General features: G+C 43.3%; 57 protein-coding genes and 1 tRNA gene. 25 read left to right on the forward strand and 33 right to left on the reverse strand.

All coding sequences use genetic code 11. The features are described 5' to 3' along the window. Nucleotides 1-114: 114 nt before the first annotated feature. Nucleotides 115-870, reverse strand: a complete 756-nt coding sequence (locus tag GBV73_RS01730; protein WP_042701554.1) for a bifunctional fructose-bisphosphatase/inositol-phosphate phosphatase — start codon at nucleotides 868-870, stop codon at nucleotides 115-117. A 3-nt stretch (nucleotides 871-873) separates the two neighbouring features. Continuing rightward, complete coding sequence (locus GBV73_RS01735) at nucleotides 874-1680, reverse strand: DUF63 family protein (RefSeq protein ID WP_152878860.1); 807 nt, start codon at nucleotides 1678-1680, stop codon at nucleotides 874-876. A 94-nt stretch (nucleotides 1681-1774) separates the two neighbouring features. Here GBV73_RS01735 and GBV73_RS01740 point away from each other — a divergent pair, with 94 nt between their 5' ends. Both GBV73_RS01740 and GBV73_RS01745 read left to right on the forward strand, forming a co-directional pair. Then, entirely contained in the window at nucleotides 1775-2815 is a 1041-nt protein-coding gene (locus GBV73_RS01740; protein WP_152878861.1) for an NAD(P)-dependent glycerol-1-phosphate dehydrogenase, read from the forward strand. Nucleotides 2816-2839: 24 nt separating this feature from the next. Further along, nucleotides 2840-3268: a UPF0179 family protein gene (locus GBV73_RS01745; RefSeq protein ID WP_042701547.1), complete on the forward strand. Its 429-nt coding sequence runs from the start codon at nucleotides 2840-2842 to the stop codon at nucleotides 3266-3268. Here GBV73_RS01745 and GBV73_RS01750 read toward each other — a convergent pair whose 3' ends face one another. From GBV73_RS01750 to GBV73_RS01760, 3 genes are read right to left on the reverse strand one after another with little or no spacing between them, the layout of a single operon-like run. Beyond that, nucleotides 3269-4270: a biotin-dependent carboxyltransferase family protein gene (locus GBV73_RS01750; protein WP_152878862.1), complete on the reverse strand. Its 1002-nt coding sequence runs from the start codon at nucleotides 4268-4270 to the stop codon at nucleotides 3269-3271. It abuts the gene before it with no gap. Further along, a complete protein-coding gene (gene pxpB / locus GBV73_RS01755) occupies nucleotides 4267-4959 on the reverse strand; it encodes a 5-oxoprolinase subunit PxpB (protein ID WP_152878863.1) in 693 nt (230 codons plus the stop codon). Before pxpB ends, GBV73_RS01750 begins: the two co-directional genes overlap by 4 nt. 6 nt (nucleotides 4960-4965) lie before the next feature. Next, complete coding sequence (locus GBV73_RS01760) at nucleotides 4966-5733, reverse strand: LamB/YcsF family protein (protein ID WP_152878864.1); 768 nt, start codon at nucleotides 5731-5733, stop codon at nucleotides 4966-4968. 62 nt (nucleotides 5734-5795) lie between these two features. On the opposite strand from GBV73_RS01760, the gene GBV73_RS01765 reads away from it, so the two are divergent. Next, nucleotides 5796-6281 (forward strand): type II toxin-antitoxin system VapC family toxin, encoded by a 486-nt coding sequence (locus GBV73_RS01765; RefSeq protein ID WP_042701537.1) that lies wholly within the window; start codon nucleotides 5796-5798, stop codon nucleotides 6279-6281. 84 nt (nucleotides 6282-6365) lie between these two features. Here the strand turns inward: GBV73_RS01765 and GBV73_RS01770 are convergent, their stop codons facing one another. Then, entirely contained in the window at nucleotides 6366-6812 is a 447-nt protein-coding gene (locus GBV73_RS01770; protein WP_042701534.1) for an HAD family hydrolase, read from the reverse strand. 70 nt (nucleotides 6813-6882) lie between these two features. On the opposite strand from GBV73_RS01770, the gene GBV73_RS01775 reads away from it, so the two are divergent. The 11 genes from GBV73_RS01775 to GBV73_RS01815 all read left to right on the forward strand — a co-directional run bounded on the left by GBV73_RS01775 (nucleotide 6883) and on the right by GBV73_RS01815 (nucleotide 13050). Next, nucleotides 6883-7416 (forward strand): flavoprotein, encoded by a 534-nt coding sequence (locus tag GBV73_RS01775; RefSeq protein WP_042701531.1) that lies wholly within the window; start codon nucleotides 6883-6885, stop codon nucleotides 7414-7416. 120 nt (nucleotides 7417-7536) lie between these two features. Then, entirely contained in the window at nucleotides 7537-7953 is a 417-nt protein-coding gene (gene nikR, locus GBV73_RS01780; RefSeq protein ID WP_042701528.1) for a nickel-responsive transcriptional regulator NikR, read from the forward strand. Nucleotides 7954-7996: 43 nt separating this feature from the next. Then, a tRNA-Thr gene (locus GBV73_RS01785) sits at nucleotides 7997-8073 on the forward strand. A gap of 751 nt (nucleotides 8074-8824) precedes the next feature. Then, nucleotides 8825-8992 (forward strand): hypothetical protein, encoded by a 168-nt coding sequence (locus GBV73_RS11100; protein WP_156882186.1) that lies wholly within the window; start codon nucleotides 8825-8827, stop codon nucleotides 8990-8992. A gap of 29 nt (nucleotides 8993-9021) precedes the next feature. Beyond that, the gene (locus tag GBV73_RS01790) at nucleotides 9022-9318 is read left to right on the forward strand and encodes a hypothetical protein (protein WP_042701524.1); all 297 of its coding nucleotides are present in this window, start codon (nucleotides 9022-9024) and stop codon (nucleotides 9316-9318) included. 188 nt (nucleotides 9319-9506) lie between these two features. Beyond that, nucleotides 9507-9782, forward strand: coding sequence for a hypothetical protein (locus GBV73_RS01795; protein WP_152878865.1), 276 nt, complete (start codon nucleotides 9507-9509; stop codon nucleotides 9780-9782). 1 nt (nucleotide 9783) lies between these two features. Further along, nucleotides 9784-10137 (forward strand): hypothetical protein, encoded by a 354-nt coding sequence (locus tag GBV73_RS01800; protein ID WP_152878866.1) that lies wholly within the window; start codon nucleotides 9784-9786, stop codon nucleotides 10135-10137. 603 nt (nucleotides 10138-10740) lie between these two features. Beyond that, nucleotides 10741-11196 carry a 6-carboxytetrahydropterin synthase gene (locus GBV73_RS01805; RefSeq protein ID WP_152878897.1) on the forward strand — a complete coding sequence of 152 codons (456 nt, stop codon included), beginning with the start codon at nucleotides 10741-10743 and terminating at the stop codon, nucleotides 11194-11196. A 38-nt stretch (nucleotides 11197-11234) separates the two neighbouring features. Beyond that, nucleotides 11235-11654 carry a PPC domain-containing DNA-binding protein gene (locus GBV73_RS01810; protein WP_152878867.1) on the forward strand — a complete coding sequence of 140 codons (420 nt, stop codon included), beginning with the start codon at nucleotides 11235-11237 and terminating at the stop codon, nucleotides 11652-11654. A gap of 353 nt (nucleotides 11655-12007) precedes the next feature. Next, on the forward strand, nucleotides 12008-12163 hold the full coding sequence (locus tag GBV73_RS11105; protein ID WP_172967185.1) for a hypothetical protein: 156 nt from the start codon (nucleotides 12008-12010) through the stop codon (nucleotides 12161-12163). Nucleotides 12164-12297: 134 nt separating this feature from the next. Beyond that, nucleotides 12298-13050, forward strand: a complete 753-nt coding sequence (locus GBV73_RS01815) for a gamma-glutamyl-gamma-aminobutyrate hydrolase family protein (RefSeq protein ID WP_152878868.1) — start codon at nucleotides 12298-12300, stop codon at nucleotides 13048-13050. A gap of 10 nt (nucleotides 13051-13060) precedes the next feature. On the opposite strand, the gene GBV73_RS01820 is transcribed toward GBV73_RS01815, so the two are convergent. Further along, the gene (locus GBV73_RS01820) at nucleotides 13061-13924 is read right to left on the reverse strand and encodes a radical SAM protein (protein WP_152878869.1); all 864 of its coding nucleotides are present in this window, start codon (nucleotides 13922-13924) and stop codon (nucleotides 13061-13063) included. A 58-nt stretch (nucleotides 13925-13982) separates the two neighbouring features. Here GBV73_RS01820 and GBV73_RS01825 point away from each other — a divergent pair, with 58 nt between their 5' ends. Both GBV73_RS01825 and GBV73_RS01830 read left to right on the forward strand, forming a co-directional pair. Further along, complete coding sequence (locus GBV73_RS01825) at nucleotides 13983-14381, forward strand: OsmC family protein (protein WP_152878870.1); 399 nt, start codon at nucleotides 13983-13985, stop codon at nucleotides 14379-14381. Nucleotides 14382-14415: 34 nt separating this feature from the next. Beyond that, the gene (locus GBV73_RS01830; RefSeq protein ID WP_152878871.1) at nucleotides 14416-14700 is read left to right on the forward strand and encodes a family 4A encapsulin nanocompartment shell protein; all 285 of its coding nucleotides are present in this window, start codon (nucleotides 14416-14418) and stop codon (nucleotides 14698-14700) included. On the opposite strand, the gene GBV73_RS01835 is transcribed toward GBV73_RS01830, so the two are convergent. The 5 genes from GBV73_RS01835 to GBV73_RS11110 form a co-directional block, all read right to left on the reverse strand. Further along, nucleotides 14690-15577, reverse strand: a complete 888-nt coding sequence (locus tag GBV73_RS01835) for a triphosphoribosyl-dephospho-CoA synthase (RefSeq protein ID WP_172967187.1) — start codon at nucleotides 15575-15577, stop codon at nucleotides 14690-14692. The two genes, GBV73_RS01830 and GBV73_RS01835, sit on opposite strands and share 11 nt — an antisense overlap. A gap of 5 nt (nucleotides 15578-15582) precedes the next feature. After that, on the reverse strand, nucleotides 15583-16440 hold the full coding sequence (locus GBV73_RS01840; protein ID WP_152878872.1) for a hypothetical protein: 858 nt from the start codon (nucleotides 16438-16440) through the stop codon (nucleotides 15583-15585). 2 nt (nucleotides 16441-16442) lie between these two features. Next, entirely contained in the window at nucleotides 16443-16895 is a 453-nt protein-coding gene (locus tag GBV73_RS01845) for a PspC domain-containing protein (protein ID WP_225806836.1), read from the reverse strand. Continuing rightward, nucleotides 16852-17091: a PspC domain-containing protein gene (locus GBV73_RS01850; protein WP_152878874.1), complete on the reverse strand. Its 240-nt coding sequence runs from the start codon at nucleotides 17089-17091 to the stop codon at nucleotides 16852-16854. The genes GBV73_RS01845 and GBV73_RS01850 overlap by 44 nt, the downstream gene beginning before the upstream one ends. Nucleotides 17092-17235: 144 nt before the next feature. Next, nucleotides 17236-17379 carry a hypothetical protein gene (locus GBV73_RS11110; RefSeq protein ID WP_172967186.1) on the reverse strand — a complete coding sequence of 48 codons (144 nt, stop codon included), beginning with the start codon at nucleotides 17377-17379 and terminating at the stop codon, nucleotides 17236-17238. 143 nt (nucleotides 17380-17522) lie between these two features. Here GBV73_RS11110 and GBV73_RS01855 point away from each other — a divergent pair, with 143 nt between their 5' ends. Continuing rightward, nucleotides 17523-17924 carry a M67 family metallopeptidase gene (locus GBV73_RS01855; protein WP_042701494.1) on the forward strand — a complete coding sequence of 134 codons (402 nt, stop codon included), beginning with the start codon at nucleotides 17523-17525 and terminating at the stop codon, nucleotides 17922-17924. Here GBV73_RS01855 and mobB read toward each other — a convergent pair. Further along, nucleotides 17921-18652, reverse strand: coding sequence for a molybdopterin-guanine dinucleotide biosynthesis protein B (gene mobB, locus GBV73_RS01860; protein ID WP_042701491.1), 732 nt, complete (start codon nucleotides 18650-18652; stop codon nucleotides 17921-17923). The two genes, GBV73_RS01855 and mobB, sit on opposite strands and share 4 nt — an antisense overlap. A gap of 5 nt (nucleotides 18653-18657) precedes the next feature. Beyond that, complete coding sequence (locus GBV73_RS01865) at nucleotides 18658-18879, reverse strand: LSm family protein (protein ID WP_152878875.1); 222 nt, start codon at nucleotides 18877-18879, stop codon at nucleotides 18658-18660. A gap of 59 nt (nucleotides 18880-18938) precedes the next feature. Here GBV73_RS01865 and GBV73_RS01870 point away from each other — a divergent pair, with 59 nt between their 5' ends. After that, nucleotides 18939-19760, forward strand: coding sequence for a hypothetical protein (locus tag GBV73_RS01870; RefSeq protein WP_152878876.1), 822 nt, complete (start codon nucleotides 18939-18941; stop codon nucleotides 19758-19760). Here the strand turns inward: GBV73_RS01870 and GBV73_RS01875 are convergent. From GBV73_RS01875 to GBV73_RS01890, 4 genes are all read right to left on the reverse strand, one after another. After that, nucleotides 19744-20067, reverse strand: a complete 324-nt coding sequence (locus GBV73_RS01875) for a hypothetical protein (RefSeq protein ID WP_152878877.1) — start codon at nucleotides 20065-20067, stop codon at nucleotides 19744-19746. The genes GBV73_RS01870 and GBV73_RS01875 overlap by 17 nt on opposite strands. 32 nt (nucleotides 20068-20099) lie before the next feature. Beyond that, nucleotides 20100-21089 (reverse strand): AIR synthase family protein, encoded by a 990-nt coding sequence (locus tag GBV73_RS01880; protein WP_152878878.1) that lies wholly within the window; start codon nucleotides 21087-21089, stop codon nucleotides 20100-20102. 55 nt (nucleotides 21090-21144) lie between these two features. After that, complete coding sequence (locus tag GBV73_RS01885; protein ID WP_152878899.1) at nucleotides 21145-22314, reverse strand: pyridoxal phosphate-dependent aminotransferase; 1170 nt, start codon at nucleotides 22312-22314, stop codon at nucleotides 21145-21147. Nucleotides 22315-22393: 79 nt separating this feature from the next. Beyond that, nucleotides 22394-23995, reverse strand: a complete 1602-nt coding sequence (locus tag GBV73_RS01890) for a carbamoyltransferase (RefSeq protein WP_152878879.1) — start codon at nucleotides 23993-23995, stop codon at nucleotides 22394-22396. 61 nt (nucleotides 23996-24056) lie between these two features. Between GBV73_RS01890 and GBV73_RS01895 the strand changes: the two genes are divergently transcribed. Genes GBV73_RS01895 through GBV73_RS01905 form a run of 3 tightly spaced genes read left to right on the forward strand, consistent with a single transcriptional unit; the run spans nucleotide 24057 to nucleotide 25743 of the window. Then, nucleotides 24057-24401 (forward strand): cupin domain-containing protein, encoded by a 345-nt coding sequence (locus GBV73_RS01895; RefSeq protein ID WP_152878880.1) that lies wholly within the window; start codon nucleotides 24057-24059, stop codon nucleotides 24399-24401. Nucleotide 24402: 1 nt separating this feature from the next. Continuing rightward, nucleotides 24403-24822 carry a hypothetical protein gene (locus GBV73_RS01900; protein WP_042701469.1) on the forward strand — a complete coding sequence of 140 codons (420 nt, stop codon included), beginning with the start codon at nucleotides 24403-24405 and terminating at the stop codon, nucleotides 24820-24822. A gap of 45 nt (nucleotides 24823-24867) precedes the next feature. Continuing rightward, the gene (locus GBV73_RS01905; protein ID WP_152878881.1) at nucleotides 24868-25743 is read left to right on the forward strand and encodes an AEC family transporter; all 876 of its coding nucleotides are present in this window, start codon (nucleotides 24868-24870) and stop codon (nucleotides 25741-25743) included. Here GBV73_RS01905 and GBV73_RS01910 read toward each other — a convergent pair. The 12 genes from GBV73_RS01910 to GBV73_RS01965 form a co-directional block, all read right to left on the reverse strand. Further along, nucleotides 25740-26360, reverse strand: a complete 621-nt coding sequence (locus GBV73_RS01910; RefSeq protein ID WP_152878882.1) for a DUF257 family protein — start codon at nucleotides 26358-26360, stop codon at nucleotides 25740-25742. The genes GBV73_RS01905 and GBV73_RS01910 overlap by 4 nt on opposite strands. 5 nt (nucleotides 26361-26365) lie before the next feature. Then, nucleotides 26366-28288 carry a hypothetical protein gene (locus GBV73_RS01915; protein ID WP_152878883.1) on the reverse strand — a complete coding sequence of 641 codons (1923 nt, stop codon included), beginning with the start codon at nucleotides 28286-28288 and terminating at the stop codon, nucleotides 26366-26368. Beyond that, nucleotides 28285-29994 (reverse strand): archaellar assembly protein FlaJ, encoded by a 1710-nt coding sequence (gene flaJ, locus GBV73_RS01920; protein ID WP_152878884.1) that lies wholly within the window; start codon nucleotides 29992-29994, stop codon nucleotides 28285-28287. The genes GBV73_RS01915 and flaJ overlap by 4 nt, the downstream gene beginning before the upstream one ends. A gap of 9 nt (nucleotides 29995-30003) precedes the next feature. Further along, complete coding sequence (locus GBV73_RS01925) at nucleotides 30004-31629, reverse strand: type II/IV secretion system ATPase subunit (protein WP_152878885.1); 1626 nt, start codon at nucleotides 31627-31629, stop codon at nucleotides 30004-30006. A 1-nt stretch (nucleotide 31630) separates the two neighbouring features. After that, entirely contained in the window at nucleotides 31631-32329 is a 699-nt protein-coding gene (locus tag GBV73_RS01930; RefSeq protein ID WP_371716976.1) for an ATPase domain-containing protein, read from the reverse strand. 2 nt (nucleotides 32330-32331) lie between these two features. Beyond that, a complete protein-coding gene (locus tag GBV73_RS01935; protein ID WP_152878887.1) occupies nucleotides 32332-32772 on the reverse strand; it encodes a flagellar protein G in 441 nt (146 codons plus the stop codon). Nucleotides 32773-32781: 9 nt separating this feature from the next. Continuing rightward, the gene (locus GBV73_RS01940) at nucleotides 32782-33297 is read right to left on the reverse strand and encodes a hypothetical protein (RefSeq protein ID WP_152878888.1); all 516 of its coding nucleotides are present in this window, start codon (nucleotides 33295-33297) and stop codon (nucleotides 32782-32784) included. 10 nt (nucleotides 33298-33307) lie between these two features. Then, entirely contained in the window at nucleotides 33308-34135 is an 828-nt protein-coding gene (locus GBV73_RS01945; RefSeq protein WP_152878889.1) for a FlaD/FlaE family flagellar protein, read from the reverse strand. Beyond that, entirely contained in the window at nucleotides 34132-34632 is a 501-nt protein-coding gene (locus GBV73_RS01950) for a flagella accessory protein C (protein WP_152878890.1), read from the reverse strand. Before GBV73_RS01950 ends, GBV73_RS01945 begins: the two co-directional genes overlap by 4 nt. 63 nt (nucleotides 34633-34695) lie before the next feature. Continuing rightward, nucleotides 34696-35295, reverse strand: a complete 600-nt coding sequence (locus GBV73_RS01955) for an archaellin/type IV pilin N-terminal domain-containing protein (RefSeq protein ID WP_152878891.1) — start codon at nucleotides 35293-35295, stop codon at nucleotides 34696-34698. Nucleotides 35296-35484: 189 nt separating this feature from the next. Next, the gene (locus GBV73_RS01960; RefSeq protein ID WP_152878892.1) at nucleotides 35485-36447 is read right to left on the reverse strand and encodes a class I SAM-dependent methyltransferase; all 963 of its coding nucleotides are present in this window, start codon (nucleotides 36445-36447) and stop codon (nucleotides 35485-35487) included. A gap of 10 nt (nucleotides 36448-36457) precedes the next feature. After that, nucleotides 36458-36784: a helix-turn-helix domain-containing protein gene (locus tag GBV73_RS01965; RefSeq protein ID WP_371716974.1), complete on the reverse strand. Its 327-nt coding sequence runs from the start codon at nucleotides 36782-36784 to the stop codon at nucleotides 36458-36460. 347 nt (nucleotides 36785-37131) lie between these two features. Between GBV73_RS01965 and GBV73_RS01970 the strand changes: the two genes are divergently transcribed. The 3 genes from GBV73_RS01970 (at nucleotide 37132) to GBV73_RS01980 (ending at nucleotide 39663) form a co-directional block, all read left to right on the forward strand. Next, nucleotides 37132-37320, forward strand: coding sequence for a hypothetical protein (locus GBV73_RS01970; protein ID WP_042702265.1), 189 nt, complete (start codon nucleotides 37132-37134; stop codon nucleotides 37318-37320). Next, on the forward strand, nucleotides 37289-38572 hold the full coding sequence (locus GBV73_RS01975; RefSeq protein ID WP_152878893.1) for a sodium:solute symporter: 1284 nt from the start codon (nucleotides 37289-37291) through the stop codon (nucleotides 38570-38572). Before GBV73_RS01970 ends, GBV73_RS01975 begins: the two co-directional genes overlap by 32 nt. A 182-nt stretch (nucleotides 38573-38754) precedes the next feature. Then, complete coding sequence (locus GBV73_RS01980; RefSeq protein WP_042701462.1) at nucleotides 38755-39663, forward strand: hypothetical protein; 909 nt, start codon at nucleotides 38755-38757, stop codon at nucleotides 39661-39663. A gap of 27 nt (nucleotides 39664-39690) precedes the next feature. On the opposite strand, the gene GBV73_RS01985 is transcribed toward GBV73_RS01980, so the two are convergent. Continuing rightward, nucleotides 39691-40044, reverse strand: coding sequence for a hypothetical protein (locus GBV73_RS01985; RefSeq protein ID WP_152878894.1), 354 nt, complete (start codon nucleotides 40042-40044; stop codon nucleotides 39691-39693). A 276-nt stretch (nucleotides 40045-40320) separates the two neighbouring features. Here GBV73_RS01985 and eno point away from each other — a divergent pair, with 276 nt between their 5' ends. After that, the gene (eno, locus tag GBV73_RS01990) at nucleotides 40321-41613 is read left to right on the forward strand and encodes a phosphopyruvate hydratase (RefSeq protein WP_152878900.1); all 1293 of its coding nucleotides are present in this window, start codon (nucleotides 40321-40323) and stop codon (nucleotides 41611-41613) included. A gap of 54 nt (nucleotides 41614-41667) precedes the next feature. Here the strand turns inward: eno and GBV73_RS01995 are convergent, their stop codons facing one another. Both GBV73_RS01995 and GBV73_RS02000 read right to left on the reverse strand, forming a co-directional pair. Next, nucleotides 41668-42348 carry a fibrillarin-like rRNA/tRNA 2'-O-methyltransferase gene (locus GBV73_RS01995; protein WP_042701429.1) on the reverse strand — a complete coding sequence of 227 codons (681 nt, stop codon included), beginning with the start codon at nucleotides 42346-42348 and terminating at the stop codon, nucleotides 41668-41670. 5 nt (nucleotides 42349-42353) lie between these two features. Further along, a complete protein-coding gene (locus tag GBV73_RS02000) occupies nucleotides 42354-43607 on the reverse strand; it encodes a hypothetical protein (RefSeq protein WP_042701426.1) in 1254 nt (417 codons plus the stop codon). Between the last annotated feature and the right edge of the window lie 189 nt (nucleotides 43608-43796).

Here is a 43796-nt window from a genome sequence, read left to right on the forward strand (position 1 = left end):
TAATGTGTTATGGTCTGAAAATCCTCCTCAGAGTCAAATACTGTTTAAATAACAGGGGGTGAAACTAAACACGCCCCGCCTCCATATGAGATACTTGAAAGATTAACCTTTTCCTTAAATTTCCTCCAGTATCATCCCGAGAAGTCGCTTATCGTTCACCGCTATTATATTCAGCCTCTCCGTTGCATCCAGTCTAAACTTTATCTCCTCCCCTCTGTCGTCGGTTATAATGGCCCCGGCTTCCTTTGCAATTACATAGCCAGCCGCTATGTCTGTTGGTCTTACATAGTTCCTTATATCCACCACACCGTCGAGAGAACCCCTCGCAAGGTAGGCAAGCTCAACTGCTATAGCACCCAAAACCCTTGTCCTTCTCACTTTTTGAACGAGTCCTGCCCCTCTGCCCCGTGTATAGAAGCTTATTGAAACGGACTTCTCGTTTAGGGGCTTGATCCCTATTTTTTTCCCATTTAGGTAAGCCCCCTCCCCGGGAATTCCCTCATAGACGTTCTTTGTGATAAACTCATAGAGCATGGCGTAAGCAGGTTTTTCATTTTTGAAAACTGCAAAACTGAACCCAAAGATGGGGATGCCGTGAATAAAGTTGAAGGAACCGTCTAGAGGATCAACGACTACGGTGTATTCGCTTCCAGTATCTATGTTCCCTATCTCTTCACTTACTATGTTTACGCCGAGAGGTCTGAGGTACTCTAAAACTACATTTTCCGCTACTTTATCTACAAGTTTTGTTTTGTCGCCGCTAGGGCTAACAGCAACGAATTCTCCCGCCTTTTTTGTTCCAAAGAGGGGCATTATCTCTTTCTCAATATCTTTCGCGAGGTTGAGCGCTATCTCGTTCCATTCATACATTGCTCAGACCCCCATGAGCATTCTCAAAAGATTCCTAGTCCCCGGGGCAAAGCCAAGGATAAACATCACCATCTTTATGAAATCCATGAGCTCTTTATCGCTTTCGCTCTCCTGAAGCTCTTCCATCAGGTAAAGTGCAATCATCAGAACTGAAAACTTCAAGAGGTACATAACCGCGGCGGTTCCGGTTAAGTCTATAAGGTACCTCGGCAAGACGTGTTGCTCCCAGTAGCCGAGAAAATCAACTCCCACAAACGTTGTTGTCGCATCGTAGAAGTGGGCGTAGAAAAGGTAGGAGTTTTCTCTAACGAGCCTTATTTTTGTGGAAAGGAGATATACCACAACCAGAGCGAGCAGTGCAAATGGAATGAAGTATTTTAAGACTTCAAAGTTGAAGCGAACTTTGTCCAAATTGATGAGCAGAAGCAGGACTTCCCCTCCAACAAGACCCCATCCAAAGTACAGGAAGACCTTTCTCCAGTCTTCGAAGAGTTTATGTGTTATCAAAAGAGCGGAAAACGTTATCGCAAACACGAGAAAATATATGCCCGGTGTAACCGTGAGGTAAGTTCTGGGTATTATCGTTGCATCCGTAAGGGCTCTTCCAAAAGCCCCCAGGATCATATAGGGAATCAGGGCCCTGAAGAAGGCATTGTCATACTTTATCCCGAGCTTTTTAAGAATCTTATACACTCCAAGGGCTGCCAATCCGAGAATTACAGCGTAAGTGAGAGTGTTTACAATATTATAGCCTTCGTTGTACCTTATTGGGTCTATGAAGTACCTCTGAAAAATCTCTCCAATACCCATTTAACCACCGGAAGGAATATTCTGCGGTTGGTTAAAACTTTTTCTTCCAATTATTTTTTAAGCTCTAAGAGACAAAAATAGAAAGGGGATGATCATGCATTTAATGGAGTTGCCAAGGGAAGTTCTTCTCGGTGAAAACCTCAAGGATAAGGTTAGCCAAGTTGCCAGACGGCTCAAATTGGGTGAGAGAGCTCTAATTCTCTACGGCCCAAAAACTAAGGAAATTGCCGGAAAGGATGTGGAAAAACACCTAACGGATTCCTTTGACGTGAAGAGTTTGATTGTTAAGGAAGCCTCAATGAAGGAAGTTGAAAGAACACTCAATGTGATAAAAAACGAGGATATAAACTGGGTTATCGGCGTTGGAGGAGGAAGCATAATAGATGTAGCTAAGCTGGCCTCTTTTAAAGCTTATATCCCATTCATAAGCTTTCCTACAACTGCTTCTCACGATGGCATAGCGAGTGCAAACGCCTCAATCAAAGACCTCGGTGCAAAAACCTCAGTAAAAGCACGCCCCCCTATAGCTATTGTTGCGGATGTAGAGGTTATAAAAACCTCCCCCTACAGGTACCTCGCAGCTGGAGTCGGGGATATGATAAGCAACCTCACAGCAGTAAAAGACTGGGAGCTTGCCCATAAAATAAAGGGGGAATATTTCAGTGAATACGCTGCTTCTCTCTCCCTCATGAGCGCAAAGATGGTCATTAAAAACGCAGATATCATAAGGCTAGGCAACGAGGAAAGTGTGAGAAAGGTAATAAAGGGCCTAATATCAAGCGGCGTAGCAATGAGTATAGCCGGCTCATCAAGACCTGCAAGCGGTGCGGAACACCTATTCAGCCATGCACTGGACATGATAGCTCCAAAGCCTGCCCTTCATGGAGAGCAGTGTGGAGTGGGAACGATAATAATGGCCTATCTCCACGGCCTTAAGTGGCAGAGGATTAGGGAAACCTTAAAGAAGGTTGGAGCACCTACTAATGCATACGAATTGGGAATTGATCCGGAATACATTGTGGAAGCATTAACAATAGCACACACAATTAGGCCTGATAGGTATACGATTTTGGGCAAAGATGGCCTCACAAGAGAGGCTGCTGAGAAAGCGGCTAAAATAACAGGTGTAATATGATCATCATTCATAGGAGGTGTTAAAATGGTAATCACGCTGGTTGGAGAAAAACTCGCAAAACCCGGGGTGGAGTTCATCTATTATGGTCCAGCAGATCCATGCAAAAGCTGCAGGTTGGCAAGGGTCTGCGTAGGTAACCTTGAACCAGGAAGGAGGTACAAAGTTGTAAGGGTCAGAAACATAGAGCACTCCTGTCCTCTCCACGAGGGGAAGGTAAGGGTGGTTGAAGTAGTGGAACCGGCAATAGACGTAGCAATAGAGCCGAGAGTTGCCGTAGTTGGGTCAAAGATAAAGCTAAGCTTTGTGGACTGCAGTGACCCAGAGAAGCAAAACCTGGTTAGACCCGAGGGGCTTTTTGAAGGGGATGTTGTCAAGATTCTTGAAGTTCTTGGAGACTTTGAATGTGATGGGAAAAAATATAAGCTTGCCCGCGTTATACGGGAAAAAGAGTAACTATCTCTTCTTTTCTACTTTTGTAAAGGCTATTACCTCTTCTCCCAAGGCTTTCAATTTGTAGGCCTTCAGTTCCCCCAGGAGGAACATCTTTATGGCTTCCATGGTTGTCTCACGCCTTCTTAAAGCCTTCTGAGCATCTTCGACACTTACAGCCCTAAACCTAATCTTTCCTCCGGGCCTCGTTTGAGCAACCTTTGGAATGTCCACTCTGGCAACGACCCCTATCTTTGCGTATCCTCCAGTTGTCTGCCTGTCAGCGAGCATTATTATCGGCTTGCCGCTTTTTGGGACTTGAATCGCGCCGAGGGGAATGGCATCAGTGATTATGTCGGCACCTTTTTCCGAGTGCTCTATTGGTGGCCCCTCCAAACGGTATCCCATTCTATCAGACTCCGGAGTTACCTCGTAAGTTGAGCTTAGGAATGTTCTAATTCCTTCTTCTGTAAAGTGGTCTTCTTGTGGCCCTAAAATTACCCTAACTTCACTCTCGTTTGAATATTTTGGCACAAACGCCTCCGGAAGCTTTTTACCATCCTTCCCTGTTAAAATTGCGTAGCCCAGGCTTAGAGTATCCCCACTTTTCAGCGCTCTGCCAAAGTTTGCCCTCAAATAGGTGGAGCAGCTACCAAGAATCCGCTCACAACATATCCCTCCGGCAAATGCTATATATCCGTACATTCCGGTTTTTAGTGTTCCTATTTCTAAAACGTCCCCTCTCTTTGCCCAGTAGCTCTCCCATGGGTTTATGGGAACGCCGTTTAGCTTAACTTCCACGTCCCCACCCACGGCAAAAACGGCAGAGGAGTGGAACCTTATGGTGGGCCCTCTTAGAACGAACTCCAGCAGAGGTGCGTTATCATAATTCCCAACAAGATAATTAGTCAATCTCGCGGAAACCTCGTCCATAACCCCACTTACCGGAACGCCGAACTTTTGGTAGCCTATTCTTCCCAGATCCTGAACCGTCGTAAGCGAAGGAACGTTTACCAGCTCTATCATGCCTTTTCACCCCATTCTCGCTTATAGATCTCCCAGAACTCCTCCTCACTTATGGGCACGAACTTGACGTAATCTCCAGCCTTCACTATGCTTGGCGGATTTTTAGAAGGATCAAACGTTTTCAGCGGCGTTCTTCCGATTATCCTCCATCCTCCTGGGCTCTCAATGGCGTACCATCCGGTCTGCTTTCCGGCTATTCCAACGCTTCCAGCCGGAACTTTTAACCTCGGCTTCTCCAGCCTCGGCGTTGCTATCCTCTCATCCATGCCTCCAAGATACGCAAACCCGGGCAGGAACCCGAGCATGTAAACCCTGTAGAGTGGCTTTGAGTGGATCTCTATGACTTCTTCGACAGTTAAGCCGTTGTATTGCGCGACAAACTCTATATCCGGTCCGAATTCCCCTCCGTAGGCAACCGGTATCTCCACAATCCTCTCTTCCTCCTCCCGCGGCTCCGCGGAGAGAAAAGGCTTCAGGGCCTCGACGGCCTCTGCATATGAGGTTTTTAATGGGTTATAGTAAACGTAAACGCTCGTGTACGTCGGCACTACCTCAACAAGCCACTCCGGATTTTCTTCCTCTATGGTTCTTGCCACAGCGTGAACTTTCCTGTTAAGGTCCTCGTCTATCTCATTGCCGAAAATTATAACTACCGCAGAATCACCAGCCGGCTTAAAAGTTGGAAACATAAAAAATCACCTAATAAATTCTCTCATGGGTACAACTTTCACTCCTTCCTCCTCGAGGCGCCTTCTTATGTAGGCTGTTATCTCCACAGCCTGTGGGTTGTCCCCGTGGACGCAAATTGTGTCGGCTTTAAGCTCCACCCATTCGCCGTTAATGGCTTTAACCCCTCCATCCTTGACCATGGAAATGACGCGCTCGGCTATGAGCTCTTTGTCGTGGATAACCGCTCCCGGCTTCCTTCTTGAGACTAGGGTACCATCCGGGTTGTAAGCCCTATCGGCAAATACCTCGTGGGCAACCTTTAGTCCCATCTCTTCCGCAATTTCCAGAGGCTTTGACATCGAAAGCCCAACAAAAATAAGGTTCCTGTCGAAATCAGCTATTCCCTCTAAGATTCCTCTCGCGAGCTCTTCATCCTTAACTAGGGCGTTGTAAAGTGCCCCGTGGGGCTTAACGTGCTGAAGTTCCAGCCCTTCAGCCTTTACGAATGCATACAATGCTCCAATCTGATAGAGAACGTAGTTTCTCGCTTCTTCTCTTGTTATGTCCATATATCTCCTTCCAAAGCCGAGCAAGTCCGGATAACCCGGATGTGCTCCAACGGCAACGTTCAGCTCTTTTGCGAGCTTTACGGTCTTCCTCATTACCATTGGATCGCCAGCATGCCAGCCGCATGCAACGTTGGCTGATGTTATGTACTTCATAACTTCCTCATCAAGCCCAAGCTTGTACCTTCCAAAGCTTTCACCGAGGTCTGAGTTGAGATCCACCTTCATGAGCATACACCCATTAAACGATGATCCGATAGACCTTTAACCCTTTCCCACAATTGATTATCATGTTGATAATAGACGCCGCAATATTCATTCAAGGGGTTGATGTTGAAGGTGTCACAACTCCAAAGGTGCTTGAAGAGGTTAAAGACCCGGAATCTAAGTTATTTGTCGAAAGTCTGATTAGTGCGGGCAAGGTTAGGGTAATGGTTCCCTCAAAGGAGAGTGTAGAAGCTGTTAAAAAGAAAGCCCTTGAGACTGGGGAGCTGGGAGAACTCAGCGAAGCGGATATCGAGATACTTGCCTTAGCTTATGAGCTTAAGGGGGAGATATTTACCGACGACTACAACCTCCAGAACATCGCAACCTTCATGGGTCTAAGATTTAGAACACTGAAGCGGGGCATAAAAAAAATTATAAAATGGCGTTACGTTTGCATTGGGTGCGGGAAGAAGTTCGAAACCCAGCCCCCTGATAACCTCTGTCCTGACTGCGGAAGTAAAGTCAGGTTACTCCCCAAAAAGAAGAGAAAAAAGCGTCAGCGCTCATAGGGTTCTTCATCAATCCGCCTAAGTTCCTCATCATCCGCTGTTATGGTTTTTGCCCAAAAAGATAAAAAGGCTTCGATGGGAAAATTAACCCCTAAGAGTTGCTATTAATCTTTTTTCGTTTAGCAGAAGATTAATTGCGTCTTTAACGTCCTTAACCACTATATCGCTGGCAAGCAATGCCTCGACGCTGGCTCCTTCATCTCCTATTACGCATATGGCAAGTTCAGCATTCTCAAGCATTCTGACGTCGTTGTTGCCGTTGCCAACACCAATGTAGGGTTCATACTCAAGAGCCTTCTGAAGTTTCTCGTTACCATTATTGACTTTCTCCACTTTAATTTTCATCCCTTTGAACTCCTCTTCAAGGGTTCCAAACGTATCGGAGCTTAGAACAACTACCCTGTATTTTTCACTCAGTTTGTCTAAAAGCTCTTTTATCTCTTCACTAACCTTTCCTTCAACGCCGAGCGTTCCATTTAAGTCAAAAACAACAGTCTTTGCATTAATTCTTCCATAGTTTGGAATCTCCATTTTGTTCACCTGAGAACATTTAGCAAAAATGCTTAAAATCTTGCCCCCAATATCGAAGAGGTGAGACAGTGTGAGGATTGCATGGGGGATCAGCGGCGCCGGTCATTTGCTTCTAGAAAGCGTTGAAGTACTCGAAAAGTTAAGGGAAAGGCATGAGATTAAGATATTTCTCTCTTCAGCAGGAGAAGAAGTTGCCAGAATGTATGGTGTCCTCGAAAGAATAGGAAGCTTCCCTCTCGTTAGGGAATCCAAACAGGGGCATTCGTTTCCCTCTTGCGGTTCGTTCAACTTGGGCAAGTTTGACGTCTTTGTAATCTCCCCTGCGACTTCAAACACGGTTGCAAAGATAAGACTAGGCATAGCGGACTCTTTGCTCTCATGCTGTGCATCCCAAGCCCTGAAGAGCAGAGTCCCTCTGATGATAGTCCCGACAGATTCCAAGCCAGTGGTGGAAACCAAAGCCCCCAATGGGGAGACCTTTAAGATTTACCCGCGCAAAATTGACCTTGAACACCTAGAAGCGTTGAGAGAGGAGGGTGTACTAGTCCTTGAGCATCCTTACGATGTGGAAAAGGCCTTGGAGCAGTTTTATGGGCATAGGTAGAATTTCCGTCTTTTGTTACTCTGCATTTCCATTTCGTTAATTGTATCGTATGCTTGTCTAATCCATTTATGCCAAAGTTTAATAATGTCAAGACATCAAACATAGACGCGGTGATTGAAGGTGAAGATAGTACGCTTTGGTGTCTCGATGCCAGAGGATTTGCTGGAGAAGTTTGATGCTATCATCGAAGAAAAGGGATATGCTAACAGAAGTGAGGCTATTAGGGATTTGGTGAGGGACTTCATAGTCAGGCATGAATGGGAAGAGGGGGACAAAGAGGTCGCCGGAACCATAACAATTGTTTACAACCATGATGAGGCAGATGTCGTGAAAGAGCTCCTTGATATGCAGCATGACTATGTAAATGAAATTATCTCGAGCCTTCACGTCCATATGGACGAGCACAACTGCCTTGAGGTCATTGTCGTTAAGGGGAAAGCCAGCGTGGTAAAGAGAATAGCCGAAAGGCTGATTAGCTTAAAAGGTGTAAAGCACGGGAAGCTCGTCATGACCACCACAGGCAAAGAGCTGGTATGAAAAAACTTATAAATTCCTCTTTTATCAACACACTTGGGTGTGTGCCGGGGTAGCCTAGCTCGGTAGGGCGGCGGACTCGTAATCCGCAGGTCCCGGGTTCAAATCCCGGTCCCGGCTCCATATATTCGTTTCTACGTTGGTTGTGATAACTTTAATTATGTTTTGAGCCTATACGGGCACGGTATAGTGATGAAGTCGAACCCGATTACGGGGTTACTGAAATCTCTCTTAAAACTGACTTCAGTATACCAATTGAAGCATGGTTTGTTGGGGAAGGTGTTAGAACAATGTCTAACTAGAGAGTTTTTAGAGAAAGAAACAAAGCTCGGAAGTTATCTCCTCCGGTGCTCTTGAGGAGAATAAATTTACAAAAACTATCAACTAGTTTTTGGGGAAAGAGTTAGTTTTTTGCCAGTATTTCCAAATCGGAGCTAATTGGGGGGTTTAAAAAGTGGACTTTTAGATGGACGTCTAATTGTTTTATTAGCGTAAAATAAAATGTGTTACTTCAACTCTCAAACTTTAGCGTGATTTTTTACTTTTATATATTGTTATTGTAATTAAAATTTATTGTAACCATATCTTATAATATTATTTAGAACTATAAATAATGAAACTTTTACATAGAATAAAAATTACGTAATAAAAAAGTAATTTTTTGATAATTTTTACTAACTAATGTTGTATTAATTATTACACTTATAGTAATGCCCGTACAACGTGTGATTCACATTACCTGGGGGCTTAAAAAGCAAGAGAAATGGATAGTACTCCGCAATCATCGGGAGTAGGAATGCTCTTTGTTTGACTTTTCTTTTTTCTCCGTAATCATTTTATACATCGATTTCTTAGAGTTGTTTGGGGATTTGCAATGAAGGACGTAGATAGGATTTTAGAGGAACTGGGCGCGGATAAGTTTGTTAGGTCGGTTCATCAGTACAGAACTGGGAATTTCAAGTATCTCTTATTGATTCCAAAAAAGAGGGGGGTGCTTTTGAGAAGGTTCGCAGGGTTGCTGGGGAGATTGGGCGTAGATTAAGTGCCAGGGTTGCTGTTTGTGACCCTGCTTTGTTTGAGGATCCGGACACGAAGTTTGCTGTTGAGTTTCTATTGTACTCGGGTCTCCATCTTCACCCGGAGGGCTTTGATTTTGATGAATTGGAAAATGAGCTCTTCGACTTTGGTGAGCTGTTTGAGGAGTATGAGATGATGCCCCCTTCTGAGCTCGCTGATGTGGTGTATTTGGGTTTGATGGGAGTTGATAACGAAAGGTTGGCAGACTCCTTAGGCGTGCAGTTGGAGAATATAAGGAAGACTAAGAAGCTTTTGAAGGAGTATTTGGCATCGTATGGGTACGTGTACTAGTTTCAGCTAGAGATGCTATCCCAGTGGGGTTGTTTTTTGTTTTCGCTTTTATACGATATTCTCGTGTTCTCAAGGGGTTGCATTATAAAATGGAACTACTGAATGTTCGTTTTTGTGCAAAGATTTTGGATATAATGTGCCTTATATGACAATTATGTATAGTGGTAATAATAACAAACTTTAAAAGGATGCTGGCTGTAGTCACAAGGGTGAAAACGCGTGGGGGCTTACAATCACATAAAGACATAAAGAACCAAAACAGTCTCAAACTTGAAATAAAATATGCATGGGGTTATTCTATAAACTATCACCGATATATTAATGACGACAAGAGCATCTATGTGATAGTTGGAGAAAACGTTTCCTGGAGAAAGCTCTCCATCCTTAGCAAAGAAAGTGGGATAAAATACATACTATACCGTACTGATCTTGGAGAAATATTCTCAAACTTCGGAGGTGAATGATATGGAGGCAAAAAATGCTAATTTGTCCGAAATTGGCGCTAAATATCCTTCCCTTATACCTCTAGGGGTGGAAATACTAAAAGCCAAGGCCAAGGAAGCATGTATAACTAGAAGCAACCACCGCCCATTTATCAGAGAAAATCAGAAGACAAGAGAACTTGAGCTTGTGATTCCACTTGCCTCTCTTTCAAAGCTTGAAAAGTGCGTGTTGGAGGCAGTAGGATTCCCAAAAAGACCAGTCCGTGTCGGAGATGCTATGATCATAGCTATTGTTGTAGGTTTATCCGAGCTTGGTCAAATAGATCAAGAGTTAATGCAGATGCTCCGCACACTTTATTATACGCCGACATGTTGAATATTTGTTTGATTATTACTACCTTTGATTGTAAAGGAAAAAATTAGCAATTATGCCGGCTTATGTGGAGTCAACTTCTCCTCCTTATAGGTTCTGCGGGGTGAGTTTAGCGGAAACTCCGATTTTTACAACTTTAATTAGTAAAAAAGCAGCACTTTGTAATTATTGATGGTGGTAATTAAAGCAATATCCAGTAATTTTGTATAATACAAAACTTATGGAAATAATATATATTAAGAATCTTATCTTTATGTAATCTACGTAACATGTTCTTAAATTCGCACACGATTTCTAAGCGTAACAAATTCAGGTAAAAATTGAGAGATAATTCGTGAACACCTCTACAAAAATACTACATCTAGTAGTAAATAATCCCAAAGGGTATTTATATTACCAAATCGATATACACACTCAGGGGAAGCGGAGATGAGAGATACTCAAAAGTTTACGTGCCCATTTTGCGGGTACAAAGCAAAAAACTTGGAAGAGCTAAAGCAGCACATCCTTGAAAAACATACGCTGAACAGGGAAGATGTAAGAGGTATTAGGTTCATTCAAAAACATTAAAAGCTTCTATTCGCTTTTTGTTTTAGGGTGATAGCTATGTTCAAAATAGTTGAGAGGAAAATCGGATGGCACAAGGACTTTGACAGCTCCCATTTCCTGGCCTTGCCCTATGAGAGCAAGTGCCTTAGGATTCACGGGCATACATATAATGTTGATGTGGAAATATGGGGAGAGCTAAACGAAAACGGTATGATATTTGATTTCAACCACCTAAGCAACCTTATAAAGCTCCTCGATCATAAAATCCTTATCAGTGAAGACTGGGTGGTCGGGAGGAAGGATGGATACGTTGTTGTGGAGAAGAACGGCAAGCACCTAGAACTCCCCGAAAATGAAGTTGTAGTCCTAAACAAGCCGAACGTAACGGCAGAGTACATTGCGGAGTGGTTTGCGGAGAGGATAGCAGAAAAAGCCGGAGAAAATGTGAAGAAAATTAAGGTGAAAATCTGGGAAGACCCAAGAAGCTATGCCGAGGTTACCTTAAGGGTTTAAAGAACTTAAAACGCTGTCTTATGGGGGAGGTGATTGGAATGGGATTTTCGAAGGGTAGGGTCTTTCTGTTTAGAATACCTGAAGGGAAGGAGTTTTTGAGCGCTGTAGTTGAGTTTGCAAAAAAACACAATGTAGTGATAGGCACTATCAGTGCAATTGGGACTCTTAAAAACCCAAAAATCGGGTATTTTGAGGAGGAAAAGAAGCAGTATAAGGTGATCGAGCTCAAGGGGATATATGAACTGGTGTCTGCTCTGGGTAACATAAGCATAAAAGACGATGAGCCTTTTGCCCATGTCCATGTGAGCTTGGGCGATAAGGAGGGGAAGATGTTTGGTGGCCACTTGATTGAAGGGGAAGTATTTGTTGCTGAAGTCTACATTGAAGAGCTCCTTGGTGAGCCGTTAATAAGAAAGCCCCAGGAAAACGGGCTAGCCCTATGGGATGTTGAAGAATAGCTACTTCACCCTCTATTTCATAAAAAAGGGCGTGGACAAACGTTCCAACGGCCTCTTTCTCTTATTATTGTTCCACGTATTTAATGTTTTGTGGTGTTGGAGATGTAACATTTAGTGTTAGTGTTACCTTTAGTGTATATTTTAGCCAAGTTCTCATAGATTGGCGCTTTTTTAAGTGTTTAGGTGATCTTAATGTAACGATGAAATTTTAACTATGATTGGAAATTATGCATTCGGTATCTTGATAGTAAAGTATTTAAGGAATGAAGCATATTTACCTATCATGTCGAAGCTATTCAAAGTTAAAGCCAAATTGAAGCAAGAAGACCCTAAGGCAGGAGAAAGGATTAGGTATGTATCTCTACTTGTGCTGGCAAATGATAAAAGCAAAAGCCCTCGCGGAGGAATACTTCCTCGAAGAGGAGATTAAAAATGAGAACATAGAAATTTTAAAGATGGAAGAGATAGAATTTGAAAAAGGTAAAGTTTTGGGAGTAATCATTGGCTAACTCCCTACGAGACTATCTACTTTTGACAATATTGCCCCATTTCTGAGCATTCTTGAGGGAAGCTTTAGCATCTAATGTCCGCTTCCGAAAAACTATTTTAACCACTATAATGTAACTTGACTGGAGGTGTGAGTATGAAACCCATTATTGGAATTGTGGCTTCTTTTGACTGGGAAACCGGTGCCCTTACCATAAACGACACTTACGTTAAGAGGATTAGAGATGCTGGAGGGATACCCGTAGCAATTCCGCCGCTTCTGGGGATAACAGATGTTATCGAAGCGATAGATGGGCTTATAATTCCCGAAGGTCCCGATATTCACCCAAGATATTACGGGGAGACACTCTCTGATAAAATTGAATGGCTTGATGTACAGAGGGATGAATTTGAACTTGCCCTCATTAAAGTTGCCCTTGAGAAAGGCCTCCCCATGCTGGGAATAGGCAGAGGGGCACAGGCAATAAACGTAGCCCTCGGAGGGAGTTTGTATCAGGATGTCAGTGAAATTCCAAAGGCCATAAGACATAACTGGCTCAGGGATGGTGAATTCCTTGTGCATCCAGCGGCGAAAGTTCATGAAGTGAGAATAAAGCTGGATTCCCTGCTCTTTGAGGTACTTAAGGAGAACCTAAGCGTTGAATCGACAAGTGAGGTTTTTATAGGAGTTAACAGTTTTCACCACCAGGCCATTAAGAGGCTCGGAAGCGAAGTAAAGCCGGTAGCCTATGCGGAGGACGGAATAATTGAGGCCATTGAAGTGGAGGGAAAATTTGCGATAGGGGTTCAGTGGCTAGCGGAATATCTTGATGAGATGGAGCCTCTTTTCAGAGCCCTTGTAGAGAAAGCCCTTGAATACAAAAAGAAAAAAACTGGGCATATTAGATGAAGAACTCTCTTCAGCGAATTTCTCTGTGGAGGAACTGTAATACCAGATGAGAGCCATCGCAGCTGGGGTATGAATAGTAGCCCTCCCTGCACGAACCAAATGTTATTCCCTTTGCCTCCACCTTTTCTCTTGCCTCTTCAAGGATTTTGAGTCTCAGTTCTTTGGGTAGATAATAGTAGCCACCTATCCTCTCTCCCTTTTTGTAGAGGGGTGCGAGCTTTTTCATTAGCTCGGGGAACTTTGCCTCCATTCTCTTCCATGAATCTGGCCGGAGTTTTAGAGTTGACACCGTTATGTGGGACACAAAGCTCAGCGCATTGAGGGTTTCATCAAAGTCCTCCCATGTGTAAAATGGTATTATCGGGTCGATTCGAGCATAGACAGGAATGCCGTCTTTCTTTGCCTTTTTCAATGCTTCGATTCTTTCTCTCGGCAGGGGTGCGTTTGGCTCAAGGAGTTTTGCTTTTTCTTCATCCACGGTGGTGACCGTGATTCCGACAGCACATTTTAGAGTTTTCAGGATGTCCAGATCTCTCTCGAACAAATTGGATTTTGTCAAAATCAGGCATGGGATGTCGTATCTTTTGAACAGCTCAAGCACCTTTCGGGTTATTTTCAACTCTTTGTCTATCGTCGGATACGGGTCGGAGGAGTAGGAGAGAGCTACAATGAACCTTCTGTCGAACTTCCGGAGCTCCCTTTCTAAGGTGGGGAGAAGGTTTTCCTTTATCCTAACCTTGAAGGCTTTGGGGATGTAAGAGGTTATGTAGCAGTAAACGCAGGCATGGTCGCAACCCGTGTAGATGTTGAGGGTGTATTTAAAGGGGCATGTGCAGAGCTTGGACTTCCATGGGTCAAAGAGCCGTATATACATATACATTGCTTCGCAAAAGACATTTAAAAGCTTCTTGCCATTCTATGCTGGTGGTTTTATGAAGGGAACTGTCAAGTGGATAGGGGATTCCAAGTTTGAAGCACTTACAGAAGAGGGCGGAAAGATAGTGTTCGGAGAGAATGGCATCTTCCCGATGAAGACACTTCTCCTCAGCGTGGCTGGATGTACAGCTATAGATGTGGTGATGATACTCCAGAAGATGCGCGAGCCGATAGAAGGGCTTGAAGTAGAAATAAGCGGGGAAAGAAGGGAAGAACATCCAAAAATCTACACCAAAGTCCACATTCACTACAAAATCTATGGGAATGTAAAGGAAGAAAAAGCAAAAAGGGCTATAGAGCTCAGCCAGGAAAAGTACTGCTCTGCTTCAGCCCATCTGAAGCTCAGCGGGACTGAGGTTACTTACTCCTACGAGATTATTAAGGAAAAGGTTTAAGTCTCTTTTTCCAATTTTATCATGGTGAACCTAGATGAGGGGAGAACTAATCAGGGTTTTAAGTGCTGTCGAAGAAAAGGCTAACGAGCTTAAGATGGACGGATTTGAGCCGGATCTGGTGCTCTTTGGAAAAGAAGCCTATGAGTTTTTGAAAGAACAGGTCAACGAAGAGTTTGGAGGAGAAGATGGAATTTCTGAAATTTCCGGGCTCAAGGTTAAGATTGTTGAAGAATTTGGAAAAGACGCTGTCGTTATTGACTCAAAAGTTCTGGGCTTGGGGCTTGGAGGGGCCAAACGGGTAAAGGTTATCAAAGATTAAGGGAATAACCGCTTAGGATTAACAGGCTGAGTGAGATCGCCATTATATCCGCTAGGCTTCCGGGGTTCCTTAGGTCTTTCTTTTCCCTTAAGAATTCATCAAACTCTTCAAGAGTGAGCTTTCCGGCAAGGACTTCTCTTGCTTTCTTTTGGACGAGTTCTGCCTCCTCCTGCCCGGCTTTTCTTATGATTAAGGTGTCTATGTTGTTGGAGAGAAGCTCAAGAAACACCCTAACTGTGGCTTCTTCAAGCGAAAGAGTTGAGGTCAGCTTTTTGAACCGGTAAAAGGTTGAGTAGCTGAGCCTGTAGCCGGTGAGCCATTCCCTGAAAATCAGCTCCCTCTCACTTGAAATCTCCGCAAGTTTTTTGAGATTTATTTCATCCCTGAGGAGCTCCTCAAAGGAAGCATCGTCATAGACGTCGTATTTTACACCAGTCTTAATTCCCTTTGGGTTTGCCGTCCTTATTGCTTTGTAAAACTCTATGCTGTCTTGGGGAGAGGAGCAGGCAATAAGCTTCTTAACCTCTTCTCTTGCATCAATGCTCCCTGCCCATGTTATTGCAGTTATGAGGGGGATTTCGAGGGTGATTATTCCAAAATTAGGGTTTGAGTTTTGGGCTTTTCTGGAGTTTTCGACGGCTTTTCTTATCAGCGCTCCTATCCCGGCATCTGCTGGAGAAATCTTTCCCTTTCTAATAAATTCCCCCTTTTCTGCGGCTTCAAAAAGAACATCTATAACGGCGGTATGCGCAAAAAGAAAATGGTACAGAGTAAGGTCTTCAAAGTCTCTATACCTGTTTACGTTGCCCGGCTTGGGTACTGCAACTTCGAGCAGAGAGCCAAGGGTAAAAGCCTTGACCACTCCCCACTTGTCCATAGCCATCATTCCACGACTATTTTTCCAATGAAGTTTTTGACTATCAGTTTTAATGTTTTCTCCCCTGTTTCAAAGTCCTTGTTTATGGTGGTTGAAGTCAGAGAGCCTTCAATCATGGGGACAACATTAACGTCGTCTGGAATAGAGATGTTAATCTCTCCGCTTCCCCGGTAGACTTCAATTTGAGAGCAGTATTCCTCGTCTTCTGGGCATCTTTCCAGCTCCACTTCCATGTCCCCGATGAAGTTTCTTGCAACAAGTGAGCTGAATGTCCCTGAGATAGTGATATCACCAACGACGTTGTCGAAGGTAAGCAAAGAAGTGCCTAGATCAATATTGATGTCACCAATTGTGTTCCTTAAGGCTAAAGACTTTACGGCGTTATCTCCGACTCTTATCAAGAGTCTTCCGTTTTTGTAGTCCTCACAATCGAGACATGAGATTACCAAGGTTTCGCCTTCTTCTATCTTCACCGGCAGGTTGCTGAGGACTTCTATCCCATCTGTTCCCTGCTCTACCGTTATTTCTGCGGCAATGTTCTCGATTAGTATCTCCGAGGAGTTAAATTTTCCGAGTGTAGTTATTTCTCCGGCATCCCTGGAGGAAAATCTCCATGAATAATATGCACCAGGGGTTACGAGGAATAATGCCAGATACAGAACAAAGGCCAGTGCCAAGGATGTTCTTACCGTTTTGTTCTTGACTAGTACATAAAGCCCTGCAACAATAAGTACTACTCCCCAGAACGCCCTTTTGATGTAGGGGGCATATGGAAGAAGATAGTCGTACACCTCTGGTCTGATGCTTTTTAAAAGGATTAACAGGCCCAAAAAAGCCAAAAATAATCCAAAAAATTTCTTCATTTTCATCCCCTCGCTATTAAGTATAGACCCAAAACGAGAAGGAGAAGTGCAACAACTTCCCTGAGGCCTAAAAACGGAATTTCGATGACTTCCTTTAGGAGCACCACTGCGCCTAAAAGGACAAGGGCAATCCCAAAAAGTTTGGTGTCGTCCCTCTCCTTTATTTTCGGGGCTTTTTTAGTTAGTTCTTCAACTTTTTCTCCGGCTTCTTCAGCTAACTTTTCGACTTTTTCTGGAATTTTCTCTGCAGTTACTGCCTCTCGCTCTTCTTCGGGCATTACAATGGCCATCAAGAAATACGCCAGAATGAAGACCGGCTCAATCAGGCAGAGGAGTATAAACAGAACCCTGATTATCGTCGGGTCAAGCTCCAAGTATTCTGCGATGCCCCCGAGCACTCCCAAAAATACTCTATTCTTCTTGCTCCTCTTGAGTCGTTTCTCCAACTGGTTCACCCCCTTCTTCTGGCTCTAATGGCATTACAAGTGCCAAAAGAAGATACAGTAACACTGCAGTTCCAAAGCTGGCTAAAAGCAGTATTATGAATATTATTCTCACAATTGTTGGGTCGACATCAAAATACTCGGCAAGTCCTCCACAAACTCCAAATACTATCCTGTTTTTTCTGCTTCTATAAAGTTTCTTTCCCATATTTTCTCACCTCTAGTAATGTATCCACTCTCATAGTATATCAACATACCGGTTATTTTTGAGCAGAATCTACTGAACTCCTAATTGGTGGGGTAAAATTTGGACTGGTGAATAGAATAAAAGGGGAGAAGAAGGCGATCGTGATCAGATTATTTCAACTTCAAAGCTCACCACGTCTTTTCCTAATTTCCCTCTCGCTATTTCAAGGGCTTTCTCTACCTTGCTAACTGCGACTATTTCCTCCTCAGGAATGGAGTTCTTCTTGTAGTACACTATTCTTGCGAGCATATTCCTCACCCCATATATCACTTCGAGTGATAGCACAGGGATATCACACTTTGATGATTGTAAAGATATTTATAAGCCTTTCTGCACTAATTTGTTCGTCAATGAACAGAAAAGATTTAAAGTGATAGGGAAAAGAAGCACTTATGCGGAGCCTTTTTATAAAACGTGTACATTTGAAGGAAATTCTAACCACGGCTAGAGAGAGCAACATTGAAATATGCGGGTTTTTGATAGGGACGATGAAAGGGGAAGATGCCTTTGTGGACTACGTAGTCTTTGCAGAGAACCGGTTGAATTCCCCAGTAAAGTTTGAGATAGGCCCTTTGGAAACGCTCAAAGTTCTTGAAAAAGCCGAAAAAGAGGGGAAGGAAATAGTTGGGATATTTCACTCCCACCTTAATTGTCCCCCATATCCCTCTCCCAGGGATTTGAAAGGCATGGACTTGTGGAGAAACGCATGGCTGATAGTAAATAACATTGGAGAATATAGGGCGTTTGTTCTCGAAAACGGTCAAATAAAAGAAATTAAGGTCGAGGTGGTTTAGTCTTCGATTATAATCTCTATTTTCCTCCCATCTTTGTATCCTTTCATGGCGGAGAGCATGCCTTTAATGGTCTTTTCAACAAGCTCCTGAACCCAGTCTTTCATTGGGAGCTCCTTTCCGTCTATTCTAACGGTTACCTTTGGCTTTGAGCTCAATACGACGCAATCCTCTGTGCTCCTTTCGCCCTTTACTATGAGTTTTGCCATTTCATAGCAGTTGAGCCCGCACTGTCCGCAGTTGATGTTTGGCAGCATAAAAGCTTTCTCTTCCACTAAATCGGCCAGCTTTTCTGGGTTTTCGAGGGGGTTTATTACCTCAAGTCCATCGACACTTTTGGCTTTGCTTGAGATAACACCACTAACGGCTATCGCAAGCCCATCGTTCAGGGTCTTTACCTCATCTTCGCTTTTCGCACATATTACTTTGGGCAGGTGCTTGGCATCTTTGAAGCCCTCAAGAAGAAGGAAATCAACCTCTGGCATTGTGGAGAATAGGGCATTTAAGTCCTTTGCCTCAAAAAGGAGGGCATCTGTGTCTTGAGCTCTCACAATTACATAATCAGCTACTCTTTTTAATTTCCAAGTGTCACTGTCCTTTCTATCAAAGTTCGTGTGCATGCTCTTTGCTATTCCCACTTTGTACCCTCTTTTCTTGAGCTCTCTTGCGACTCTCTCTACCGTGGTTGTCTTCCCGCTCTTTTTAAACCCTACAAACGCAACTGCCCTCATTTTTATCACTCTAAGAGCATTATCCAGTTAATGTCATCTATCTTTACCACCAAGGCTTTCCCCCGGTTACCCACAACATCGGCAACGTTCTCTAAAACTATTACTTCCTCGTCAAAATCTTTTAGCACTCCAGTAAAAGAATGATCTCCGCTGACCGCTAAGGCTACGCGTTTACCTTTCCACGTTTCGAGGGTTTTGTCCAGCAAAAGTGGTTTTTCTTCGCTCATGTTCCCACCTATACAAAAAGACTATAAATGACTTTTAGCCTTTTCCATCTGGTGGTCATATGAGGTTGGTCACAAAGAATGAAGTTGTGAAAGAAGCCTTCTTAAACGAGCTTAAGAGGGAAGGAATCAGGTTTGCTGTTATGGAAAGACTTGGGTATGAGGCGTTTATCGGCTACATGATTGAAGGGACGCTGGAGGAGATAAACAACACCATAAGCTCTTTTGAAGGTGAGGAAAAGGAGATTCTTCTTGAGGGCTTTCTCACGTTTAAGGAGCAGATAAACCATGCCCTTGAGCACCTTAAAGAGGGTGAAGAAATAGAGCATCTCCTTCAAGAGGGCTACTGGATGGGAGACGTTCTTGACCAGCTGTTTAAAAACGATGCGGTTGCTGTTGAGGGGAACAGGGCAAAGCTAAAGGATGGCATTGATGTCACAAAGCTCAAATTCCAGTTCAGGTTCCCATATCAAATTGCAAAAAACCTTGAGAAAATTGAGAAGATAGCGAAGCAGTTTGCGTTTGTTGACCTTGTCCCCGAGTATGAGATAGAGATTAGGGAGCTCGAAATAGAAAAAATCAACCGGGCTATGCACATAGCCGCGAAGTACTTTGAAGAAGAGATGATTATGGGGGCTTATTTTGCCCTTATCTCAAGAGGGATAGTTGCGAGCGAAATATTAAATGCCCTTGGTAACGAGAAAGTCCCCAAAGATGACTTAACCATGGCGTTCCTCAAGGCAATGCCCATGGAGATACCCACCGAAAAGGGCACCATGATAATAAACGTGATGAACGGGAAGGCATTTGAGGAAATTCTGAGAATGCTGGAGAAGGAAGGGCGAATAGACATAAAGGGTGGGAAGGTTAGGAAGTTGAGGTAGTGCCCTCTGAAGGCAGCAGTACTAGGCCTAGGAGCATTAAAATACCTCCAACTCTGCTGGTTAGAATGAGGGCAATTATTGCCGGAACTAAAAGCTTGTCTTTCGCTTTTTTGTATTCTTTGTTTTCAATGAGCTCAACACATTCTTCTGATCTTTTGAATATCCAATAGCCGAGGATAGCGAATGGTATCGCGAGCAAAATCCCTATTATCGTGAGCAAAAGGAGAACTGCTATGAGGAATGGCTCTATGACACTTAAAATCCCGCCGACCTTGATAAGGACTTTGGCCATCTCCACATCGGCCATGTAACCACCATAAATAGTAAGGAAAAAGAACTTTAAAAGATTTTCCAAATTTCATCAGTTTCTGGTCTTTTTAGTGGGGTTTCTTTTCCATTTTTCACGATGACCTTTACATTTGAGTTCTCTAAAAACTCACCCACGACCTCTGCGGGAATCCCCTCTTTTTTGATTGCTTCGACTATAGCGTTGGCTTTTTCTCTTGGTGCAGCTATCAAAAGCGAACCAGAGCTTATCAGGGCGAGAGGGTCTAAGTTGAAGTATTCACACAGCTTTCTGGTCTCTTCTGCTATGGGAATCCTATCGTGGTAAACCCTAAACCCCAGTCCAGCGGCGTCTGCCATCTCGTGGAATCCGTTGGCTATTCCTCCCTCTGTGGGGTCGTGCATGGCATGAACCCCAATTTCTGCAGCGATTAATGCCTCTTTTACCACACTGATTTTCTCAAGGAATCTCTTTGCTCTCTCTACTAGCTCATCTCCAAAGACATTTTTCAGCTCTTCTTCTCTTTCGCTTGCTATAATCGCTGTCCCCTCAATTCCAGCGCCTTTGGTCAATATTATGACATCTCCCGCCTTTGCACCGTTTGACCGCACAAGTTTTTCCTTTTTGACTTCGCCGAGCATTGTTCCAATGACTATAGGTCTGTTTAGTCCAATCGTCACTTCTGTATGACCTCCGACTATTGAAATGCCAAGCTTTTCAGCACTCCTATGCATGTCTTCCATTATTTCCTTGAGGAGGTTCTCATCGGCATTTTCCGGCAACAGGATTGTTGCTAAGAACCATCTTGGCTTAGCTCCAAACGTTGCAACGTCGTTTGCGTTCACGTTTATTGCGTAAAAGCCTATATGCTTCTCCGCCCCCGTTATGGGATCGCTTGAAGCCACCAAGACGCTCTCCCCAAAGTCGATTGCAGCCGCATCAATGCCCACACCAGATTTTATTATAACTCTCTCATCCTCAACCCCTAGAAGATTGAAGACAATTTTTTCAAGCACTTCTGGAGGAACTTTTCCCGGAAGCATTTTTCATCCCCATCAAAGTGAGACAGAAAAGATAAAAAGATTGCTGAGGAGGGTGTTAAACAAGCTTCTTTTCCTTCAGCACTTTTTCCATTCTGTCCATTGCTTCCTCAAGCTTTTCATACGCTGTGGCGTAGCTTATCCTCACATAGCCTTCTCCAGCCTGCCCAAATGCGCTTCCAGGAACTACAACCACTTTTGCTTCTTTTATCATCAGCTCACTGAACTCCTTGCTGCTCAAACCGGTATCTTTAATTCTTGGGAAGATGTAAAAAGCTCCCTTTGGCTTAACCGTTGGCAGACCCATCTCGTTCAGCCTCTTCCAAACAAGGTTTCTCCTTCTCTCGTATTCTTTACGCATCTCCTCTACCGCTTGCCAGCTTCTTTCGTCCCTTAGGGCTTTTGCAGCCGCATACTGGATAAAGGTTACGGGGCAAGTTGCATTGTACATTTGGAAGCGAACCATTTTTTCCACAACCCATTCTGGGGCAGCTAAAAAGCCCAAACGCCATCCGGTCATTGCGAAAGTTTTTGAGAACCCGTTCATGGTTATTGTCCTCTCAAACATGCCATCCAAGGCAGCAATGCTGTAGTTTTTGACCCCATCGTAGACAAAATACTCATAAACTTCATCGCTTAAGATCATTAGATCGTGCTCAACTGCAAAGTCCGCTATCTCTTCGAGGTCTTTCTTCGTTAATACTGCTCCCGTGGGATTGTTTGGAGTGTTTATTATCAAAGCCCTTGTTTTTGGGGTCACGTATTTTTCGAGCTCATCGACACTTAGGCGGAACTCGTTTTCCTCATAAGTGGGAACCTCAACGGGCTTTCCTCCCGCTAGAATAACTGCAGGGGCGTAGCTAACGAACATTGGGGAGGGAATGAGAACTTCCTCGTTGTCTTTCAAGAAGGTTGCAAGTCCCATTAGAATCTGCTGGTTAGTGCCAACTGTTATCATTATTTGGGTTTTTGGATCTGCGTCAATTCCATTATGCTTTTTGAACTTCTCTGCAACTGCCTCTCTAAGCTCCAAAATCCCTATATTTGGACTATAGTGCGTTAGTCCCTTATCAAGGGCTTCCTTTGCGTATTCCTTTATGTGTTCTGGCGTGTCAAAGTCTGGCTCTCCAATTCCAAGTGAGATTATTCCCTCAATGCCTTGGGCAAGGTCAAAAAGCTTTCTTATTTCAGAAGGGTTCACCATTTCAAGCCTATCGCTCAGCGCCATAATCTTCACCAGTAGGATTTCTCCTTGATGTTTATAATTTTACCGACATGAAATATTTGGCAACGATGAATAGAATAGCTCACTGATATACAACAAAGTTCTCCAAAACAAGGGCATCGAGCTTGGCTTTTTTGAAAGTTTTCAGGGCATCCTCTGGAGAGCAAACTATCGGCTCCCCATGCATGTTAAAGCTCGTGTTTAGAACCATGCCAACGCCCGTTTCTGCTTCAAAGTGTTTTATTATGTTGTAGTAGCGCGGATTATCTTCCTTAAGAAGAGTTTGGGGTCTTGTTGTTTTATCAACGTGTACAACTGCCGGGGCTTCATTGGCCATTTTTTCAGTTGCTTTGTAGCTCATTGTCATGAACTTGTTTGGATAAGGCTCCTCGAGGTAGTCTTCAATTCTCTCCTCCAGCATTGAAGGGGCAAACGGCTGGAAGACGTCTCTGTTCAATGCCACGTTGAGCTTTTTTACAACATATTTGCTTCTTGGGTCTGCAAGGATGGAGCGGTTGCCTAGGGCTCTTGGACCGTATTCCATTCTTCCTTGGAAAAAGCCCACCATTTTGCCTTCAAGAAGCATTTCTGCAACAAATCCCTCTACGTCTTCACGATATTCAAATTTCAGACTCTCTGCCCTTAAGAGGGCTTCAATTTCCCCCTCATCATAGGAAGGCCCCAAGTAAACATGCTCAAGCTTAAAGGGCTTCCATTTCCTATCGAGCCTTTCGAACTGGGCTTTGACGAAGGCTGCGGCACCAAAAGCTAATCCAGAATCATCCATTGCTGGAAATATCCATAGATCGGGGAAATATTTTCGCAGCACGGCATTTGCCTTGACGTTTTGTGCAACTCCCCCGGCGTAGGCAAGTTTTAAGTTATAACTTTTAAGTTTTAACCCAAGCTCATCGATAATCTTTTCAAGATGCGCTTGAGCAGAGGCGGCTACCTCTATTGCCCTCTTTTGAAGTTCTCCATCCAGCTTTCCTTTTTTCATTTCATGGGCGATTTCTTTAGCCTTAGATAGAGGATAGTTGAAAAGTTCGGCGAGCCTTTTTGTAGCCTCAATCCCAACTACTTTCAGCTTGTTCTCAAAGCTCAGCCCGTTAAGTTCTATTATATGGGAGAGATCGTAAGTTGGCTTACCATAAGCTGCCAAGCTCATGACTTTTCCTTCATGTCTCATCGGTTTAAAGCCCAAAAGTTCAGTAACCGATGCATAGAAATCTCCGAGAGAGTCTAAATAGGTGCTCTGGGCTATTCTTATCATCTCACCATCTCTTGCCACATAAATGGAAGAGCTTAGTCCATCTCCCGCGGCATCTATACTTAACGCCAACGCTTTTCTCCAACCAGAGGTGAAATACGCAGAAGAAGTGTGGGCAAGGTGATGTTCAACAAAAAGAACTTTCTTCTTGAAATCTTTACCAAATATGGATTTGAGATTTCTCTCAAGATCTAACAATCTTGATTGCTTCCTGAAAATACCCGCTACCGCTATTACCTCCACCTCTTCCGGATGTACTTCTCCCATTTCTAAGACTTTATTTATGCTCAGCTCTGGAAATCCACGGTACTTTTTTATCCGGTTTAATCTCTCTTCGTTTACGGCATAGATTTCTTCTCCCTTGAACAGCACTGCTCCTGCATCGTGTCCATCGTGCACTCCAAGCACAATCATGTTTGGGGATTAAATGAAGGATTTTTAAACATAACTTCGGAATGTACAGTTGGGGATTGAAATGAGGGCAGAAATCAGAGAGTTTATTGATAGGGACACGTATAGGAAGGCACCGCTGTTTGAGGGTGAACTCCCGAAAGGCAGCTACGCCCAGATAGTTGAGATAAAGCCAAAGCAAACCGTTCCAAAGCATTATCATGAGAAGCAGTACGAGCTCTTTTACATAATCAGCGGTGAGGCAAAGCTGGGTATTGGGGAAAAGGAATACGAAGCCAAACCAGGGGACATCTACCTTGTAAAACCAAAGACAGTTCACTGGGTCGTAAACGAAAGGGAGGAACCATTTAGGCTCTTCGTTGTTAAGCTGAACTACTTTGGAGAAGACAGTGTCTGGCTGAGTGATTAACATGGGAAGAGTAAGGAAGGAAAAGGCAGAAATGTTCCCCCTATCTCCGGAATCATGGTACCTTGTGGTTTATTTTAATGAAAAACTTGAGTACCTTTACATACCCTCATCCAATAAACCAGACTTAGAAAGACTTGGATATCTTCTGGCGGCTTTTAAGCTGTTTAATATCCCTTATTTGCTTTTTGGAGTTCATGGGGAGGATATTTTTGAGCTTAGGGATGATTTCGAAGAAAGATTGAAAGAAGAGTTTGGTGTGAATATTGATGAGAACGTCCTTGCCAAAGAATTTAAGAGCTCACTTAGGAACATCGAGAATTTAAAGACATTTTACGAAAAGCTCGGGTTTTTTGAAGACCTTGAGGAGCTTGAAGATCTAAGAAGGCTGTATGAGGAGTACCTGAAAAAGAGGAGAAAATGAACAGTTAAACGAAAAATTCTTTAAATCTTCTTTTTATCTAAGAGCATGAACATTTACGAAATGCTTGCTTTAATAGGTACTGGACTACTCCTTCGGAGGATAATAAAATCTGAGAAGCCTTTTGTTTACTTAAATAAGTTTGCATCCCAGGTGCTTTTAACATTCTATGTCTTTTCAAACGTTGCCTCGAAGGATATCGCCTATTTGATGGAGATTAAGGTTGTTTTTCTGTATGTCTTTTTGGTTATTGCCCTCAGTCTTGGAGCGTCTTTCCTCTATGCGAGGTTTTTTGTAGAGGATAAAAAGTGGCAGGGGGCGTTGATGATACTCTCGACGTATCCAAACACAGTCGCAATGGGTTTCCCGATAGCGAGCCTGTTTTTAGATGATTTAACCCCAGCGATTATCTATGCAAGCACAAACACCTTAATAGTCCTCCCCTTAGTTACTTTCATAGCCGCGCATTATTCGAGTGGAAAAGCCTCGCTTAGAGAAAGCATCATAAGAGCGCTTAGGTTTCCACCCACCAGTGCCAATATACTTGCCCTCACTCTTGTACTGCTTAGGATTAGGCTTCCCTCTCAACTGCTGAGCGGAATGAACAAACTCGGTTGGTGGAGCATTCCCCTAATCCTGATTTATTTCGGCTCTCGCATAAACCTCCAGAAGTTTGAATGGAGGAAGCTTCTTGAGGTGGGGACGTTTAGAATAGCTATACCGTTTGTTTTTGTAGTTTTAACCCTAAAAACAAACCCTGAAATATTCTATGCGGTGCTGGTTGAGGCATCGATGCCCCCAGCAATAATGGCAAATACCATTTTAGCCCACTACAGGCTTAGAGAGGAAGAGGGAATAGGCGTTACGATCGTGTTAACGATAATAGTTTTGATCTTGTTTTTGGTGCTTAGAGCTTTTGTTTAAACTTTCACCTCCTCAGATATGGATTTTTCGACTTTGGGAATTATCTCTTCGCCTTTTTTATGTATCTGCAGGACGGTTGTTGCCAGCTCCTCTAGCAGTGGAACAACGTAAGGGACACTATTTTTTAAGACATCAACGTTAGTGAAGTAGAATGCGGTTCTCCTCCTACTCCCAGCATATCTTGTTAGCATGTTTACCAGAGCCAATACTTCTATTTTTGAATCTGCAAGCAAAAATAGTCTCTCAATCCCAAGCACTGGGACAATTGCATGTTCCATTTCAGAAAGAAGAGCCTCATAATTTGCCTCGAATTCTTGGATTAGGGACATTATATCGCTGACGCGGAATCTCTTTATAACGTTTCCAACCTCTAACCGACCTCCGGTTTTGATGACCTTGACGTCTTCTAAAATCCCAGTATCAATATCTGCGAGCTCCATGTGGGTTTTGTAAACATAGAGGGTATCAAGAACATCATCCACCACAACTGGGATTTTGTTTTCTTTGCCCCAGGTTATTAGCTCCACTAGTTCTTTGTATGGAAGCGCTGAGGATGGATACTCCAAAAGCACGGTTTCTCCAAACTTTGGGAATTCCCAAATGTTTTTGAATTTCAAGGCTTTCACCTCCCACTTCTCTCTTCAAGTTTTGCTGCGATCCAAGCTAGCAGCAATATGAAAATCATCCCCCCTACAAATCCCCCGCCTGCAAAAAGGAGCTTCTGTTTTGTGGGGAAAACTTCTATGGTGGTGTTTTTAATTTCTGTATGGGTGATGGTTTTTGTGTAGGTTTCCACGATTTTTGTGGAATTTGATGTTGTTTCGGTTTCTCCGATTTTCTCGGATGTTTTGGGGTTTTGAAGATTTGTAGGAGCCTCAATCTTTAATATGGTGGAGTTCTTAGTTATGTAATCACGCTCTTTGAGCGCTGCAATCACTTCAAATTCCCCGTCTTTTGTTGGAATAAGGAAGAAACTGTATGTTTTGTTTTCTCCAGGCTTTAGAGAATCAGTTATATATGCAAATCTTTCAGAGATTGTCAGCTTATCTCCTATTATTCCAAAGTGCTCTGGCAGGGCAATTGTAAGTGTAAACGGTCCGCGTGTATTCCCTTTGTTCGCAACAGTAATATTTAAAGGAATAAGCTCTCCAATGCTTCCGTTAGAACCTTGGATTGATAGCAGATAGTAAGGAGATGCATTTTCAACATTTATCCATCTGATCTCCGATGAAAACGAGATTCTGGCGTAGCCATTGCACGAGAGCTGGAAGGGTACATTTCCACGCACTTTTATAGAGCCTAACTTGAGAAGTCCGGAGTTTTCTGGCAGGATAGTTAGGTTAAAGCGAATACTCTCTTTTGCTTTAAGTTCCGGGATGTAGACGGGATAGGAGCTTATTATTCTAAATCCATTGGTAAGGTTGGGGAGTATCTCAACGAAGTGAAGGTCTTTTTCTCCTTCGTTTTTAATTACTACAGTGGCATTGAAGGGTTCAAACTGCAATGCTCTCTCGGGGGTGGAGAGAGACACATTTACAAAAACATCTGCTTCCGGCTTCGGTATTTTTTCATTTTCTAGGGATCCAACCAAAGTTACAATTTTCTTTGTTTTCAGGTCTTTTATCCCTTCAACTCCAATGTAAAGTCCCCCATAAGAAATTAGTGTGTTTGTATATACCCATCCGCTTTTGAGAATCATTCCACAGGAGTTTCTTACAGTTACATATGCCCCATCTGAAAATACCTTTTCAATTCTTACTAGATATGGCCCTATTTGGGTGTCTTTTCCTTCTTCCACCTCTTTATACACCGAGGGCGAAATGGATAACGTTGCGTACACTCCTTTTAGTTTTATCGTGACTTTAACGTAACTTGACCCAATGAGGTCTTTTACTTCAATTATGATTCCATCAGCTTCTATTGTTTTTCCCACTTCTATCCAGTGTTCCTTCCCGTTTATAGAGATGCTGACGAACTCTTTAAGCTCTCCGTTGACTTCCGTTATGTTGAAGTCTTCAAATTTTACTGTCCACTCATAGAGCTCTTTGTTAGTCCCCTTGTAGAGGTAACCGTCAAATATAGTTGGCATTATTGTGAATGAGCCGCTAAGCTCGTTGAACTCAATTTTTCCACCACTGTATAGGATTTCCTTTGACGTATTTTTATACAGCAGCTTTATCCTTGCCCCTTTATCGCTCACACTTATTAGTGAGATTTTGTAATCTCCAAGTAGCAGGGTTTGATTTTCTAGTATGTATGGGAATGTGATGTTCAGCTTTGCATAACCTCCATCTTCCTTTACAAAGCCTGAAATGAGACGAAGGGAATAAATACTTGAATTTACAGTCTCTCCGGGAGTTACCAAAAAGTTTCCTTCAGGGGTTAACACTAGAAACCTACCATCTAATGAAATGTCTTTGAGCTCTATCTCCTTCCCTTCTATCCCCACCTGAGAAGGTACTCTAATCCATCCAGTGAAAACAGACTGTGCACTTGCATAGGGCAGGAGGAGAATTAAGAGAAAAATTATGAAGAGCTTTTTCACAGTCCCACCCCCATTAGAGGTAGTATTAACCCCGAAAAGCTCATCATCTTCCCCATCACGAACTCACCGAGATAAAGACCTATAGCGGACATCCATGCTAGTATCACGAAGTAATAGAGGGCTATTCCCAAATGCCCGCCATCTGCGATTTTTATTGAAAATGCCGAGATTAATGAGTGCAGCAAGAGTATTGAGATCAGAATATAGTTGGTTAGTTGAAGACCCTCGGCACTTGGTATAAAAAGGATATCCTGAATGAACTCTCCTTGAAGCTGGATGTTGGAGAATAAGTGGGTCATATAAACTGCAACTTGGAATGCGGCTGCAACTGAGAAAGCAAATGCCCCTGTAACCCCGTATATCACACCTTTAAAGCTTGCGACACTCTGTTTTCTTTTCCTTCTTAATCTAAGAATCCTCTCAAAGTTGTTTGAGATTATCCTTCCCACGTAGTCTGGATCCGCTCCAAGATGGAGGCTCTTCCTAAATATATCCGAGAAGATGTCTATAAGCCAGCTTCCCGTATCTGAGACAAAATATTTCCAGGATTTCGTGTCGTCTATTTTTAGGGATATCCTCTTATTCAAATTTTTAATATCCTTTGTCAATGTTCCGAAGTCGTGGGAGCTGAGGTACTTTAAAACAAGCGCCATGGATGCTCCACTTGCTGCTAAAGATGAGCTAAGACTCCTCATGAATGCTGGGAAGTTTTCGTCTTTTATCAGAATGTTTTCCTCCTCTTTCGTGAGAACATAGCCCAGATAGGCTAAGGGGCTCATAATCAAGGCTAAAGCTATCTCCGTTGGGATATTGAACCTGATTCTCAGTACGAGAAGATACAAAAGGGCAACGACCACAGTTCCGGCAATTGATATTAATGCTCCTCTAATAACTTTAGCCTTTCTCTCTGCATTCATGGCGTTGCTGGCCCATATACTATCTTCGGGCATTTTGTGCTTTATTAGAATAAGAACTCCGATTTCAACTACCATAACCAAGATGAACGTAAAAATCGTCAGTGTTACCAAGTCTTGTCCGGTTATTATGGGGCCTATTATGATGAAGGTGACCATAAACACCACGGAGATTATAAGTGAGCTGTAGACTTCTTTAAAAACATCCAAATCATAGAGGGCTCCCTCATAGAACGTCTGGTAATCGTCCATCACAATTTTTTGTTCTTGCAACAGGTAGTCCTTTAACTCCACACCGCTGTCAAGGGAATAGGCAAGCCTCTCAAGGAAGTCTGAGAATACTTTGCTTGGCGTCCTTTTTGCAAGGAACCTAAAAGCCTCTGGCATCCCTCTGTTGAACTTCGCTATTAGGTAGTAAATTTTCTCCATGTCTCTGGAAATAGGCTCAAGCACCTTTTCCTTTGCTAGGTTCAAGATTAACTCGTTTCTACCAACTTCACTTGTTGAGAGAACGGCAAAATACGTCACAAAGTAGGGAATCTTTGAGTTTATTTTAACCCTTTTTCCGCTTGCGGCGGAGTAGGGGTGCATAACGGCATATATCAGCGGGAGCAGGGGAATCACGTAGAGTGCTATTCTGATTATAGACGAGATTGAGATAAACGTCGTGAGAAGCGAGAGGACAACAAAAAGGGCTACACTAGCCACTATACTTGGGATTAATATTTTTCTTACGTAAGTTTTCATGTCCAGATCTGCCTGCACGAATATGTTGGCTTTTTGTTTTGGCATTCTAACCACCTAAAGCCTAAAGCTTAACCCTTGAATGCCCTTTTCGTAGAAGTTCTTTATCTCCCTATGGACATCCCAGTAGTCCGTTATTCCCAGCTCTGCCATTCTCTGGATTATCCTTGCCCTCAAAAACAGCTCGTTGTAGATGTCTTTTGGATCCTCATAGCCAGCTACTTCCGCTATTTTTCTCTCCAAGATGTAGGAGTTGTTCATTCCTCTGAAGATGTGCTTATCGCTGACTGAATCCCATTCAAAAACACTCCTCGTAGCAACTCCTCCGAGTTCTTCATAGTAGCCCTCTATTTCCACAACGTTGAGAACTCTTCTCAGGAATCTCCCTCTTACGTAAACTGCCTGTTGGAAAAGGGCAATGTTGAGGTTATCTATGAAAGTTACAGGGACGTTTATTGGATGCCCAGTGAAACGCTGTATCATCTTCTTGACATCACCCGCGTGAAAAGTCGCCATTACTGGGTGTCCGGTCTGCATTGCTTGAAATGCTATAGCACCTTCTGCACCTCTTATCTCACCAACTATAATGTAGTTAGGTCTTGATCTCAATGCAGCTTTAAGAAGGTCAAAGAGTGTTACTCTGCTCTCCTCAGGCCCTCTTTCTCTTGTCGTTAGCCTCTGCCATGTTGGATGCGGCACAACAACTTCTGGAGTATCTTCAGCAGTGAATATCTTCGCTTGGGGCTTTATGAAAGGAATAATAGAGTTCAAAGTCGTTGTTTTTCCGCTTGCCGTTTCACCACACACAAAGATGCTCATTCCATACTCCAAGGCAAGCCACAGATAAGCGGCAATTTCAGCTGAGAGTGTGTTCCATTTTACAAGCTGGACAACACTCAAAGGCGTTGCGGAGAATTTTCTTATTGTTGCTGAAGGACCCTTTATGCTAACATCTGGGCTGTATATGATGTTTATTCTTGAACCATCTGGGAGGGTTCCATCAACAATCGGGTTTTTGTCGCTTACCGGTCTTCCAATTCTTTCACTCAATGCCTTAAAGTAATCCGCAAGGGCTATATTGCTCTCAAAAGTTATGTTCGTAGGAAGTGCCTCAAAGATTTTGTGAATTAAGGAAATGTAATCGGCACCGATTATGTGTATATCCTCAATATATGGGTCCCTGATTAAAACTTCTAGAGGCCCAATACCAATTATGTCCCTCTTCAGCAGATATCTAAACTTTTCTATCTCTCTTTGAGTCAGCTTTACACCATTTCTCGAGAACAAACCCCTACCATTGAGTTTCTTTAGGGCTTCGTTATAGAGTTCGTCTAAGAATATCTCAAATTCTTCCTTTTCCTCTGGGATGACCTTGGTGGGAGCCAGCTCCAGAATTTTTTCTTTTACCAACTCATACTTTGCCTTTTCCTCTGCATTTTGGATTCGGGGTTCTATCACGATATACCTCTTCTCGGTTTTTGGATCTCCATAAATGTGGACAAAAATTGGATCTCCAACAGGGTATATTATGTTTGGGTATTTTATCTCCTTCATGTCTCTGCTGAGCTGGACATGAAATTCGGGCATCTTACCGTATTTCCTAACGAAGTCTTCAACGTATTCCCTTAGGTGGGGATTTCTTGCCATTGCAGTTTCAAGAGTTTCACTGATCCTTTCAGCCATATCACACCACCGCAGCTATCTCTACGATGAATCCCGCCTTTGGTTCGACTCTAAATGGAATTATCTTCTGGAAAATGCCCATGGCGTTGTTGTACTTAACGATGGTCGCTGAGTTCTTTAGATCCCCACCAAAGACCTTGACTTGGAGTCTTATCAGCATTGTAGAAATCTCCTCCAGTACGGAGAGGGTAGAAGGCTCTATGTCGTTGGGACTTAGAGTTAGTATTATTACCTTATTTAGGGCACTGAGCTTTTTGAGATGTTCGGTAAACTGTCTGAGTAAGTCTTCATTTAATTTTGGGGGCAGAATGGGTGCGAGCGAATCTATGATAATAACATCCTTTTCCCATAGCCTCTCCTCACTCAAAAATCTGGGCAGGAATTTTTCTCGCTTAGAAACGCTGCTAAGGAGGGGATAGAGAGAAACAAAGAGCAGTTTTCTCTTTATCAGAAAGGGGATTATACTATAGCCGAGCGATTCCATTTGGTTTATAAACTCCGGAGTGGTGAGCTGGGTTGAAACATAGCTAACAGAAACGTCGTTTCTCAAAAATCCATAAGCGAGACGTTGAGAGAAGATGGACTTACCAGTACCCCTATCACCTTCTATTAGGATTATACTTCCAGAGGGGATACCACCTCCAAGCCTCCTGTGGAGTTCATCGTTAGGTATCTGGATTTTCAGCAAATGTGCCATGATCATCACCCTATTTTGAAGATGAACTCTCTCTGCTTTCCATTTTCAATTACTACCACGAGCTTGTGATATCCAGCTGATAGGGTGGTAGCTATTCTTAACTCTCCAACGTCATGGGGAGCCAATAATGATGGTCTTAAAGTAAGATTTGAAGCAGGTATAAGGTTCCCGTCGATGAAAACTACCACTGTGTCGGGAGTGAAAAGGAACGCTTCACTTCCGGTGTTTTTTATGTAAAACACATACGCTCCGCTGGAAATTGGAATGTTTTCTGGGTCGTTTATCACGGTGAAGTCAGTTCTCAGATTTTGGGCTATTGCAGTCCCACGGTACGTTATTCCATCGGCTAGGTCTTGGGTAACAACGTAAAGCCCTCCTGCTACCGTTGCGGCAACGAGGAGTGAAACTATGAAGAGTATGATCTCTGAAACCACTGAACTTGCCATGATAATCACCTAGTTGCAATACCATGAGGTTCCAACTATAGAGGGCCCCCCTATTGTCTGATTTTGATCTAGCCATACCCATCTCCATTCTATCTTCAAGGAACATCCGGTTTCGGTAGCTATCACCAAGCTGTGAACGTTGCTGTCTTTAATCTCGGTTGTTGTAATGGCTATATATTCTCCAGGGAGGAGATAGGGCTTGTTTTCGACGATGAGGGTTGAGCCATCTAGGGTTTTCAATCTTCCATCCCTAATGAAATTCCAATATTTAGGGGATAGGGTAGAGCCGTTGTTTGTAACGTTGAACGTTATGGAGTATATCGAGGCAGTTGAGCCTGGATCATTGTAGGAGTAGCCATAAAGGGATAATCTGGAGGTTTGCCTCTTTATGAAGGACTCTTTATACACCTCTACTGAATTTGCCAGTGAAAGATAGCTGTTTTCGAGGGATAAGTAGAGCGTTCCAAACGCCACGATTGATGCGATGAATATTACGGCGAAGCTTGCAGATACGCTGAATCCCATACCCTATCCCCTAAACCCCATAAACATGTTCCAATATCTTGTTCATCATCTTTAGTTCCCTTTCAATGGAGTTCAGTACTTCTGGAGTTATTCTTGTTCCCCTTAATCTTTCAATGAACAGCAGTGATATCAGGTGATCCTGAATGGTGAGCTTATCGTCGGGCTTCCAGTTTGGCTCTCTCTGGTGAGGTCTAGTTCCGTTTGCATACTTTAGCAGTGTTTCAAGGACTTCTTCGGATATCCAGCCTATCGTATAATAAAACTCGAGCACATTCTCCAGATTCTGCATTCCAGCTCTCTCTATGAGGAATCCCAGCCACTTTAAGGCTATCATCGTGGAGACTGCATCATCAGGAAGTCTTTCCAATCTTGCCCTGCTTTTTGTGGGTGTTATCAACACGTCTCTTATTTCCTTAGGGATTTGGATTTCCTCAGTCATTGAAAACTCCCCCTTACCTTCTTCTTCAAATTCCCTCTCCTCCTTCGGGGGTTCAATCCTTTCAAACTCAATTCTCTGTGGCTCCCAGTGGGTTGAATTTTCTACGATTCCTGTGTTCTGATTCTCAACTCTCTCAAAGGAGCTCCGGTTTTCTGATAATTTTTCCCTTATCTCCTCTAGATACTTTCCTATTTCCTCTATTCTTTTGTCTAATCTCTTAAGCCTCTCAACTTGGCTTGAATAGTTCTCAAGCACCTTCTTTATTATAACATCAACCTGTTCAGGCGTTAGTATGTCCATCTTTGAAACCAGCTTGTCCCTCAGGTCTTTAATGAGGACGCTTGGCACTTTCCCTTGGAGTTCCTGCAGTTTTGCATCTATTTCATTTTCAGTGATCATGCTTCTCCCTCCGAAATTGCCTCATAGATTATCCTATCCAGGTCAACACCGTGGTAGGCAAGGAGCCTTAGGTCAGCTTTTATCTGGGCTATATCCTTTCTAATGTCGTCAATTTCTTGCTTTAACTCGTGGATTTCTTTCATTATTGGGTTCTCGCTCTCTAAGTCCCTGAAAGGATTGATCTCCTGGGAGACGACCTCATAAAGCATCATAACGTCTTTGATTGTCTTGTCGAGCTTTTCTATGTCTTCCCTGAGCTCCTGAATTTGGCTTTTTAGGGTGTCGATGTTTACCTTTATTCTCGGGAGCTCGTTTTCGATTTCATTTAACCTGTTCATTACCATGGTCAGCCTTTCTTCTTCCTCTTTCTTCTGTTCCTCTGTTGCTTGTGGTTGTTCACTTAATGCAAGCTCCAGCTTATCCTCTTTTTTGCTAACCTCTTCCTTCTGTTCTTCTGGCTTTTTCTTGAACTTCTCTTTCAAATAGCTGAACGACATTGCTGGCCCCTCCAAAAGTTAGTGGAATAAAGAGAATGTAAAGAAAAATCAAAAGAGCTGGCGTCACTTGAGCTCTATAACGGTCTTAGTGTATGCTGGTGGAGTGACAACTTTGGTGAATCCGGGGGCACCGAACTCTGGTCTAACTTCGATTGTGACCTCGGTTCTTGGTTCAAGCGAGAGGCCTGAAACCACGAGGAAGACAATGTCTCCTGGGGTAAGTGTGTTGTCATTCGTAACTGAGTCATCGGCGTCCTGGACAATAACAATCTGGAAGTTACCAGTGCCGGGAGTAGCTGAGGATATGTTAGTTGCTGTGGAGGTTGTCTGGTCTAAGCTGTAAATGTTGAAGTTTGTTCCATCGTTTATGTATATCTTTGTCTGGTTGAGGTCAACGGGCTCACTTCCTGCGTTCAGGGAGACTTGGATGGCCATTTTATTAATAGCTCCGCCGCTGTTGAATCCGAGAACCTTATCAATCTTCAAACCACTAGCAACTTCTCTTGTTGCTTGTCTTCCGGTGGCTTCTGCTCTTTGCTGGAGGTAGCCGCTGGTGTTGATGAGTACTGCTGCGGCTACTGCAGCTACTAGCACCGTGGCTATGAACACTATCAGGGTACCGATACCAACGGCACCCCTCTTCTTACCAAAAATCTCCTTCATCTCTTGGCACCTCCGTTGGAAGTTTTGCAATATATGTTAGAAGGGTTTGGATATAAAGCAATTTTTTGTTTTTACATTGGTTTTTGCACATGTAGGTACATATGTAGGTACCTACTAACTCCAAGTAGTAATCATAAAAAGAGGGCAAGGTAAAGGAGCAAAAATGCAAGTTGGGAAAAATAGGAAAAATCAATAAAGGGGCTCAAGAACAAGAATGGACTTACCGTATTCCGTTATCCTCGCTTCCTTTCCGTAATATTCAAGGGCATCAACTATATCGGCTTTTCTCGGGAACTTGTGGAACTCTTTAGTTAGCCTTTCAAAGAACTCCCAGGCGGCTATGTTTTCAAAGTTTTCTCTGAAGGGCTCCACTATTATCAGCTTTCCTCCCTCATCGACGAAATCGAGCGCTTTTACTACAGTCTGGTGCACCTCCGGGATGTACTCAAGCACGAAGCTCATTATCACAACGTCATACTTTCTCTTTGGTAGTGTGTTTCTTATGTCTATCTCCTTTAAGCTTACCCAGTCCATGCCGAGCTCTCTTATCCTTTGCCGGGCAATGCTTAAAAGTCCCGGGGAGAAGTCGACACCTACGTATTCACCGTTTGGACCCACGTATTTTCCGAGTTCCACTGGGGAAACCGACCCGCATCCTAAATCAAGAACCCTAAGACCATCTCTGAGGTTGCCTATCTTGGCTATTATTTCCCGATATAGGGTGTTGAGTGGGTTCGAAAGTCGAATGTCCCAGAAGTCTGCATCCTTGTCAAAGTCCATCATCACCTTGGAGTTTTCGAATGACAAGAACGCGTAGTTAGCCATTTCAACAATCTTATCCTGTATTGGAATCCATTCCGGAATTATATCCTTTAACTTATCGTATTCGATAAGAAACGTCCTCAGGAATTTTTTACTGCTTACCCCCATCTCGTTAATCTCTATAATGCCGAGATCGTAGTATGTGCTAAGGAGTGATTTTAGATAGGGTTTATTTTGAACATCTATTGAATTTAAAAGCTCCTCAAGGGTTTTAGCTTTATCAATATTTTTAAAGACTCCCAATTCAAGACCTATCTTTATTACATTAAAGAAAGAGAAATCAATTAGGGTTTCCAGATTAAAGTCAAACTTTTTTATTTGATCCTCCATCTTTGGCACCTCACATAAATCTGGTGTAATAGGTTTGATAGGTTTTTAGAAATTCTACAACTTTTTTTCCGTATTCGGTTAACCTGTAGTACCGAAAACCGTTTTGATTGACCTCTTCAACAAGCCCAAGATAAACGAGAGAGCTTTCTCCATTGTATCTGTTACCCATACCAACAAGGGCACCCCTTACGTTTGAGGTATCAGATCTGACAATCCTGGCAATCTCCGAAAGATAAGTCCCAGAAGGATAAATCTCGTTTAGATAAAAGAGTATCCTCTTCCTTAGCTCGCTTCTGTGTAATGATCGTAATACGTGCGGGTCAATTATTAGCCCCACTGATCTCACCCCCTAGAAAAATTAATAATACTAGTCCTATCACACCCAGTAATATAAGGATTGCAGAATATTTAAGATTTTCGGTTTTGTTTTGTAACTTGTGTCATATATTGGACATTTGTATTGTATTTTAATTAAAATTTTTGGATTACGCTAATCTTATTTCAATATTCTTGTCGTATTCTTAATCTTTTGCCAGCAAATTTTATGGCCTAACAATGCATGACAGCTATAAGGGATGGGCACTCTTTGCTTTGGTATCTTTTGTCATTTTGTCAATTCTTTTCTCAAAAACTTTAAATATCTTTCAAATCTCTTTGGTTTGTACTTTCAAGAGGTGCAGAAAAATGAGCGTAGTTTGGACGACACTTGTTTTGTACATGGGAGCAATGCTGGGAGTTTCAGTGTATGCAAGGAAGTACATTAAGACCTCGGCCGACTTTTTGGTGGCCGGGAGAAGGCTTGGACTGGCATTAACAACCGCAACTCTGGCAGCCACTCACTATGGTGGTGGCTTTCATCTTAGGAGGAGCTAGCTGGGGAGCCACCTATGGATTAGGAGGAATCTGGTACGGTTTTGCCTGTGGATTGGGGCTTCTTCTCTTGGGTCTGACCCTTGCAAAGCCTATGCGTGCTCTGGCCCTGTACACAGTCCCGGATGTTCTGGAGATGCGATATAAGAGTAAAGCAATAAGGCTTTTGGCTGCAGTGCTGTCACTTTTAGCCCTTGTTGGCATACTTGGGGCGCAGGTGTGGGCAGCATCGGCAGTGTTTGAAGCTATAGGATTGCCGGGAACTGCAGGAGCAGTATTTGCCACGTTGATTTTCATAGCGTACACGGCTTTCTCAGGGTTATGGGCTGTGGCACTGACGGATTTCATTCAGGTGATACTTGGAAGCATTGGCGTGACAGTTGCAGTGGTGCTTGGGCTGAGCAAAGTGGGTGGCTTTGAAGGATTAAGGACGAGTCTTGCATCAATTCCAAACCTACCTCAGGCATCTGGGGAGTACTTCAACTTCATGTCACTGGGAGTTTCGCTCTTTGCCCTGACGTTAGCGGCAACGGTGATGTACACATTGATAGGACAGGATTTTTACCAGAGGCTCTTTGCCTCTAAGGACGAGAAGACTGCAAGAATGGGAGCAATTTACGCTGGAATTCTGCTTATGGCGTTATCTTTCCTCCCAGCCCTTGCAGGAATGCTTGCACTGGCTCTTTCAAGTGACCCTCAAGCGATAATAGACTCACCAAAGACAGCAGTTCCAAAACTTGTAATCACTGTTTTTGGAAGCGGAGTGGGAGCGATATTTGTGGCTGCAATCCTTGCAGCGGTAATGAGTACAGCAGATTCATTGTTATCGGCAGCGACCTCTCACGTGGTTAAGGACGTTTATCAGAGCTTTATAGAACCGGAGGCAGACGATAAAAAACTACTGAAGCTCTCAATCGGGACTACAATAGCTATAGGTCTCCTAGCCCTTGTCGCTGCATTGACAGTTCAGGGAATAGTTGAGCTCCTTATATACTCCTACGACATCTACACTTCGGGAGTCTTTGTTCCATTGATACTGGGCATCTACTGGAAGAGGGCAACAAAAGAAGGTGCCTTGCTTGGAATGATTGCCGGAGCATTAACTGCTGTTGCAGGAATAACTGGAGTAGTGAGCTTCAGCTACTGGGAGTACATCTACGTAAGCGGAGCCCTTGTTTCAGCAGTGGTCATGGTGTTTGTTAGCCTCTTAACCTCTCCAGAGCCGCTTGATGAAGACTTCAAAAATGCCTTTTAATTTGGCTTTCTCATTTTTTCATTATTGGGACAGTTAATGGAGAAAATGTGACTGCAACAGTTTCTCTCAATATAATGTATACAGTTAGGTTTGTGAAATGCATAGTAATAGATGATCATTGCAGATATATGACTACGAAAAGCTAATTTGCCAAAACTCCCAAACTAAAGATGGTGGGTATCTTGCCTTCAAAGAAGAGACAAATAAAAGGGAAAGCATTTATTAGTGATCGTTTTGAGAATTTTGAACTCCCCACAGGACTTGCAAACAACATAAAAGGTACTGTTGCCGAATTAATTGGTCAAAATTATCTGTGGAATAAATTAATACCAGAACTCAGAAAACAATATGATATTGTTCATTATTTATCTCCTCAGGTGCCATATACCAATTTTGAGAGGGACTTCTATTCTTTTCAAAGATCAAACTTTTTGAAGCGATTAAAAATAGCTAGGAAAATGTTAGTTTCTACTCTCTCAGAGTGGATATTGCCCCCTACTGTCAAGGGAGGATACTTAGTTGTGAGTGATGGATATTATCACAAGGAAGATGATGTGTTTGAGGTCGAGATATTTCTAGACTTGGATCCGAACGAGCCGATTATACGCCGTCCGGTATGGGTGAATAGGAAAGATCGCCAAGGATTTAGGGATATTGATGCTCTTATTTCAAGTGGGTATTTTATTTCTTGGGAGAACATAAACAAAACATTAACTCTTAAAAAGGCCTTAGGGGAGTTATTAGAAGGCTCACAATACATTCCTGATTGTATGCTATTATTGGGGAAGATTGAAGGTACAAAAGACTTTCATTTAATCCCTATCTTCAAGACCAAGAGAATTCATAAATTCAACATAAAACGGAGCGACCTTGAGAAGCATTATGAGCTTCCAATACTCAAAATCGAGAAGGTTTTAATTATCGAAGTTAAAGGAGGAAGTAGGAGATTCACATTTACTAATAATCAGATAAAATTAATTAAGAACATCCCCACGAACGTACCTATCGAATTCCTCATTATACACGTACCAATAGGGGATATCATTTCATTGAAAGAGGCTCAAATCCACATATACAAGATGATAAAATAATGTGTTGAGGGTTGGGAGGCCACGTTTTCATAATGAAAAAGCTAGGCCTAATGTGGTTAGCAACATCAGTGTGATGATGAGCGAAATTAGGTAAATTAGCGCTGCTGCAGCAAAAAGTCCAAGACCAAAATTAAACCCGGACTTAAATGTTAGTTCGATTCTCAGTGGAGGACTTTGAGATTCCGCTGTCTCTGTTTTTATGCTTGGCATAAGTGAGAAGAGGTAACTCGCAATTAGGAGTAGCACCATTAGGATTATAACAAAGATCGGAAGTTTTGAATCTGATGGTATCCACCCAGCTAGGGTTGATATCAAGAGCGTTATGCTAACAACTAAAACTCCCCACAGTATAGCCTTGAAACCTCCGTTCACAAACATCACCAAAAAGAATACGCAAGAAAAATATAAATCATTTTGGCCTTATTCACAAGCTATTTGTGTAACCCCTCCTAGCCCTATCTTTTTATGGGTCTTTAGTGGATAGTCTACCTGCATATAGCTACCATTTCTTTTGAAATGGATTCACGCATATTGTAGTTTGGAATCATGAACCTAACCAAGACCTTCCTTTCTAACTTCTTCTACCATGGGGATGAAGTTAATGTTTTGTGAAAAAGCTTTAAAGAGAAACCTCAAATATCACCCGAGGTGAAAGCAATGGAAAACCCATTTGAAATTACTGGAATAGTTGCTAGGGAAATTCTCGACTCAAGAGGAAACCCAACAGTTGAGGTTGATGTATACACCCCGGTTGCGATGGGAAGGGCGGCAGTGCCAAGCGGTGCCTCAACGGGAATCCACGAGGCCCTAGAGCTTAGAGACGGTGGGAAGAGATACCACGGAAAAGGTGTTAAGAGGGCCGTTGAGAACGTTAACAAGATAATCGCTCCTGAACTTCTTGGAATGGATGTCACACTTCAGAGAGACATAGATATGCTCATGGTTGAGCTCGATGGCACGGAGAACAAGAGCAACCTCGGTGCTAACGCTATTCTTGGTGTTTCCCTTGCTGTTGCAAAAGCTGCCGCTAACACCCTTGGAATGCCTCTCTACAGATACCTTGGCGGAGCAAACGCTTACGTTCTGCCTGTTCCAATGAGCAACGTTATCAACGGAGGCGCACATGCGGGCAACGATTTGGACTTCCAGGAGTTCATGATTATGCCCGTCGGTGCAAAGAGCTTTAGGGAAGCCATTCAAATGGTAAGCGAGACCTACCACACATTAAAGAAGATTCTCATAGAGAAGTATGGTAAGCTGGCAGTTAACGTCGGTGACGAGGGCGGCTTCGCACCACCGATGAAAGAAGTAACCGAGCCATTGGATGCCCTTGTAAAGGCTATTGAAGAGAGCGGTTACAAAGTCGGAGATGAAATTGCCTTTGCCCTTGATGTGGCATCAAGCGAGCTTTATGACGAGGAGAAGAACGTTTACGTTGTTGGCGGCAAGGAATACACGAGAGAAGAGCTCATCGACCTCTACAAGGAGCTTACCTCAACCTATCCAATACTGTCAATTGAAGACCCGGTGCAGGAGGAAGACTTTGAGGGCTTTGCAATGGTCACGAAGGAGCTTGGAAAGAAAGTCCAGCTCGTAGGTGACGACATATTCGTAACAAACGTCAAGAGGCTCAAGAAGGGCATCGAGATGGGGGCTGGAAACGCTCTGCTCCTCAAGGTAAACCAGATTGGAACACTCAGCGAAGCTATTGATGCCGCTTACCTTGCCTTTAGGGCTGGCTATGGAGTTGTTGTATCCCACCGCTCCGGCGAGACCGAAGACGCTACAATTGCCGATCTAGCCGTTGCCCTAAATGCAGGCCAGATTAAGACCGGTGCTCCAGCAAGAAGCGACAGAAACGCCAAGTACAACCAGCTCCTAAGAATCGAGGAAGAGCTTGAGGGAGTTGCTTACTATCCGGGCAAGAAGTTCAGGAACCCATTGCTTTGATTCCTTTCTTTCTTAAAATTTTGAAAAAACGTTGAAAAATTTTGAAGAAAAAGCTCAAGGCTTTCTCACGACTATCAGCGCATGGTCTTTCTCGTATGGCTCCAGGGAGATTCTCTCCACAACCTCAAAATATTCGCTGAGCTCCTTCTCGACTTCTTTGAACACTTCTTCGGGCTCTTTTGTCACGTCAATACTTCTGCTCTTGACGGAGATCATACCATAGCCGCCGCTCTTGAGGTAGGCTTTTGCGTTGTCTATGAGTATCTTGGCCTGCGTTGGCTGTGCAACGTCTTCAAAGATCACATCTACTTTTGTCACCAGAGCTCTGTATTCTTCAGGCTTTGTTGCATCGCCCAAAATGGGTATTATGTTTCTTCTCTCCTCTACAAGGGGAACTAGCTCTCTAAGGACTCTTGGCGAGAACTCTATACCGAAGATTTTCCCTTCCCATCCAACGATGTCACTTACGTGTGAGGCTGTAGTACCGCTTGCTATTCCAAGGTACAGCACGGTGCTCCCGGGCTTTATTGGGAAATTCTTAAGACCATTAAGGATTGCAGCGCCAAGCTTTGACCTGTTTGGGTTCCATATTCTGTATTCCTCTCCTTCCCACTTGATAACCCTCTCCCCGTAAACCTTCTGACCGGGCACTAGGTTTTTGGTCGCTATCTTCTCGCTCCCGTCATCGTCGATGACGATGTAAACGCCAGGGAATTTGTGCTTTTTAACGTTCATCTATTTCACCTCCTCCTACCCTTCTCTTTGTGTTTCTTTTTCTTTTCTTTCTCTTTTCCTTTGAATTTCTTCCCCTTTTCCTTCTTTTTGAATCTTTTTTCTTTTTTCTTCTTCTCTTTCTTGGGCTTCTCCTTGCGTTTTGGCGGGTTGGGGTACTTCTCCTTGATTTCCTTGATTCTGGCTTCAATCTCCTTCTTAAGCTCCTCAGCTATGTACTCTCCTGAGAAGTAGTCAACTCTGGCAGCTATTGCCAATTTGCCAGCTAAAGCTCTTGCAATTTTACCTCTCTGCCACCATGGGGACTTGTTGATTGCTGGGTACTGATAGATCACACCGTGCTTTGGTGGCTTTGCACCGCTCCGCAGGTGTCTGAATAGTGCCTTCTCTGCACCGAGAACTTGAATTGTTGAGGCAGGCATCATTGCGAGCTCTTTTAATCCTCCAGCCAGGCTTATCAGCCTTGCGGCAAGCTTTGCACCAACCAGGGCTTTTAAGTTTGGAGCAACGTCATCCATTGCCCTCTCGATGTAGTCCTCTATTTCGTTTCTCAGCTTGTAAAGATCATCAATTTCTCTCGCTAAGTCCTGGATAACTCTGAGGTCCTTTTCGTCCATCCATGCTCCCATTGTCTTCTCCTTTGCTTCGAGGATTTTCGCTATTTTCTCTTCGCTAAGTCCAAGGGATTCCAACTTCTCCTTTGTTATGTTCTCTCTGTGCCCGACATTCTTGACAAAACTCACGTACTGCGGGTGTTTGGGTAAAAGCTCATCAAGCTCGGGGAAGTGGAGGGAATACCACTCTCTCAGTCTGGAAACGAGGAGGTTTACGACCTTGTCAATATCATCTAGAGCTTCTATTGCCTGAATTATCATTTTGTCTCTTGCACCGCTCTGCTCCTGTATCCTGAGTCTGGTTAGGGCTACTCCTACTGTGAAGTATCTTTCGAACCATTCTTGCCCCAGGAACTCCTCTGGGTTTTCCCTGAGTTTCTCTCCGGCTAAGTTGGGAAATTCAAATTCAGACTCGAAGCCGAGCTCTCTCACACGTCTGCTGAGCTCAGGGTGTTCGAACACAAAACTTGAGTACCCTTTTTCCTTCAATTCACCTAGGAGAATGGTAAGATCTTCGGTAACATCTCCCTTTAGGAGCTTGTCAAGTGCAACTTCTGGCCTCTCCGTGAAGATTCTTTTCCCCACTAGGTTGCCGTTCTCATCAAAGGCGTAGATACCCTGCACATTTTCGCTTATGTATGCTTTCATGAGCATCACCTTTTTTATTCTTTGCTGAAGAAGTATAAAAGAGTTGAGTTTTTAAACATATTCCGTGACGTGGCTTTATCGCTCATTGTCGAAAAAATATTACACATTTACCGGGGCGTGTTTAGTTTCACCCCCTGTTATTTAAACAGTATTTGACTCTGAGGAGGATTTTCAGACCATAACACATTA

This window comes from Thermococcus sp. 101 C5 (assembly GCF_009372125.1).
Taxonomy (GTDB): Archaea; Methanobacteriota_B; Thermococci; order Thermococcales; family Thermococcaceae; genus Thermococcus_A; species Thermococcus_A bergensis.

Bases quoted from the DNA above. Each gene is read 5' to 3' on its own strand.
- GBV73_RS01815 (WP_152878868.1), top strand. From the start codon at position 12,298: ATGAAACCCATTATTGGAATTGTGGCTTCTTTTGACTGGGAAACCGGT.
- GBV73_RS01740 (WP_152878861.1), top strand. From the start codon at position 1,775: ATGCATTTAATGGAGTTGCCAAGGGAAGTTCTTCTCGGTGAAAACCTC.
- GBV73_RS01870 (WP_152878876.1), top strand. From the start codon at position 18,939: ATGAGGTTGGTCACAAAGAATGAAGTTGTGAAAGAAGCCTTCTTAAAC.
- GBV73_RS11100 (WP_156882186.1), top strand. From the start codon at position 8,825: ATGAAGGACGTAGATAGGATTTTAGAGGAACTGGGCGCGGATAAGTTT.
- GBV73_RS01865 (WP_152878875.1), bottom strand. From the start codon at position 18,879: ATGAGCGAAGAAAAACCACTTTTGCTGGACAAAACCCTCGAAACGTGG.
- GBV73_RS01840 (WP_152878872.1), bottom strand. From the start codon at position 16,440: ATGAAGAAATTTTTTGGATTATTTTTGGCTTTTTTGGGCCTGTTAATC.
- GBV73_RS01955 (WP_152878891.1), bottom strand. From the start codon at position 35,295: ATGAAGGAGATTTTTGGTAAGAAGAGGGGTGCCGTTGGTATCGGTACC.
- GBV73_RS01880 (WP_152878878.1), bottom strand. From the start codon at position 21,089: ATGCTTCCGGGAAAAGTTCCTCCAGAAGTGCTTGAAAAAATTGTCTTC.
- GBV73_RS01900 (WP_042701469.1), top strand. From the start codon at position 24,403: ATGGGAAGAGTAAGGAAGGAAAAGGCAGAAATGTTCCCCCTATCTCCG.
- GBV73_RS01820 (WP_152878869.1), bottom strand. From the start codon at position 13,924: ATGTATATACGGCTCTTTGACCCATGGAAGTCCAAGCTCTGCACATGC.
- GBV73_RS01765 (WP_042701537.1), top strand. From the start codon at position 5,796: ATGTTGATAATAGACGCCGCAATATTCATTCAAGGGGTTGATGTTGAA.
- GBV73_RS01895 (WP_152878880.1), top strand. From the start codon at position 24,057: ATGAGGGCAGAAATCAGAGAGTTTATTGATAGGGACACGTATAGGAAG.
- GBV73_RS11105 (WP_172967185.1), top strand. From the start codon at position 12,008: ATGTATCTCTACTTGTGCTGGCAAATGATAAAAGCAAAAGCCCTCGCG.
- GBV73_RS01995 (WP_042701429.1), bottom strand. From the start codon at position 42,348: ATGAACGTTAAAAAGCACAAATTCCCTGGCGTTTACATCGTCATCGAC.
- GBV73_RS01940 (WP_152878888.1), bottom strand. From the start codon at position 33,297: ATGGGATTCAGCGTATCTGCAAGCTTCGCCGTAATATTCATCGCATCA.
- GBV73_RS01805 (WP_152878897.1), top strand. From the start codon at position 10,741: ATGTTCAAAATAGTTGAGAGGAAAATCGGATGGCACAAGGACTTTGAC.
- GBV73_RS01975 (WP_152878893.1), top strand. From the start codon at position 37,289: ATGGTGGTGGCTTTCATCTTAGGAGGAGCTAGCTGGGGAGCCACCTAT.
- GBV73_RS01835 (WP_172967187.1), bottom strand. From the start codon at position 15,577: ATGGACAAGTGGGGAGTGGTCAAGGCTTTTACCCTTGGCTCTCTGCTC.
- GBV73_RS01935 (WP_152878887.1), bottom strand. From the start codon at position 32,772: ATGGCAAGTTCAGTGGTTTCAGAGATCATACTCTTCATAGTTTCACTC.
- GBV73_RS01745 (WP_042701547.1), top strand. From the start codon at position 2,840: ATGGTAATCACGCTGGTTGGAGAAAAACTCGCAAAACCCGGGGTGGAG.
- GBV73_RS01830 (WP_152878871.1), top strand. From the start codon at position 14,416: ATGAGGGGAGAACTAATCAGGGTTTTAAGTGCTGTCGAAGAAAAGGCT.
- GBV73_RS01885 (WP_152878899.1), bottom strand. From the start codon at position 22,314: ATGGCGCTGAGCGATAGGCTTGAAATGGTGAACCCTTCTGAAATAAGA.
- GBV73_RS01890 (WP_152878879.1), bottom strand. From the start codon at position 23,995: ATGATTGTGCTTGGAGTGCACGATGGACACGATGCAGGAGCAGTGCTG.
- eno (WP_152878900.1), top strand. From the start codon at position 40,321: ATGGAAAACCCATTTGAAATTACTGGAATAGTTGCTAGGGAAATTCTC.
- GBV73_RS01810 (WP_152878867.1), top strand. From the start codon at position 11,235: ATGGGATTTTCGAAGGGTAGGGTCTTTCTGTTTAGAATACCTGAAGGG.
- mobB (WP_042701491.1), bottom strand. From the start codon at position 18,652: ATGAGGGCAGTTGCGTTTGTAGGGTTTAAAAAGAGCGGGAAGACAACC.
- GBV73_RS01950 (WP_152878890.1), bottom strand. From the start codon at position 34,632: ATGTCGTTCAGCTATTTGAAAGAGAAGTTCAAGAAAAAGCCAGAAGAA.
- GBV73_RS01730 (WP_042701554.1), bottom strand. From the start codon at position 870: ATGTATGAATGGAACGAGATAGCGCTCAACCTCGCGAAAGATATTGAG.
- GBV73_RS01925 (WP_152878885.1), bottom strand. From the start codon at position 31,629: ATGGCTGAAAGGATCAGTGAAACTCTTGAAACTGCAATGGCAAGAAAT.
- GBV73_RS01750 (WP_152878862.1), bottom strand. From the start codon at position 4,270: ATGATAGAGCTGGTAAACGTTCCTTCGCTTACGACGGTTCAGGATCTG.
- GBV73_RS01855 (WP_042701494.1), top strand. From the start codon at position 17,523: ATGCGGAGCCTTTTTATAAAACGTGTACATTTGAAGGAAATTCTAACC.
- pxpB (WP_152878863.1), bottom strand. From the start codon at position 4,959: ATGTTTCCAACTTTTAAGCCGGCTGGTGATTCTGCGGTAGTTATAATT.
- flaJ (WP_152878884.1), bottom strand. From the start codon at position 29,994: ATGCCAAAACAAAAAGCCAACATATTCGTGCAGGCAGATCTGGACATG.
- GBV73_RS01970 (WP_042702265.1), top strand. From the start codon at position 37,132: ATGAGCGTAGTTTGGACGACACTTGTTTTGTACATGGGAGCAATGCTG.
- GBV73_RS11110 (WP_172967186.1), bottom strand. From the start codon at position 17,379: ATGCTCGCAAGAATAGTGTACTACAAGAAGAACTCCATTCCTGAGGAG.
- GBV73_RS01905 (WP_152878881.1), top strand. From the start codon at position 24,868: ATGAACATTTACGAAATGCTTGCTTTAATAGGTACTGGACTACTCCTT.
- GBV73_RS01735 (WP_152878860.1), bottom strand. From the start codon at position 1,680: ATGGGTATTGGAGAGATTTTTCAGAGGTACTTCATAGACCCAATAAGG.
- GBV73_RS01875 (WP_152878877.1), bottom strand. From the start codon at position 20,067: ATGGCCGATGTGGAGATGGCCAAAGTCCTTATCAAGGTCGGCGGGATT.
- GBV73_RS01760 (WP_152878864.1), bottom strand. From the start codon at position 5,733: ATGAAGGTGGATCTCAACTCAGACCTCGGTGAAAGCTTTGGAAGGTAC.
- GBV73_RS01945 (WP_152878889.1), bottom strand. From the start codon at position 34,135: ATGATCACTGAAAATGAAATAGATGCAAAACTGCAGGAACTCCAAGGG.
- GBV73_RS01960 (WP_152878892.1), bottom strand. From the start codon at position 36,447: ATGGAGGATCAAATAAAAAAGTTTGACTTTAATCTGGAAACCCTAATT.
- GBV73_RS01825 (WP_152878870.1), top strand. From the start codon at position 13,983: ATGAAGGGAACTGTCAAGTGGATAGGGGATTCCAAGTTTGAAGCACTT.
- GBV73_RS01850 (WP_152878874.1), bottom strand. From the start codon at position 17,091: ATGGGAAAGAAACTTTATAGAAGCAGAAAAAACAGGATAGTATTTGGA.
- GBV73_RS02000 (WP_042701426.1), bottom strand. From the start codon at position 43,607: ATGAAAGCATACATAAGCGAAAATGTGCAGGGTATCTACGCCTTTGAT.
- GBV73_RS01770 (WP_042701534.1), bottom strand. From the start codon at position 6,812: ATGGAGATTCCAAACTATGGAAGAATTAATGCAAAGACTGTTGTTTTT.
- GBV73_RS01795 (WP_152878865.1), top strand. From the start codon at position 9,507: ATGCTGGCTGTAGTCACAAGGGTGAAAACGCGTGGGGGCTTACAATCA.
- GBV73_RS01800 (WP_152878866.1), top strand. From the start codon at position 9,784: ATGGAGGCAAAAAATGCTAATTTGTCCGAAATTGGCGCTAAATATCCT.